A 57,671-nucleotide genomic window follows, 5' to 3' on the forward strand; every position below is an offset into this window, starting at 1 on the left:
CAGCGCTTGAACAGCAGGCCGAACAGCGTCGCCACCGCGAGCATCGGGACCAGGATGGCAATATTCATCGCCGCCGGCAGGACGGACGGCGCATCGTCGGCAAGATCGAAAATCTCGACGATCAGGGGAACGGTGATGGTGAGGATGAGAACCCGCACGCTTTGCGAGACACTGACGGCCCTCAGGTTGCAGCGCATTTCGGCGGCGAGGCTGAGGATATAGCTCAGATGCCCTGGGCAGGCGGCGAGGAGCGCCGTGGTGCGATCATACTTGAACAGCATCTGCAGCACCCAGGCGGCGGAAAACAGCAGGCAGGGGATCGCGATGAAGACCATGACGAAGCTGATCGGCCAGGTGCGCGCGGCGACGAAGAAATCCGGCGTGACGACCGAGCCCATCGATACGCCGACGACGACAAAGCAGGCATTGCGCACGAGATGCGGCACACCGAGCCTGAGGCCGGCGATGCTGGCAAGCGTGACGACCACGGCAGGGCCGATGAGATAGGGAGCCGGAAGGCCGACAAGGACGCCGATCAGTGCGCCAGCCAGACCAAGCAGGCAGGTAAGGGCAAACTCGCGCAACTCTGGAAAATTCATTCGAACGCGTCCTGACGCCCATCCGGCATTTAAAATGCGAAGCCGGAAAGGCATGACCGTTCTAAACATCGGCACGGCGAGGTCAACACTGCCGCCCTGCCCGTGCAACGAAAAACGCCGGCGCAAGCCGGCGTTTTCAGCATAAATTCATTGCCTTCCATCAGGCTGCGGGCGCGACGGCCTTGGGCAGTGCCGGCACGTCGATACCGAGCAGGAAGTTGATCTGCGGACGCGCCTTGACCAGATCGTCGATCGTGTAGTCGGCCAGTACGTCGAAGAAGGCGTTGAGCGCCTTGCGCAGCGCCGAGTTCAAGCCGCAGCTGTCGACGAGCGGACATTCAGCCACACCATCCTCGAAGCATTCGGCCATCGCGAAGCTGTCTTCGGTGACGCGCACGACATCGAACAGGGTGATCTTGTCAGCCGCGCGACCGAGCCTGACGCCGCCGTTGCGGCCGCGAACGGTTTCGACGAGGCCTGCCTTGTTGAGTGGCTGGAGGATCTTGAACAGGAACAGTTCGGATACGCCGTAGGCTCTGGCAATCTCCGGAATGCGGCTCAGCTGCCCCTGGTTGGCGGCGCAATACATCAGCATTCTTACGGCGTAATTGGTCTGCTTGGTCAGGCGCATGATGGTCTCCGGAGGCTCAGTTGAACCCTATATAGACTCTTCCCTAGTTTTGAACAATTCCAAAATAGGGGCTGTGCGATCATGTTTTCAAGGATACTAATTCACCGCTCGGGGCAAAAAAGCAAATCCTGAATGCAAAAATCAACATAAAACAACCGGAAGGTGCGCATTATGTCGCAAACGGCTCCCGCAGCATTCTATTTGTTATAAAATCAGGCCGCAGCCGCATATTTGATCCGGGACACGAACGTGCCAGGCGCGACAATCTGCCTCGTGTTTTCAGGCTTAGCCCAACTTCATCGCGATCGCTATGGCGGTGGGCACGGCCACCGCGACGGCTGCCAGACACAGGCCGATTACAACGCGTGCCTTTTGCGCACGACGGGCGCGCTTTTCGTCCCACTCATAAACCATGACTGAACTCCCGCTCCTACCGGCGACTAAATTAGCCCCATGAGACAGAAGGTCAATGGTTCGTGAACGGTACGTGATGACGCGCGCAAGGCACGCGCCATCACTGTCCAGATTACTTCATCACCGGCATGACGAATTCGGCACCGTCCTTGATGCCCGAAGGCCAGCGGGCGGTGATCGTCTTCGTCTTGGTCCAGAACTTGATCGAATCCGTGCCGTGCTGGTTGAGGTCGCCGAAGGAGGAGGCCTTCCAGCCGCCGAAAGAGTGGTAGGCGAGCGGAACCGGGATCGGCACGTTGATGCCGATCATGCCGATGTTGATGCGCGAGGCGAAATCGCGGGCGGCATCGCCGTCACGGGTGAAGATCGCGACACCGTTGCCATATTCATGCTTCATCGGCAGAGACAGGGCTTCCTCGTAGTTGGTCGCGCGGACGACGGAGAGGACGGGGCCAAAAATCTCCTGTTTGTAGATTTCCATGTCGGTGGTGACGTTGTCGAACAGCGTGCCGCCGACGAAATAGCCGTTCTCATAGCCCTGCAGCTTGAAGCCGCGGCCATCGACGACGAGCTTTGCGCCCTCTTCGACACCCTTGTCGATCAGGCCGTTGATGCGGGCCTGGGCCTCCTTCGTCACGACCGGGCCCATGTCGGCCTTGTCATCGGTATAGGGGCCGATACGCAGGCTTTCGATCTTCGGCACCAGCTTTTCGACGAGGCGATTGGCGGTTTCCTCGCCGACCGGGACGGCGACAGAAACGGCCATGCAGCGCTCGCCGGCGGAGCCGTACCCTGCGCCCATCAGCGCGTTGACGGCCTGATCGAGATCGGCATCCGGCATGATGATCATGTGGTTCTTGGCGCCGCCGAAGCACTGGGCGCGCTTGCCGTTGGCCGCCGCCTGACCATAGACATAGCGGGCGATCGGCGTGGAGCCGACGAAGGAGACGGCACCGATATCCGGGTCGGTCAGGATCGCGTCGACGGCTGCCTTGTCGCCGTTGATGACGTTGAGGATGCCGGCCGGCAGGCCCGCCTCGATCATCAGTTCGGCAAGGCGGATCGGCAGCGACGGATCGCGTTCCGACGGCTTGAGGATGAAGGCATTGCCGCAGGCGATGGCCGGCGCAAACATCCACATCGGGATCATGCCCGGGAAGTTGAACGGCGTGATGCCGGCGCCGATGCCGACCGGCTGGCGGATCGAATACATGTCGATTGCAGGTCCCGCCCCTTCGGTGAATTCGCCCTTGGAGAGATGCGGGATGCCGATGACGAACTCGCAGACTTCGAGACCACGGACGATATCGCCCTTACTATCCTCGACCGTCTTGCCATGCTCCTTCGACAGCATGAGGGCAAGCTCGTCCATGTTCCGGTTCAGCAGATCGACGAACTTCATGAAGACGCGGGCACGGCGCTGCGGGTTGGTCGCGGCCCAAGCGGGCTGCGCCGCCCTTGCGTTTTCCACGGCGGCGCGGATTTCCGATACGCTGGCAAGCGCAACCTTGGCCTGCACTTCGCCGGTTGCCGGATTGAAGACGTCGGCCGTGCGGCCGCTGGTGCCGGCGACATGCTTGCCGCCGATGAAATGACCGATTTCCTGCATGGGGGATCCTCCGAGTTTGTGTGGCTGCAGAATGTCACTCGAATTTGCGCAATTCAATGCGATAGTTTACGCAACCGTTGTGCAAAAATGGACACAAGCGCGATGGACTGGGATGATGTGAGGATGTTTCTGGCCGTAGCGCGCACTGGCCAGCTGCTCGCCGCTTCACGGCGGCTCGGGATCAACCATGCGACGCTCGGGCGGCGGATGACGGCGCTGGAGGACGCGTTGCAGACGCGGCTTCTGATCCGCCGCACCAATGGCTGCACGCTGACGGCGGAAGGCGAGGCGCTGCTTGCCTCGGCCGAGCGGATCGAAACGGAAATGCTGTCGGCCCAGGCCAAGGCTTCCACCAGCGACCGGGGTATTGCCGGGACCGTGAGGATCGGCGCACCGGACGGTTTCGGCGTCTCATTTCTCGCCGCTCGGATGGGGCGGCTGACACGGCGGCACCCGGACCTGAAGATCCAGCTCGTGCCGGTGCCTCGGCATTTTTCACTGTCGCAGCGCGAGGCGGATATCGCCATCACCATCGAACGGCCGGAACAGGGCCGGCTCGTTTCGGCGCGGCTGACCGACTATACGCTCGGCCTTTACGCCTCACGCGACTATCTTGCCGCAGCGGGTGAACCGAAGACGGAGGACGCGCTGCGCCTACATGCGCGGGTCGGCTATGTCGAGGATCTGATCTTTTCGCCATCGCTGAATTTCACCGGCGAGGTGATGCGCAACTGGGATGCGGGGTTCGAGATTTCCAGCGCCATCGGCCAGACCGAAGCGGTGAGAGCCGGCGCCGGCATCGGCATCCTGCATGATTACGTCGCCCGACAGTATGGTGAGCTGGTGCGTATCATGCCCGAGGTCGCCATTCGCCGCTCCTACTGGACGACCTATCACGAAAGCTCCCGCGACCTCGTGCGGCTGCGCACCGTCGTCGACTATATCCGCGAGCTGGTATCCGAGGAGGCTCATATTTTCGTGGCCGGGACGGCCTCGGCATAGGGCGGGCATAGAAAAGCCCGGCATGGCCGGGCTCTTGAATGTCAGGCTTGAATATCGAATGTCTATATCAGGTCAGGCGACCAGAAAGGCAGACGACGGGATCTTCAGGGCCGCAGCAATACGCTTGACCTTGATCGGATCGGCATCTGCACCTTCCTCGACGCCGACAATTTCGTCGTGTACGAGGCCGGTGGTCAGCGCCAGATCGTCGATGCTGTAACCGGCGGCGACACGCGCCTCGGCAACGGCCTTGGCGACCTGACCGGAGAGAACCGCATCATTCGCTGATGCTTTTATGTTGCTAATAGAGACTGTCATGGTTTCATCCTTCTTGAAAAAACCTGCCGGAAAGGCGGGTGAAGGGGGGCGAACGCCCCAATCTGCGACATGCGGTCGCGGGGATGAACATAGGCCGTTTTAGATATTGTGCAAGTGGCAATGCTGCGCTGCACAACATCAGGTATAAAAAACGGCGGCGCCTCCGTATTTTTTAGCGGAGAACAAAACAGGCCGGTCACGCGTTATCCGATGGTAACGAGGACGCCAGACATGCCCTATTCCCATTCCACGACATCAGGTCACGCCTACCGCAATGCGGCCAATACGGACGCGCAGCTGTTGCAGGCGGCGCATAATCTCGTCGACCTTTATCTGATGTATCTGCGCGATCACGAGACGGGCAGCGACCTGTTTGACACGCAGGAACTGCCGGCGGAGAAGGAACGGCTGATCAACGCATTTCGCGTCGTCATCGCGACCGAGAGCCGGACGGTTGTCCGCGCTCTCCTGGTCAAGGCCGGAATGACGCTTGCGCAATTTCAGGACGATGTCGGCGCAAGGATGTCTGTGCGGCCGGCCGGCCTCGGCGAAGCACGGGAGGGCGGCAACAGCAGGCCCGAACCCTTGCAATTGCGTCGGTTCGACCGCGCCCTGATGCGGCTTGGCGAAGATCGCGCGCGGCTGGGGCAGGTGTTTCGCGCCGCCACCGACATAGCGGAACATAAACCATTTCATCACGCCTGACGAAACAGACTGCGACATGACAGCGACATTGAGCTGAATCAATGTCTATGGTGGCAATGCACATAACGTCCACTCCGCAAGGTTGTTGAGGAAGGAGAACCGTGCATGCCCCAGACAATGAAGGCCGCCATCGTCAGCCAATTCGGCAAGCCGCTTTCGATCGAATGCGTGCCGGTTCCGGTGCCCGGACCGGGCGAGGTTCTGGTCAAGGTGATCGCCTGCGGCGTCTGCCATACGGACCTGCATGCCGCGGACGGCGACTGGCCGGTGAAACCCAATCCGCCCTTCATCCCCGGACATGAGGCGGCCGGTATCGTGGTCGAACTCGGTCCCGGCGTGACCGACCTGAAGGAAGGCGACGCGGTGGGCGTGGCATGGCTGCATGACGCCTGCGGGCGCTGCGAATATTGCCAGACCGGTTGGGAGACGCTTTGCGAGAAACAGCACAATAGCGGATACAGCTGCGACGGCGGGTTTGCTGAATATGTGATCGCATCCGCCGCCTTTGCCGCCAAGCTGCCGGCCGGCGTCGATTTCGCGGCGATATCCCCGATCCTCTGCGCCGGGGTGACCACCTATAAGGGGCTGAAGGAAACGGAGGCGCGGCCCGGAGAATGGGTGGCGATTTCCGGGATCGGCGGGCTGGGCCATGTCGCCGTGCAATATGCCAAGGCGATGGGCCTGCATGTGGCGGCGCTGGATGTCAGCGAGGAGAAGCTGGCACTCGCCCGTTCGCTCGGCGCCGACATTGCCATCAATGCGCGCGCAGCCGATGCGGTGGAGCAGGTGACGAAGGCCACGGATGGCGGCGCGCATGGCGTGCTGGTCACGGCCGTCTCACCGCCCGCCTTCTCGCAGGCCCTGGGGTTTGTCCGTCGCAAGGGCACGGTCAGCCTCGTGGGTCTGCCGCCGGGAGAGTTTCCGACGCCGATCTTCGACGTCGTGTTGAAACGCATAACCGTTCGGGGTTCGATCGTGGGGACGCGGCGCGACCTCGACGAGGCGATCGGATTTGCCGCCGAAGGCAAGGTGAGGACCGAAATCCGCAAGGCGCCGCTCGAGGATATCAACGATATCTTCCGGCAGCTGAAAGACGGCTCCATCGAGGGCCGCATGGTGCTGGATTTCGCCGATCCCGCCTGATCGGCGGCGGGCGCATCGTCAGGAGGCCGGCCGACTTTCCGGGCAGGCGATGCGCCCCCCAAAATCTCGCAGTGGAATTCGCGGGCTCCGATCCTATCCTCCCAAGGCGTCCGCGATATGCGCAGGACGGCCGGCCTCCCCCGGTCGCCTGCGCCAACGATCGATCCGTGCGCGAGCATGACGACGGGATGAGCGACACGCCACCGTCTCCTGCACGAGCGAGCATGCGCCCACCAAGACCAGCCGCATCCCCCTGACCGGCCCCTGTCCGGCAAAGGCGACAGCCAGAGGAGCAATCGATGCAGTCGAACCGTCTCATCCAGGAAACCCGTGCAGCCAGTCCGCAGCTCCATCCGTCCGACCTGTCGGAAACGGAGCTGAAGCTGATGGACCGCTACTGGCGTGCCGCAAACTATCTTTCGGTCGGGCAGATCTACCTGCTCGACAATCCTCTTCTTCGCGAACCGCTTCTGCCGCAGCATATCAAGCCACGGCTGCTCGGCCACTGGGGCACGACGCCGGGGCTGAACTTCATCTACACCCACCTCAACCGGGTGATCAAAGCCCGCGACCTGAGCGTCATCTATATCTGCGGGCCGGGCCATGGCGGGCCGGGCATGGTCGCCAATACCTGGCTCGAAGGCATCTATAGCGAGACCTATCCCGATGTGCCGGAAAGTGCGCAGGGGATGCAAAAACTGTTCCGGCAGTTCTCCTTCCCCGGCGGCATTCCCAGCCATGCGGCACCGGAAACGCCCGGCTCCATCCATGAAGGCGGCGAGCTGGGTTATGCGCTGGTGCATGCCTATGGCGCGGCCTTCGACAACCCGGACCTGATCGTCGCCTGCGTCATCGGCGATGGCGAGGCGGAAACCGGGCCGCTGGCGGCGAGCTGGCATTCCAACAAGTTCCTCAACCCTGCCCGAGACGGCGCGGTGCTGCCGATCCTGCATCTCAACGGCTACAAGATCGCCAATCCGACACTGCTTTCGCGCATACCGGACGCGGACCTGCGCAAGCTGTTCGAAGGCTATGGCTATGAGCCGATTTTCGTCGAAGGCCACGAGCCGGAAGCCATGCATAGGCTGATGGCGAAGGCGATGGACACAGCGACCGAGACGATCCGCGCCATCCAGCAGGATGCCCGCGCCGGCGGGCCTCACGCACAAATGCCGCGCTGGCCGATGATCGTGCTGCGCAGCCCGAAAGGCTGGACGGGGCCTGGGGAGGTGGATGGCAAGAAGGTGGAGGACTTCTGGCGCTCGCATCAGGTGCCGGTCGCCAATTGCCGGGAAAACCCCGACCATCGGCAGATCCTCGAGGACTGGCTGCGCTCCTACGACCCGGAGGATCTGTTCGATGCCGACGGGCGCCTGAAGCCCGAGCTGAAGGAACTTGCCCCATCAGGCGAACGGCGCATGGGCGCCAATCCGCATGCCAATGGCGGCATTCTGCGCAAGGAGCTGAAATGCCCGCCGATCAGCGACTATGCAGTCGATGTGCCGGTGCCCGGCAAGACGGTGGTGCAGACGACCGAGATCCTCGGCAAATACCTGCGCGACGTGCTGACGCTCAACGACGCGGAGAAGAATTTCCGCATCTTCGGGCCGGACGAAACGGAATCGAACCGGCTCGGCGCCGTATTCGAAGTGACGGACCGGGTGTGGATGGAGAGGATCGAGCCCTATGACGTGCACCTTTCCCCCGACGGACGGGTGATGGAGGTGCTGTCGGAGCATCTATGCCAGGGCTGGCTGGAAGGCTATCTCCTGACCGGTCGGCACGGGTTCTTCTCCTGCTACGAGGCGTTCATCCACATCATCGACAGCATGTTCAACCAGCATGCCAAGTGGCTGAAGGTGACGCGCGAGCTTGCGTGGCGCAAGCCGATCTCCTCGCTCAATTACCTGCTCACCTCGCATGTGTGGCGGCAGGATCATAACGGGTTTTCCCACCAGGACCCCGGCTTCGTCGATCTCGTCGCCAACAAGAAGGCCGACATCGTGCGCATCTACCTGCCGCCGGATGCCAATACGCTTCTTTGGGTCGCCGACCATTGCCTCAAGACCTGGGACCGGATCAACGTGATCGTTGCCGGCAAGCAGCCGGAGCCGCAATGGCTTTCCATCGAGGATGCGGCGCGCCATTGCGAAAAGGGCATCGGCATCTGGGATTGGGCCGGCAACGAGGAGGACACGGTCTCGCCCGACGTGGTGATGGCCTGCGCCGGCGACGTGCCGACGATGGAAACGCTCGCCGCCGTGATGCTGTTGCGCGAGGCAATCCCGGAACTGAAGATCCGCGTCGTCAATGTCGTCGACCTGATGACGCTGCAGTCGGGGCAAGAGCATCCGCACGGGATTTGCGAGGAGGATTTCGATGCGCTGTTCACCACCGAACGGCCGGTGATCTTCGCCTATCACGGCTATCCCTATCTCATTCATCGCCTCACCTATAAGCGCAACAACCACCGCAACATGCATGTGCGCGGCTTTATCGAGGAAGGCACGACGACGACGCCGTTCGACATGACGGTGCTGAACCAGCTCGACCGGTTCCATCTGGCGCTCGACGTGATCGAGCGGGTGCCGGAATTGAAGGAGAAGGTGCCGCATGTGATTGCCATGCTGGAAACCAGGCTCGCCGAGCACCACGCCTATGTGCGCGAATTCGGCGAGGACATGCCACAGATCCGCGAATGGACCTGGAGCGGCCGCGAGGGATAGGTGTGGCATCACATGACTTCAGCCCGACCGGCGTGGTGCCGGCCGGGCTGAAGTCCCCCGAAACAGGCCATGTTTCAGTCGTCGTTGGACGAGTTCGACGAACCGTTGGACGACGAATTGCTGGAAGAATTCGACGAGGAATTCGAGGACGAGTTCGAGGACGAATTGGACGACGAGTTCGACGAGGAATTCGAGCCGCGGTTGGACGAGGAATTGCTGGACGAGTTCGACGAGCCGTTGGACGACGAATTGCTGTTGCGGTTGGAGCTGCTGTTCGACGAGGAATTGCGCGAGGAGTTGGAATTGCCGTCGCGGTTATAGCTCGACGAGCGATAGCCCCTGTCGTCACGGTCACGGCGCGAGCTGTAGCTGGCCTTGCCATCGTTCTTGAAAGTCTTGTTAAGGAAGCGCGTCAACGGATCATCCGCGACGGCCGGTGCAGGTGCAGAAATGCCCATTGCAAGCATGGCGCTGAGAACGGCGAGAATCTTCTTCATGGTGTTTCTCCTGATATCCTGCAGCCCTTTCGGCTGCATGGGAGAAACGGCAGTAAATCGAACTTATTCCGAAAATAAAAAAATAAATTCAGTACCTTAACTCAAAAATCAAGGCGCGCGCCGGCACCCGACGGGAGGCCGGGCAGCGGCACGCGAGACGGTCTTTTGTCGTGTTCAGCGCTGGGCGCGAGCGAACTTTCGATACCAGCCATCGGCCGCAAGCGTCTTGCGCAGGATCGTCTTGCGGGTTTCGGCCTCCGCTTCGCTTTCCGAGCGGATGTCGGCGGACAAGTCCGTCGTCTCGCGCCTAAACGGGATGACCTGGACGATCGGTGTGCCACGCTCGAGAACATGCAGACCGTCCTCGCCGGTGGCGAAGAAGGGAAAGTGGATTTCCGACTGGTAGGTATCCGTATCGACGACACCCGCCACCACCTCGAATATGCCGTTCGAACGGTTGAGAGGCGGCACGAAGAGGCAGCTCCAGCCCGGCGGCGTGACGATCGTCCAGTAATTGTGGAACTTGCAGGGCGGCATCGGATCGCGCGGATTGCCGGCGACCTGATGGTTGGCGTGGTTGCTGACCAGCGTGCGGTCGTAATCCCAGCCGCAATCCACCGTCTGGCCGCTATCGGATATCTCCATCCTGACGGTTGCGGCAAGGCCGATCACCCAGCCGGTCGCCATGGCATCGAGGAAGGGCATGCAGCGCTTGACGGTAAGGCCGCTGTCACTGCTCGACACCTTCGCCTCGGTGACCGGCGGCAGTTTGCGAAACCATTCGGGCAGCGCCGTCTTGGCACGCACGGGGGCCGGAATGATGCCCTCATCCTCCTTGCGGCAGAGGAAGGTCATCTTCGGTTCCGGTTTTCTCAACAGCGACAAGGCCATCTGCGTTCTCCTCACGGGTGTGATGCGGGGAAGAACGAGGCTGCGGAAGGTTTATTCCCGCAGGGACATTAAAATTATCGACTGCGTTCGAGAGCCGCCTTCTCTTCATCGGCGCCGAGCGGTTCGCCCGCCTCTATCGAGGCGAGATAGGCATCGATCGCCTCCTGCGCCGAAGCGGGTTCATATCCTTCGCCCAGCGGAGAGGACAGGGCAAGCCGGGTCGCCCAGCCGCCATCGATGCGGCAAGCGACGGTGGCGGTCGTTTCATCGCGGCGCTTCAGCTCGTATTCGCGGCAAAGCTCGCCACGGCCATCGGTAAAGGTCGAGACGACATGCAGCGTCGCCGTGCCGCCAAGCGCGATATCGGTGCCGGACGGCTGACGGTTGAGCGCGGTCGAAAGCGCCGTATCGAACGAGGCGTCGGCTTCAAGCGAGCCGCGGCCGGCCATGAAGCCGCCGACGCCGGTGACGACGGCAAGGATAGAGGCGGCAATCGGCATCAGCCATTGCTGCCGCGTTACCACGGGGTCGGCGGCCTTGCGGTTGCGGAAAGCGACGACGTTTTCGGCCTTTTCCGCTTCGGCCTGCTGCGCCATGCGCCGCACCGCCTCGGCGAGCCTTTCCGGCACAGGCTCGTCGATGAGCGGCTTGATGGCCGAGGCGACGGCGATCCTCGTGTCGAGGAAAACAGCCAGCCGAGCGGCAAGCGCCTCATCATGTTCGAGTGCGGCCTCGACGCGCTCTGTGGTCGCAGCGTCGAGCTCGCCATCGGCGAAGGCCATCAATGTCTCGTCGTCGAATTTTTCCATGGTCATGCCTCGCCGCCTCTGTTTGCGGACGAACGTTTCTCGCCGAAACTTATTCCCGTCAGCTCGGCCAAATTCTTGCGCGCCCGCGCCAGACGGCTCATCACCGTGCCGATCGGGATGTTCAACACCTCGGCTGTATCGCGATAACTCAACTCCTCGACACAGACCAGCACGAGAACTTCGCGCTGTTCGTCGGGCAGTTTCTGCAGTGCCGCCGTCACCTCCATCAGCTCCATGCGGGCATGGCTGGCCGCCTCCCCTGAGGGCACCGAGACGCCATGGGCCTTTTCCAGCTCGTCCTGAGGCCCGGCAGTCCTTGCCCGACGCAGGTGGTCGATCCACAGATTGCGCAGAATGCGAAACATCCAGGCGTCGAAACGGGTATCGGGGGCAAAGCTGTCGGCGGCGACGATCGCCCTTTCGCAGGCCGCCTGTACCAGATCATCGGCCAATTCGCGCGAATGGCAGAGCGAGATCGCGAACCGCCGCAGGTTCGGCAGAAAGGCGACCAGTCGCTGCGGCACGGTTGGCATGGCGTTCGTCATGAAAATTATCTGGCACGGCGTGGAATAATCTGTCGAGTCCGACGTCTACCCAGAGTAACATCCTCGTTGGCAAGACAGCAGGAACCCACGCAATTCTCTACCGGAGATGGAATTTTGCGCAAGCCGATACGCCACGTTTCGCGAATTTTACTGGCTCTCGTCATCGCCATGACCGGCGTGACCAGCCTGCCGATGGTGCAGAGCGATGGCCGGATGGCCGGCGTCTCGACAGCCTTTGCCGATGACGACGACGGCGGGGACGATGACGGAGGAGACGATGGCGGTGGCGGGCGCGGCGGCGACGGGCGCGACGATGATGACGGTTTTCGCCCGCGCGGCGATCTGCGCTCGCTGTTTCGCTGGCCTTTCAGGCGGGCGGAACGCCCAGCGCAGAGGCAGCAGGTTTCCATTCCCGATCGGGCGCCCGACGAGATCGTCGCAATCGGCCTGAGTGACGCATCGATTGCGGGGCTGACGCAGGATGGATTTGTCGTCGACGATCGTCGGCCGATGGTCCTGACCGGCGGCGACCTGGTTCGCCTGACAATCCCGCGCGGCATGACGCTTGCCGCGGCACGCCAGGTCGTGGCGGCGGCACAGCCCGGCGCATCGGTGGATTTCAACCATTTCTATCAGCCGGAACAGCAGGACGAAGCACAGCCGCAAAGCGCCAGCGAGGCGCCGGTGTGCAGCGGTGGCGGCTGCACGCTGGTACGCCATATCGTCGGCTGGCCGGCGCAGGCGCAAGGGACGAGCTGCGCGGCCCCCGTGCCGATCGGGCTGATCGATACCGCCATCAACGCCAAACACGCTTCGCTTGCCAGCGCCGATATCGAGATCGTGCGGCTTGGCGAGGCGGCCGACCCCGCCTCCGGCGAGCAGCATGGAACGGCGGTGGCAGCGCTTCTTGTCGGCGCGACCGGCAGCCGGGCGCCGGGGCTCTTGCCCTCAGTCAAACTCGTCGCCGTCGATGCGTTCCAGCGCTACCGCAAAAGCGCCGATATCGCCGATGTCTACGATCTGGTGATGGCGCTCGATTTGATCGTCGAGCGGCAGATCAAGGTGGTCAATCTGAGCCTCAGCGGGCCGGCCAACCTGCTGTTCGAGCAGGCCGTCGGCGCGGCAATCGCCAGGGGCACGATCCTGATTGCTGCGGCCGGCAACAAGGGGCCGAATGCGCCGCCGCTCTATCCCGCCGCCTATCCGGACGTGATCGCAGTGACTGCCATCGACCGGCAGATGAAACCATACCGGCGCGCGGTGCGCGGCGATCATATCGACATCGCCGCACCGGGTGTGGGGGTCTGGACCGCAGCTTCGATTTCCGGCGGACGGCAGAAAAGCGGCACATCGTTTGCCGCACCCTTCGTCACCGCCGCCGCCTCGCTTCTCGCCGGTGCCGATCCTCAGCTGACGCCGAAGGACGTGGCCGAGGAACTTGCACGGCAGGCTAGCGACATGGGCGCGCCGGGAAAGGACGCGGTGTTCGGCTGGGGATTGTTGAACGTGCGGTCGCTCTGCCAGAGCTGAAGGCGCTGGCGGCAAGATGCGATTGTCGGGGGAGAAGAAAGTCACTCTCCCCTCCTTGCAAGTTCGTAAAATGCTGAACTTTCAAAGAGGGGAGAGTGGTACGGTTGAGTGGGGTCGAACCACCGACCTCAGGTGCCACAAACCTGCGCTCTAACCAACTGAGCTACAACCGCACAAAATCGCCGCAGCGACATTGACCGGTCACATACGGCCAACGAATGAAGATTGCAAGTCATTTCCGACCGACAAAATCGATCGTCATCAACTTGTGGAAAGATCGGCCGTCTGCGGCCCGGCGGTCAGGCCGGTTTTGGCTGGTCGGTCGTTTTCGCCGAGCCCTGCCGGCCGGGATTGGCGAGATCATCGGCCACCTTGCGGGCAGCCTCCTGCATCACCCTCGCCTGCTCGACGGTGAATTCGGCCTGCCGGCGCACGAATCCTGCCTGCAGTTCCAGCACTTCGGAAAGGGTTTTCGCGCCCATCAGGCTCTCGATGTGGGAAAAGGACATTTCGGTATTGGCGCGCATCGCGTCGATTGCCTTCATGCCGATCTCAAGCGTGCCGTCCTTGGCCGAATGGATTGTGGATTCAACCGTGCGGGTGGCTTCCTCCGCGGCCGATTTCATCCTACCGTAGGTGTCACGGGAATGGGTCGTGTTCTTCTCGGCGAATTCGCGCCAGCTCTGCGAGAGCCTGGCCGGATCAAACGCCGAAAAAGAGAAAATATCGTCGGTATAGGCCACAACCAGCTCCTCCAAGATTAGGTTCGGCGACAACAGGCATCGTCGTGCCCATCTGTATCAAAGATAGTCGATGCCATTGTGCATTGCAACATGAGGCGCTCCGCACAACCGGAGCGAAGGACCAAACCGACCCACATTAACCCTGTTTATGCGTTCCTTCCGTCCCTTATGGACCCAATGCCGAGGGGCCGGTATTAACAAGAGGTTAATTCCATGCCCTTATGGGCAAAGACTTGAAGCGCAACAGGTATGCCCATGTCGGACGTGCAATACCCTTTCATCGACGTCGCCGTGCACGACCGTGTCAGCGAAGCCTTTGCCGCGGGTATGGCCGTGATACTGTTCACCCCGGAACTGCGCTCGGTCTGCTGGGCCAATGGCCGGGGGGCCGCGCTTTTCGGCTTTACGTCGGTCTATGACCTGATCGACCAGGGGCCGGATCGCAGCGAACTGATGTTCCGTCAGGTCGAGCCCATCGCCCGCTCGCTTGCAGCCGATGGCGACCGGCGGACCTTCACCATCCGCATCGCCGCAGGCTTTTCGCGCATTCCGGTTCAGGCACGCTGCGAGATGATCCGCTTCCAGGGCCGGCCTCTGGTGCTGCTTGCCGTGCCGACCGACAGCAAGCGCCTGAGCGAGGCGCAGCGGGCCGCGCGGCTGATCGAAGGGCTGGACGATCCCGAAACCCACATGGCAGTGCTCGACGGCGACGGCCATGTGATTGCCGCTTCCGGCCAGTTTCCCGCACTTAACCTGTCGATCCAGACCACCCGCATGCTGGTGACCATGGCCGGCAATGACCGGCACCGGCTGATCAAGCGGCCGATCTCGACTGCCAGCGGCTATCTGCCGGCGGCCATCGGGCAGGTTTCGCGCGAGCCTTCGCTCAACCTTCTTCTCGTCGTCGGCGCGGTGCGCGGCCACGCCGCAATCCAGCCCGAACCGGCCGCTCCAATCGTGGCCGAGGTCGTGGACGAAGAGGTCGAGGAGATCATCGACGGTCAACCGACCGATTACGAGGATGCGCTGACAGCGGTGGCTTCGATCGAGGACAATCCCGAAATCGAGGAAGAGATTTCCCTCGATGCCGATGACGCCGCCGAGGATGGTACCGGTCACGAAAAGATCGATATCGAAGTTGAGGACGAGGCGCATTTCCACGAACGGACAGAGGAAGCCGACGGCGACTTCAAAGCCGAGACCGCGTCTGCCGAAGCCGCCGAGACGACGTCTACAGACGCGGCAGACGTTGGCGAACCGGCTGTCTCCGATGATGGCTCGACCGAACAGGAGCAGGCGAACGAGACAGAGTTCCCCGATGAAACGGTGCTTGCTGGCGTAACTCCTGAAGATACGGACGAGAGCGTCGGCGACGACCTGTCCGGCGAATATGCGACCGAGGACGACATTCTCGGCGGGGCGGAAGAAGACGGTGCCGGGCAAGACACGACCGGCGAGCCGGAGGCCGGTTTTTCCGGCGGCGCAACGACAGGCGACGACGACGTGGCAGAACCGATTGCTGCCGATACGACAGCCATGTCTGCCGCCCCTGCCCCGCGCATGCTGAAAACCGTGCGGTTCGTCTGGAAGATCGATGCCGGTGGCCGGTTCAGCGAGGTCTCGCGCGAGTTTGCCGAGGCCGTCGGCGCGCATGCGGCCGACATTTCCGGCATGGCCTTTGCCGATCTCGCCGCCCTGTTCAACCTCGATCCGGACGGCAAGATCGTCGAACTGTTAAGCCGGCGCGACACCTGGTCGGGCAAGACGATCTGGTGGCCGGTGGAAGGCACGTCGCTGATCGTGCCGGTCGATCTCGCGGCATTGCCGACCTATACCCGTTCGCGCGAGTTCGACGGTTTCCGCGGTTTCGGCATCGTGCGGATGGGCGATGCGGCGGAAGATCCGCATGCGGCAGGCCTGTCGCTCGGCGCTGCCGACAGGGATGCGATTGCGGCCGCGGCAGAACCGGCAGCAGATGCGGCCGCCCCGAACGAGGAGAGCAGCTCCAACGCCCCCGCCGCAGTGATCGAAGGCGAAATGTCGATGGCCGGTCTTGCGGCCAATGACGATGAGCCGGCAGCGACCGGACATGACGAAGCCCCGGCTGATGGTGATGCGGCCATCGAAACTGCCACGGACAGCGATGCGCCTGCCGAGACTGCCGAAACCGATCCGCCGATGTTTGCATCGATCGAGGGCCGCAAGCTGCCGTCTTCCGACAAGGTGATCCGCCTTCAGGAGCGTCGCCTGAGGCTCAGCCCCGGCGAGCAGGCGAATTTCCAGGAGATCGCCCGCCGGCTCGATACGTTCGTCAAGGCTGCCGACGATGTCGAGACGACGGAGGGTGAGCAGCCCGCCGGGATCGACAATCAGCCGGAGGCCGAAACGGTCAGCGACGCGGTCGCGGAAGAGCGGTTCGTCACCTCTGCGGCAACGGACGATGCACGGACGTCGAACGACGATCTGGTGCCGCAGGATGACGATACTCGCGACGACGACGCGCAGCACAATGCCGACATCGACGAAACCCGGACGATGGAGCCGCTTCACGAGGGTGAGGATGGCAACGACCCGAGCCATGAGCTGCGGCCAAACGAGGACGACAGCGTGATGGACGAGGCCGTGCCGCGCGATACTGCGCTGGACGAAACAGGCGGCGAGATCATTCCCGAGGTTTCGGGCGAAAACGATGCGTCGACCGATGCCGACATTCCGGCTTCGTCGGCGCGTGAGGACGAGGACACGGCAAAGGTCGATCTTCAGGGCGTGCAGCCGGACGAAGGCAACGATGAGGCCTTCGACGATGAGGATGCGGCATCCGAGCCAGTCGATGCGGCGAGCCTTGCAACGATGATGCCGGGACGCGACCGTACGGGGCTTTCGGCCGAGATCATCGACCAGATGCCGGTGGCGTTGCTCGTGCATGCCGGCGACAGATTGATCCATGCCAATGGCGAATTTCTCAAACTGACCGGCTATGGCTCGCTCTCCGAACTGGACGAGATCGGCGGGCTCGATGCGCTGTTGCAGCGGCGGGACCTGGAAGACCATCAGGCGGAGGCCGGCGGCATGTTCGTGGTGCGCGCCGACGATGCGGTCGTGCCGGTGACGGCAAGGCTGCAGTCCGTGCGCTTCAACGATGCCGCCGCACTGATGCTGGCGCTGATGCCGGTGGCCACCACGGTTATCGAGCGCGACGAAGAGGAAGGCGGCGAGATTGTTCCGCTGCACCCGCTGCGCGGTGCCGACCAGATGGTCAAGCTGCAGGTCGAGGTCGAGGAACTGCGGGCAATCCTGGAAACGGCGACCGATGGCGTCGTCATCATCGGGTCCGACGGCGAGGTCCGCTCGATGAACCGCTCGGCCAGCGCGCTGTTCAATTTCGATGCGGAAGAGATCAACGGCAAGCCGTTCGTCACCCTGTTCGCGCATGAGAGCCAGCGGGCGATCGTCGATTATCTGTCCGGGCTTTCCGGCCATGGCGTGGCAAGCGTCCTGAATGACGGCCGCGAAGTGATCGGCCGCGAGGCATCCGGCGGCTTCCTTCCGCTGTTCATGACGATCGGACGGCTGACGTCATCGAACGGCTATTGCGCCGTGATCCGCGACATTACCCAGTGGAAGCGGACCGAAGAGGAATTGCGCACCGCAAAGCGCGCAGCCGAAACCTCGAGCGCCCACAAGAGCGAGTTCCTCGCCCATGTGAGCCACGAGATCCGCACGCCGCTCAACGCCATCATCGGCTTTGCCGACATGATGGCATCGGAACGCCTCGGGCCCGTCGGCCATCCGCGCTACGTGGAATACGCCAACGACATCGGCCGCTCCGGCCGGCATGTGCTGGATATCGTCAACGACCTTCTCGACATTTCCAAGATCGAGGCGGGCGAGCTGGATCTCGATTTCGCAGCCGTCGGCCTCAACGAGACCGTATCGGAAGCCGTATCCCTGGTGCAGCCGCAGGCGAACGGGCAGCGGGTGATCATCCGCACGTCGCTATCGCAATCGGTGCCGCAGGTGGTGGCGGATCTGCGTTCGATCAAGCAGATCGTCCTCAACATCCTGTCGAATGCGATCCGCTTCACGCCATCGGGCGGCCAGATCGTCGTGTCGACCGCATACGAGGCGAATGGCAGCGTCGTGCTGCGCGTGCGCGACACCGGCATCGGCATGAGCCGCGCCGAGCTGGAGCTGGCGATGAAGCCGTTCCGTCAGGTGGCCGGCGCATCGCGCAAGCGCGGCGACGGCACCGGTCTCGGCCTGCCGCTGACAAAGGCGATGGTGGATGCCAACCGCGCCGGTTTCGCCATCACGTCGGCGCCGAACGAAGGCACTCTGGTGGAAATCACCTTCCCGTCGCAGCGGGTTCTGGCAAGCTGATTGCTGTCGGCAAAACGAAAACGCGACAGACAGTCATACAGGCACGCATTGCGTGTATGTGCACTTAAAAGAAAGGCAGCCTCGGCTGCCTTTTAAGTTGGAATGTGCTGTTCAACGAAGGGAGCAACGGGCTGCGGGGCCTCGAAAATCTCATCGCTGGGAATGACTTACACATAAACGCACCGTTTCGCGCCAACATTGACGAACGTCGCTCAATAATGGCTTAAACCCGCTCCATTTTGGCACACTCGACAGATTGAGAATGTATCGACGATGGTGGAGATGTCTGGCTGGCATCCCACAGACCGGCGGCCGCGCCGCTCGGTGCGGATACCCCCGTTTGCCCGGCCGAATTGCGCCCCGGCCACATTTCCTATATGCGCCTTGCATGTTCAGGAAAGCCTTACAGACCCTTCGCAGGCATGCTCGCCGGCCGCTTGGCCGCGCGCTGCTTCTTTCGCTTGCGATGCTGCTGCTTCTGGGCCTCACCTTCCGCGTCGTCACCCCCTTCCTGATCTCCACATCGACCGTGCGGGAGCGGATGGAACAGGCCGTGGCTAACTGGACGGGACATGCGGCGACGATCGGCGGTGTTTCGACGATCCGCTTCTGGCCGCACCCGGAAGTGACGCTCTCCGACATCACCATCCATCGCAAGGACAAGGGTGGGGAGAAGGTGACCGCGACGATCGGCACACTATCGGCCTCTTTCAATCTTCTCGGCGCGCTGATCGGCCGGCCCGATTTCGAGGATTTCCATCTCGTCGATCCGCATGCAGTCCTGATCCGCAATGCCGCAGGGCGGCTGCACTGGGCCAATGGCGGCATGTTCGTCGAAGCGATCGGCAAGGCGACCAAGCAGGGCAACGGCCAGGGACTGGAGGCCGCCCTGGACGCGCCGCTCGGAGACGTGCGGATTTCCGGCGGCACGATCGATATCGTCGGCGAAGACGATGCGCCCGTCGCCCGGTTCGAGAGGATCAACGGCGCGCTCGATTGGCCGCATCTTTCCGCCGGAGCGGAAATCGAAGCCGAGGCGACACTCAACGGCCACAGAATTCGCGTCGACATTTCCAGCTCACAGCCGCTGCTGTTGCTCGACGGCCGAAGCGGCCTGTTCGAAGGCGTGGCCGGCACCGACATCGGGCTGGCGCGCTTCAATGGCGTGGCAAGCCTGACGACCCGCGGATATTTTTCCGGCAATGCGGAATTGCAGGCATCGAACATGCCGGAGACGCTTCGCTGGTTCGGCGTCGATCCGCAGCTGGTCGACGGGCTGAACACGTTTTCCGCCAAGGCCCGGATCATTGCCGAGCCGGACGAATTCCGCTTCGAGGACCTGGCGCTCGGGTTGAACGACGAGAATGCGACCGGCCTATTGGAACTCGACACGCCGAAGGACGGTGTGCCGAAGGACGGTGTGCCGAAGCTGACCGGAACGCTGGCCTTCGACCATATCGATTTCATGCGTCTGCTGGCAGCGCTGAAGCCGGCGATCAGCGATGCGCGCGACACGCTGCCGTCGCTCGTCAGCGGGCTTGATCTCGATCTTCGGCTTTCGTCGCAGCTTGCCTCCTTCGGGGCCGTGCAACTGCGCGAAATCGCGCTCGGGCTGTTGAGCGTCAACCACAATTTCCGCCTCGACATGCTGGAGGCAAGCCTGCCGCAGGGCAGCATGTCCGGCCGGATCGCCACGATGACCGACAATGACCAGCCGAGGGTCGGCATGCGGCTGGCGCTTCGCGGGGCGGATTTCGCAGCGCTGGCGCAGCAGCTGCAAATTACCGGCCCCGTGCCGGCCGCCCAGGGCAGCCTCGATCTTGCGCTGACTGTTCCGCAGCCGATGGACCGCGATGCGTGGAACGCTGCAACCGGTACCGTCAGCCTGCAGGCCGGCGCCGGCCGCATGAACGGCATCGACATCGGCGCCATTCGCCGGCAGGCGGCACAGCATCCCTATTTCGCGCTCGGCACCGCCTCCGGCGGCACTCTGGAATTCGACAGCGTGAAGGCGACGGCGGACATCCGCGGCGGCATCGCAGACCTGCGCGACACCGAGATTGCCGGACGCAACGAGACGATCAGACTTGCCGGTGCCGTGCCGTTGGCCAATAGCAGCCTGGCGCTTTCGGCCGACGTTACGTCAAAGGACGGTGGCCAGACCGAGAGCTTCTTCATCGGCGGCGCGTGGCCGAACCCGATCCTGTGGCCGCGGGAAACCGCCGAGCCTGCCACGCCGCCTCCCGCCCAGAGCGATTAGAGCCTTTCAGGACGCCGCGTTGCGGACGGCGAGATGCTCGTCGCGGATACGGCGCATTTCGGCACGCTTGGTCGTCAGCGACGCGGCGATCACACCGATCGTCACGAGGCCGATCAGGATGGTGCAGATCGCATTGATTTCCGGCGTCACGCCGAGGCGGACCTGCGAATAGATCTTGATCGGCAACGTTGTCGCGCCCGGCCCGGTGTTGAAGCTGGCGATCACCAGGTCATCCAGCGACAGGGTGAAGGCGAGCATCCAGCCGGCGATGACGGCCGGAAAGATCAGCGGCAGGGTGATCCTGAAGAAGGTTTTGACCGGCGGGCAGCCGAGATCGAGCGCCGCCTCCTCCAGGCTGCGGTCGAAGGTGAGCAGGCGCGACTGCACGACGATCGCGACATAGCACATGGTGAAGGTCGTATGCGCGATCGTGACCGTCCAGAAGCCGCGGTCGACGCCCATGGCGACGAAAAGCAGCAGCAGCGACAGGCCGGTGATGACTTCGGGCATGACGATCGGTGCGTAGATCATGCCGGAAAATGCCATGCGGCCGGGGAAGCGGGCAAAGCGGGTGAGTGCCAATGCAGCCAGCGTGCCGAGGATGGTGCCGAGCGTGGCGCTCAACACGCCGACGCGGGCCGTGACCCAGGCGGCATCCATCAGGCCCTGATTGGACCACATCGACGAATACCATTGCAGCGAGAAGCCACCCCAGACCGTGACAAGGCGCGAGGCGTTGAAGGAATAGACGATCAGGATGATGATCGGGATATAGAGGAAGGCGAAGCCGAGCGTCAGAACGGTGGCGTCGAAACGGGGAGATCTCATCACGCCACCTTCTTCTGCTGGTTCTGGAAGATCATGATCGGCACGACCAGCATGACGAGCAGGATGACGGCGACGGCGGAGGCGAGCGGCCAGTCGCGATTGCCGAAGAATTCGGTCCACAGCGTCTTGCCGATCATCAGCGTGTCGGCGCCGCCCAAGAGATCCGGAATGACGAATTCGCCGGTAATCGGGATGAAGCAGATCATCGAGCCGGCAACGACACCCGGCAACGACAGCGGAAAGGTGATCTTCCAGAAGGCCTTCCACGGCGGGCAACCGAGATCGCTCGCCGCCTCCAGCAGTGTGTGGTCCATCTTTTCCAGTGCCGAATAAAGCGGCAGGACCATGAAGGGGAGATAGGAATACACGATGCCGATGAAGACGGCATAATCGGTGCGGAAAATCTGCACCTGCTGGTCGGGGCCCATCAGGCCGATCGTCTGCAAGACCAGCGTCAGCAGGCCGTCGGGTTTCAAGATGCCGATCCAGGCGTAGACGCGGATCAGGAACGAAGTCCAGAAAGGCAGGATGACCAGCATGACCAGCGTCGGGCGGATGGAGGTCGGGGCGCGGGCCATGGCGAGCGCCATCGGATAGCCGATCAAAAGCAGGAGCAGGGTCGAGATCGCCGCGATCCTGAGCGACGACAGGTAGGACATGATGTAGAGACGGTCCTCCGTCAGGAAGACATAGTTCTCGAAATCAAGCTCGGAGAAGAATTCGCCGATCGTACCTAACCCGTCGAAGGTCGGCAGATAGGGCGGCATGGCAATCGCCGTGTCGGACAGCGAGATCTTGAAGATGATCAGGAACGGCGCGACGAAGAACATCAGCAGCCAAACATAAGGCACGGCAACGACCAGCCAGCGTGTCCACGAAGGACCGCCTGCCGGGTTCGTCTCGGTGGGGTTGCCTATAGCGACATTGGCCATCTTCGCTCTCCCTTGCCTAGCGTGTCAGGACGAGGCCGGCATCACGCGACCAGGTGAGCCAGACCATATCGCCGAAGGTGATCGGCCGGTCGACGAGGCGCGAGACATTGGCCTGGGCAGCGCGCATGACACGGCCATCCTCGGAACGCACGATGAAGAGCGAGAAATCGCCGAGATAGCCGATATCCCAGACTTCACCATAGAAGGCATTCACCGACGCGTCGGCGGGAGCATCCTGCGAGATGCGAACCTTTTCCGGGCGGATGGCGAAGGCGACGGCATCGCCCTTCACAGCCTGGCACTCCTGATCGACGAGAATCGAGAGGCCGTCGCAATCGATGCTGACTGAACCCGGCGCGCCGAGTGCGCTTGCCGTGTCGGTGATCCTGCCTTCGACGATGTTGATATCGCCGATGAAATCCGCGACGTATCGGCTGTTCGGCGCCTCGTAGATTTCCGCCGGTGTCGCCACCTGCATGATGATGCCCTTGTCCATCACGGCGATGCGGTCGGACACGGTCATCGCCTCTTCCTGGTCATGGGTGACGATGAGGAAGGTCATGCCGAGCGTCTGCTGCAGGTCCATCAGTTCGAACTGGGTTTCCTCGCGCAGCTTCTTGTCGAGCGCGCCGAGCGGTTCGTCGAGCAGCAGGACCTTGGGGCGCTTGGCAAGCGAGCGGGCCAGCGCCACGCGCTGGCGCTGGCCGCCGGAGAGCTGGTTCGGCTTGCGCTTGGCGAACTGTTCCAGCTTCACGAGTTTCAGCATTTCCTGGACGCGAGCGGTAATCTCGCCCTTCGGCATATTGTCCTGCTCGAGACCGAAGGCGATGTTCTTTTCCACCGACATATGCGGGAAGAGTGCATAGGACTGGAACATCATGTTGGTGGGGCGGCGATAGGGCGGCACGCCGCGGATATCCTGCCCCTGCAACAGGATGCGCCCCTCGGTCGGCTCCTCGAAGCCGGCGAGCATCCGCATCAGCGTGGTCTTGCCGCAGCCGGAGGGACCGAGCAGCGAGAAGAACTCGCGCTCGTAGATATCCAGCGTCAGGTTATCGACCGCCGTGAAGGGGCCGAAGCGCTTGGTGATGTTCTCGAAACGGATGAAGGGGGCCGCGTTCGGATCGGTCCAGGGAGAAAATTTGCGCTTTACCGGTCCGAGAGATTTCGCCATGCCGTGCCCCGCTTGCGATGGTTATCTACGAAAAGGGCGGGTCGAAGCCCGCCCTTGGATTGTCAGCCATCAGCTGCCGGTCTTGACCTGAGTCCAGACCCGGTTGAGGACGCGCTGCTCGCGCGGGCCGTAGGGCGAGATGGTGAAGAGTTTCGCCACCACATCTTCCGGCGGATAGACCGACGGATTGTCGAGCACTTCCTTGTCGACGAACTGCTGCGAGGCGAGGTTGCCGTTGGCATACTGGACGTAGTTGGAGGCCTTGGCGATGACTTCCGGCTTCATCAGGTAGTTGATGAACTGATGGGCCTCATCGACATTCTTGGCATCCGCCGGGATGGCAAGGTTGTCGAACCACATATAGGTGCCTTCCTTGGGGATGACGAATTCGACATTGACGCCGTTGCCGGCTTCTTCGGCGCGGGCCTTGGCCTGCAGCACGTCGCCCGACCAGCCGATGGTGATGCAGCTGTCGCCATTGGCCAGTTCATCGATATAGGCGGAGGCATTGAAGGTCTTCACGAAGGGACGGATCGCCTTGTAGACGTCGCCGCCGGCTTCCAGATCAGCCGCTTCCTTGCTGTCGGGGTTCTTGCCGACATAGTTCATGGCAATGGCGAAGGTCTCGTCCGAGGCGTCGAGGATGTTGATGCCGCAGGACTGCAGCTTCTCGGCATTTTCGGGCTTGAAGAGAATATCCCAGCTGTCGACCGGCACATCGCCGAGTGCCGCCTTTACCTTGTCGACATTGTAGCCGATGCCGGTGGTGCCCCACATGTAGTTGATGGCGTATTCGTTGCCGGGATCATACTTGGCGAGGCGCTCGGAGACCAGCGGCCAGAGATTGGTCATGTTCGGCAGCTTCGACTTGTCGAGCTTCTGGAACACGCCGGCCTGGATCTGGCGGGCCAGGAACGGGCCGGTCGGCACGACGACATCATAGCCGGAGCCGCCGGCGAGAAGCTTGGTTTCGACGAGATCGTTGCTATCGAAAACGTCATAGACAACCTTGATGCCGGTTTCCTTGGTGAAATCGGCAAGGATGGACTCATCGATATAGTCCGACCAGTTGTAGACGTGAACGACTTTCTCCTGTGCGAATGCAGTTGAAGAAAGAGCTGTCGCAGCCAACGCCGCTGCCAGGCTAAGCAAATGGTTTCTCATGATTTCTCCAGTTATGGCTGTTGCGGCGCTGAAGGCCTTAGCAAAGTTTCCCGTATTCTTTTGCGACAGAGTAGAAAGGATTTTTATCGCCCACAAGTGGGAATGTGCAGTGCGATAACACTACTGGAAGTCGAACGCGCTCAAACCGGTGACCATCTCGTCGAGCCCGAGCGGGCGGGTGATCGGCGGTTCGGCACGCGATAGACAGCCGCGGCGCTCGCAGATGCGGCAGGCGGGGCCGGCTGCGACCGTGAACCCGGCCGCGGGCAAGGCCGACCCATAGACGATTTCCGCAGAGAACCCGGCATCGCAGCCGATCAGAATGGCGGTGCGGCGGATGCGTTCGCCGAAATCCGCCTGCGGCCCTTCGAGCGTGCGCGACATGGTGAGGAAGGCGTGCTCCCCCGGCATTTCCACCCGATCGACGAGAATGCGGCCGGGCTCGGCAAAGGCGGAGTGGATGCCGAGCTTTGGACAGTTGCCGCCGAAACGCGACTTCGGAAATCCTTGCGCGCCGGCGCGACGCACGACGTTGCCCGCGTGATCCACCTCCATCAGGAAGAACGGGATACCTGTGACATCCGGCCGACAGAGCGAGGTCAGGCGGGTGGCCGCCTGTTCGAAAGAAACGTCGAAACGCGAGCGCAGGACGTCGATGTCGTAGCGGGCGCGCATCGCCGCCGCCAGGAAGGCCGTGTAGGGCATCAGCAGGGCATGGGCGGCATAGCGGGCAAGCTCGAAGCGGGCGATGCGGCGGGCTTCGGCCGTCAGCAGCGACAGCCCGTCCAGCTCGGCATCGATCTCGCGCGTCATGGCAAGCAACGCCACCTCCGTGGCCAGCTCACGATTGCGATCGAAGGGCGACAGGCGTTCGGAGAGGAAAAGCCGCATGCTGTGACGATCATAGCGGCGGCGCAGGCTCGGCATGACGTGGGTGGGAAGCGTGCGGACGGTGATGCCGCGTTCGCCTTTCAGCCATGCCCGCAATGCGGCCGGCATATCCTCGCTGGAGGAAAACGTGCCTGCCAGAGCTTCGGCCGCATCCTCGATACCGGCAAAGAAATTGGGGCGGCGTTCGAGCGCCTCGCGCACCTCATCGATCGGCATGCGACTGCCGGTCGCGGCCATTTCACGGCCCTCGCCGGCCAGCAGCGTGGCAAGGTCGGAGAGCCGATCGGCCTGCTCGCGATAGGCACGGTAGAGCTTGATCGTCGCGAGCGCCGCATTGGGCGCGGCCTCGGCCACTTCGACGATTTCCTGATCGCCAGGGATTTCCCCCGCCAGAAGCGTATCCGCGAAGACTTCGCGCAGCTGGCCCGACAGTCCGCCGCCCTCCCCCTGCAGCGCGTCGAGATCGACCTTGTAGGTGGCGGCCAGCTTCAGGAGCAACTGCACGGTCAAAGGGCGCTGGTTGCGCTCGATGAGATTGAGATAGGATGGCGAGATTTCCAGCGCCGTCGCCATCGCCGTCTGGGTCAGCCCCAGACCCTGGCGAACACGCCGGACGCGCCCTCCCGCAAATACTTTCCGCTCCACCTTAAGACCTCCTCCTGTCAAAGTTTTACGCGGCCGTCTCTTTTACAATATTTACAAATTCACCTTCGTCTCTGTGTAAGTCGTGACAACATAACTTCTTTTATATCATGTACTTATGGAATTAACATTCGTCATTCTGTAAATATTTCACAGGACGAACCGGTGGAGGCCGGTTGCTCCAGATCCAGTGGGAGAGAGACAGATGACAGATTTTTACACGCTCGTTGCGAATGCCCCCGAAGGCCGGTTCGACGGGATCAGCCGTCCTTACTCCGTCGCCGACGTGACACGGCTGCGCGGCTCGGTCGATATCCGCCATTCGCTGGCCGAGAAAGGTGCGAACCGGCTGTGGCAGCTGCTGAGGCAAGAAGATTTCGTCAATGCGCTGGGGGCGATGACCGGCAACCAGGCCATGCAGCAGGTTCGCGCCGGGTTGAAGGCGATCTATCTCTCGGGCTGGCAGGTGGCGGCCGACAGCAACACGGCATCGTCCATGTATCCCGACCAGTCGCTGTATCCCGCCAATGCCGCGCCGGAGCTGGCACGGCGGATCAACCGGACGCTGCAGCGCGCCGACCAGATCGAGACTGCGGAGGGCAAGGGGCTTTCGGTCGAGACATGGTTCGCGCCGATCGTCGCCGATGCGGAAGCCGGGTTCGGCGGACCGCTCAACGCCTTCGAGATCATGAAGGCTTTCATCGAGGCGGGTGCCGCCGGTGTGCATTTCGAGGATCAGCTGGCATCGGAGAAGAAATGCGGCCATCTGGGCGGCAAGGTGCTGATCCCGACGGCGGCACATATCCGCAACCTGACGGCAGCCCGGCTTGCCGCCGACGTCATGGGCGTGCCGACGCTGGTGATTGCCCGCACCGATGCGGAAGCGGCGAAGCTCCTGACCTCCGACATCGACGAGCGCGACAGACCTTTCGTCGATTACGATGCGGGACGGACGGCGGAAGGGTTTTATCGGGTAAAGAACGGGCTAGAGCCGTGCATTGCCCGCGCCATCGCCTATGCGCCGCATTGCGATCTCATCTGGTGCGAGACGTCCAGGCCGGATCTGGAACAGGCAAGGCGTTTTGCCGAGGGCGTGCACCGCGAACATCCGGGCAAGATGCTGGCCTATAATTGCTCGCCGTCGTTCAACTGGAAGAAAAATCTCGACGATGCGACGATCGCCAGGTTCCAGCGGGAACTGGGGGCGATGGGCTACAAGTTCCAGTTCATCACACTTGCCGGTTTCCACCAGCTGAATTTCGGCATGTTCGAACTGGCGCGCGGCTACCGGGACCGGCAGATGGCCGCCTATTCGGAGCTGCAGGAGGCGGAGTTCGCCTCCGAGGTCAACGGCTATACGGCGACCAAGCACCAGCGCGAGGTCGGCACCGGCTATTTCGACGCCGTGTCGATGGCGATCACCGGCGGGCTGTCTTCGACGACCGCCATGGGAGAGTCGACCGAGCATGCGCAGTTCAGGCCGGCGGCGGAATAGGCGTTCACGGTGCGGATCTGCGCTTTACGGCTCACGCCGCGATTGCATCCTTACGAGCCGCATCCGTGAGTGCCCCTCACCCTAACCCTCTCCCCGCGTGCGGGGAGAGGGGACGTGCCACGCGGGACGCTTGCGAGAGGTGGAGAGGTGGAGAGGTGGAGAGGTGGAGAGGTTCGCCGGCCTTCAACGCAGATGAAAATCCAGCAGACAGACGATCCCAATCCAGAAGAGAGGAGACACCGATATGACCATTCAGACCCCCATCAAGACGCATGTCAAAGAACGTGCGGAAGAACAGGCGAGTGCCATGACCAGCGACCAGCAGTCCGCCATCCGAGCACTGGCGAACGATCTGCACCGGCTGAACCACGCGATCATGAAGGCCGTGGAGACTGGCGTTTCGGTCGAGCTGATCCGCTCGGCACGGCATCACGGCGGCGACGGGCACTGGGGCGACCTGATGGTTCCGGTTGTCGTCGCCAACAGGGTGCAGTGAATTTCGGGCGACGAGCCCGGAAGCGAATAGCGAATAGCGAATAGCGAATAGCGAATAGCGAATAGCGAATAGCGAATAGCGAATATTCAAAACCGGCCGGGGCAAGCCCGCAAGAGCCGGGTTCATGCCGGCCGCTCCATGCGCGTCGCCGCGTAATGCCGGCCGGGCACGCCTCCCCCACCTGACGGGCGCCCCCCCCGAAAGTCCCGTCCCACCAAAGAGAAAGGGCGACCGATGGCCGCCCTTTCTCGCGTTGCATTATGGTGTTCGCAGCTGAAGCCGATCAGGCCGCCCGGTCGTAGCGGTGGTTCGACTGCGCCGTCGTCGCGGCATCAATACGGAACTGCTGCAGGAGCGTGAACAGCGCGTCGGTTTCGTCGGCCAGACGGCGGCTTGCCTCGCTGGTTTCGGCCACCATGGCACCGTTCTGCTGGGTCATCTGGTCCATCTGGTTGACGGACTGGTTGATGTTCTGCAGCGCCGCCGACTGGTCGCGGCTGGCCGTGGCGATGGTCTCGACATGCTGGCTGATCACGACGATCTCGTTGCTGATGGTGGCGAGAACCTGGCCCGCCTGCTGGACAAGCGAGGCGCCGGCACCGACTTCGGTCGTCGACTGGTTGATCAGGCCCTTGATCTCCTTGGCGGCATCGGCGGAGCGCTGCGCCAGTTCGCGGACTTCCTGGGCGACGACGGCAAAGCCCTTGCCCGCGTCACCGGCGCGGGCGGCCTCGATACCGGCATTGAGCGCCAGAAGGTTCGTCTGGAAGGCGATGTCGTCGATGACTTCGATGATCAGTTCGATCTTCTGCGAGGCATCCTCGATACGGCCCATGGCAGCGACGGCGTTCTTGACGACGGTACCGGAGTTATCGGCGTTGCGCTTGGTGTGCGACACCGCCTCGTTGGCTTCGCGGGCGCGGTCGGCCGAAGAGCGAACGGTCGTGGTGATCTCGTCGACCGCTGCCGCGGTTTCCTCCAGCGATGCGGCCTGGCTTTCTGTGCGGCGCGACAGGTCGGCCGAGGAATGGCTGAGGTCGGCACTGCTCTTCTGGATCGCCATCGTGCTCTGGCGGATATGGGAGAGCGTGTCGCGCAGCTTGACGATCGAGCCGTTGAAATCGGTACGCAGCGGTTCGAGCTTGCCGGAGAACGGCTTGTCGATGGTGACGGAGAGATCCCCCTGGGACAGACGCGACAGGGCCGAGCCGAGTGCGGTCACAGCCTGATCGATCTGGCCGTCGACCATGCGCTTGTCGCTGTCGTTGCGCTCGCGCTCTGCCTCAGCTTCGGCGCGCTCCAGCGAGGCCTGATGCTCGACGCGAAGCTTTTCCAAGGCATTGTCGCGGAAGATCTGCAATGCGCGGGCAATGTTGCCGAATTCGTCGGCGCGGGCGGTGTAGGGAATTTCCGACTTGTTGTCGCCGTCTGCAATGGCGCGGACCGAGCCGGTGAGGACGCCGAGCGGGCGCACCATGCCGCGAATGACCAGATAGCTGACGAAGGCGATGAACAGCAGCGCCACGAGCGATGCAGCCATCAGCGACATGCCGGCAGAGGCGATATGGGCAAAGTAGACTTCCATCGGAATGCCGATGAAGAGCACGCCGCTGATGGCACCGCTGGCGTTCATGACGGGATAATAGCCGGTCATGAAATCGCGACCGAACAGGACGGCCTGGCCGTAATAGGCTTCGCCGCGCGACAGGGCGGCCTGGGCCGGATGATCGGCGGCCAGTCTGGTGCCGACGGCGCGCTCGCCCTTCTCATTCTTGACGTTGGTCGAGACACGGACGTAATCGCTGCCCTGCTTCTCGAACACGGTGGACACGCCGCCGATCGAACCGGCCGTGCGGTCAACCAGATCATGGCCCTGAAGTGCCCCCTCGCCGGCGGTAACGCGGGCCAGCCTGCCATCGGCAAGCGTGGTGCGGGCGCCGGGCAAAGCCGTTTCATAAATCAGCGCCATCGTGCGGACGGACTTGTGCGTATCGTCGAGCGCCGTTTCCATGATGTCCTTGCGGAACGTCATGAAGGCGAGGCCGGAAACGGCGGAGACGGCCACCGCGATGAGCAGCAGACACAGAACGACGATTTTGGTGACAACGGACGAAGGAACGAGCTTTTTCATGATGCCCCCTTGCAAGAATGGCGATTTTTGCAAGTTATGGGCGCAAATGAGTAAAAAAACGTTAAATTTGACAAATCGCAAGAATGGCATTCACCGCGCATATAGTAATATGCGCGATAACTACTCAAATTCTAAGCCATATTAGAATTTCATCCTAAAAGAGACGGCAGTGCCAGTAGTGCAGCCGTGGCCCCAATTGCAATCATTACCAATGTAAGGCGATAGACCCTTGAACGGTCTTCCGCCTTGGCAATTGCGATGGCACGGGTACGGCGAGCAGTCGGCATGGGCTAAACTCCGAAACGATGACTGGGCAATCATGGCATCCAATTTCACGTTTGAACACGGAAATAAGCTTGGATTGTGGCAGCATCCACCAGCTATATTAAGAAGTTCTGAAAAACCGGATTACAGAGCCTCGCCGCAAACGTGGCCGGACGACCATGCCCACTGGAAATTGTAGCCGCCGAGCCAGCCCGTGACATCGACGCATTCGCCGATGAAGTATAGGCCATGTATAGATTTCGCCTGCATTGTCTTCGAATCCAGATCGGCCGTATCTACCCCTCCGAGCGTGACTTCGGCGGTGCGATAACCTTCCGAACCGGCGGGCCGCAGGCGCCAGTCCTGCACAGAGCGCGCGATCTCGTCGAAGACCTTGTCGGAGCAATCGGCAAGCTTGGCGGCGTTCGGGTGTTTTTCGGCAAAGAACTGCGCCAGCCGCTTGGGCAGGATTTCGGCAAGCGCCGTCTGCACCATCTGCTTGCCGTTTGCCTTGCGCGCGGCCTTCAGGTCATCGGCAATCTTGCGGTCCGGCTCGATGGCGATGGCGATCTCGTCGCCTTCACGCCAAAAGGAGGAGATCTGCAGGATCGCCGGCCCGCTCAGGCCCCGATGGGTGAAGAGCAATGCCTCGCGAAACGCCGTCTTGCCGTGGCGCAGCTCGGCGGGTGCCGCGATGCCGGAGAGCGGCGCAAGCTTTTCCAGAAGACCGGGATCAAGCGTCAGCGGCACAAGGCCCGGGCGCGTCTCGACGAGCTTCAGGCCGAACCTTGCGGCAATGTCATAGGCAAGCCCGGTCGCGCCCATCTTGGGGATCGACTTGCCGCCGGTGGCGACGACCAGCGACGTCGACTCGATCTGATCGCCGCGGTCGGTGGTGACGCGAAACCCGTCCGGTGTCTTGTCGACCGCGGCAATACCGGTCTGCAGCTCCAATTTGGCGCCGGCAGCGTCCATCTCGGCAAGCAGCATGCGGATAATGTCCCTGGCGCTGTCATCGCAGAAAAGCTGGCCGAGCGTCTTTTCGTGAAAGGCTATGCGGTGGCGGCTCACCAGATCGATGAAATCCTGGGCCGAATAGCGGGCGAGCGCCGACTTGACGAAATGCGGGTTGCCCGAGAGGTAGTTCTTCGGCCCGGCATGGATATTGGTGAAATTGCAGCGGCCACCGCCGGAAATGCGGATCTTGTCGCCCGGCGCCTTGGCGTGGTCGAGCACCAGCACCGAACGGCCGCGGCCTCCGGCGCGGATTGCCGCCATCATGCCGGCGGCGCCCGCGCCCAGGATCACCACATCGAATTTACGCGCCAAGATCAATTCCTCTGATTTCTAGCGGTTGTCTCCCCCGCTCTTCGCCATAGTTCCTGCAAAGTCAACGCCTCCCCTCGCCATTCGCCAATCCGTGGCTATGATGGAACAATCGATCAACCCTAAACGGTGTGTCATGCCCACAAAGAAAGCCAATCCTGCTGCTGCTGAAGTCGGCTCGGTCGCGAAGGCGGCCGTCGCCCAACCAACGCTGACCTCGCTTCGCGGCGTCGCCGACTGGCAGGAGGCCGCGGCATGGCTGCGGGCGCGCGGGATCGAGGATATCGAATGCATCACACCCGACCTGGCCGGCGTGCCGCGTGGCAAGATGATGCCGTCGTCGAAATTCACCTCCAACACCTCCCTGGCGCTGCCATCGGCGCTCTACCGCCACACGATTTCGGGCGAGTATCCTGAAGAGACGGCAAGCTTCCGCTACGAGCCGCGCGACAGCGACCTCAAGCTGGTGCCGGATCTTTCGACATTGTCCGTCGTGCCGTGGGAAACCGACCCGACGGCGCAGGTGATCTGCGACATCGTCGATACCGAGGGAGAAGCGGTCGCCTACACACCGCGCAACGTGCTGAAGAACATCGTCAACCTTTACAAGGAACGCGGCTGGAAGCCGGTCGTCGCACCGGAAATCGAATTCTACCTCGTCGCCAAGAACGAGGACCCGGATTATCAGCTGCATCCGCCGAAAGGCCGTTCGGGCCGCGCCATCCTCGGCGGCCAGGGCTATTCGATCGCCGGCATCAACGAATTCGACGAACTGATCGACGACATCTACCACTTCTCCGAAAAGCAGGGGCTGGAGATCGACACGCTGATCCATGAAGAAGGTCCGGCGCAGCTCGAAATCAACCTGCGCCACGGCGATCCGGTGGAACTGGCCGATCAGGTGTTCATGTTCAAGCGGACAATCCGCGAGGCAGCGCTGAAGCACGGCATCTACGCCACATTCATGGCCAAGCCGATGCAGGGGCAGGCAGGTTCGGCGATGCACATCCACCAGTCGGTGGTCGACATAGAGACCGGCGCCAACATCTTCACCGGCAAGGACGGCAAGGCTTCGAAGGAGTTTTTCCACTTTATCGGCGGCATGCAGACCTATGTTCCGAAGGCGCTGGTGATGATGGCGCCCTATGTGAATTCCTACCGCCGCCTGACGCCCGACATGGCGGCGCCGGTCAATACCGCCTGGGGCTATGACAACCGCACCACCGCCTTCCGCGTGCCGGTTTCCGACCCCGCGGCGCGGCGCGTGGAAAACCGACTGCCGAGTTCGGATGCCAATCCCTATCTGGCGCTGGCGGCCTCGCTCGGCTGCGGCCTGCTCGGCATCATGAACAAGATCGACCCGACGCCCCCGACGGACGAGACGGCGAACGAAGGGGCTATCTCGTTGCCGCGCGACCTGCTGAAGGCCGTGTCGCTGATGGAGGAGGAGCCGGAACTGACCAAGGTGTTCAGCCCGGAATTCATCGGCATCTATGCCGGCGTCAAGCGCGGCGAGTTCGAAACCTTCATGCAGGTGATCAGCCCCTGGGAGCGTGAATTCCTGCTGCTCAACGTGTAAGGATGCGCTGATGGATGCAAGTCTGGCAGACGTGCGTTCCGGCGATCAGTGGCAGAGCCCGATCGCGCCCGGAATTTCCTGGTATCAGGCAAGCGTCGGCGAGCGACCGACCTATCCGTCGCTCGACGGCTCGCAAACCGTGGACGTGGCAATCATCGGCGGCGGCTATACCGGCCTGCAGGCGGCCTACACGCTGGCGCGGTCCGGTGTCTCGGTGGCGCTGATCGAAGGCGGCCATTTCGGTGACGGGGCTTCCGGCCGCAATGGCGGGCAGCTCGGCACCGGCCAGCGCTGGTGGCCGGAGGATGCGGAAAAGGAGCTCGGCTACGAGCGTTCGAAACTGCTGTTCGACATGGCGGAAAACGCCAAGCGGCATCTGCATGAATTTGCGACGATCAACGGCATAGACATGGAATACATGCCCGGCCACATGATCGTGTCGCACAAGAAGGGCCATGACCGCGAGTATCGCGCCAATGCGGAGATCGCCGCCGAACGCTATGACTATCCGCATCTGACATTCATGGATGCGAAAGAAACGGCGGAGCGGGTCGGCACAAAGGATTATTTCTGCGGCGTGCGCGATACCGGCACCGGGCATGTCCATCCGCTGAAACTGCTGATCGGGCTGGCGCGGGTGGCGAAAGCCGCGGGTTCGGCGATCTACGAAAACACGAAGGCCACCGCAATCCGCCGTGAGGGCGCCAGGATCAAGGTCGAGACGCCCAGAGGCACGCTTTCCGCCGACCGGGTGCTGATCGCCACCAATGCCTATATCGGCGATCTGGAACCTGTCACCTCGGCACATGTGATGCCGATCGGATCTTTCATTGCCGCAACCGAACCACTGGATGCCTTTCCGCATGTCATTCCCGGATCGGAATCGGTTTGCGACAGCCGTTTCGTCGTGCGTTATTTCCGCAAGTCGAAGGACAACCGGCTGCTGTTCGGCGGGCGTGAGGTCTATTCGTCGAAAAACCCGAGCGATACGGCAGAGGCGATCCGCAGCCAAATCGTCACCACCTACCCGGCGCTGAAAGATGTGCGCATCACTCATGCATGGGGCGGCAATGTCGGCATCACCCTGCCGCGCCGGCCATTCGTGCGACAGGTGATGCCGGGCGTGACGGCGATCGGCGGCTATTCCGGCCATGGCGTCATGCTGTCAAATTACTGCGGCAAACTTTATGCTGAAATGATCGCCGGCAAGCCAAGTGAACTGGACATGCTGGCCGATCTCGATGTACCGGCTTTTCCCGGAGGACATATGATGCGCAAGCCACTGCTTTTCTTCGCACTCACATGGTTTGCGCTAAGAGACCGCATCTGAGGCAGCCATTTCGGACTAGCCTTTTTAAATCGATTAGCATAAGACACACCCCAACCACACATAATGAAAGTTGAGCGATGAGCAGCCAGATCATTCCAGTGGAACCATTCGATTGCATCGTCTTCGGCGGAACCGGGGATCTTGCCGAGCGCAAGCTTTTGCCGGCCCTTTATCACCGACAGATCGAAGGCCAGTTCTCGGAGCCGACGCGGATCATCGGCGCATCGCGCAGCGCGCTTTCTCACGAGGAATATCGCAAATTCGCCGAGGATGCCCTCAAGGAGCACCTGAAGAAGGGCGAGTATGACGAAGCGCAGGTAAAAACCTTCTGCGAACGCATCTACTACGTCTCCGTCGATGCCAAGTCCGACGGCGGATGGGACAAGCTGAAGAAGCTGCTCGACGAAGGCACCGGCAAGGACCGTATCCGCGCCTTCTACCTCGCCGTCGCACCGGGCATTTTCGGCGCGATCTCGGAAAAGATCCGCGACAACAAGATGATCACGGCAAAGACGCGCATCGTCGTGGAAAAGCCGATCGGCCGTGACCTTGCTTCGGCGCTGGAACTCAACGACACGATCGGCAAGGTGTTCAAGGAAGAACAGATCTACCGTATCGACCATTATCTGGGCAAGGAAACCGTCCAGAACCTGATGGCGCTGCGGTTTGCCAATGCGCTCTACGAGCCGCTTTGGAACGCCAACTATATCGACCATGTTCAGATCACGGTGGCGGAAGCCGTCGGCCTAGAAGGCCGCGCCGGTTACTACGATACCGCCGGCGCGCTGCGCGACATGGTGCAGAACCACATCATGCAGCTTTTGTGCCTCGTCGCGATGGAAACCCCCTCTTCGATGAACTCTGAAGCCGTGCGCGACGAAAAGCTGAAGGTGCTGCGCGCCCTGAAGCCGATCAATGCGGAGAATGTCGAGCAGATGACCGTGCGCGGCCAGTACCGCGCCGGCGCTTCCGCCGGTGGCCCGGTAAAGGGCTATCTCGAAGAACTTGAGGGCGGCGTTTCCAATATCGAGACCTTCGTCGCCATCAAGGCAGAGATCGGCAACTGGCGCTGGGCGGGCGTGCCCTTCTACATCCGCACGGGCAAGCGCCTGACCGAGCGCATGTCGGAAATCGTCATCACCTTCAAGCCGGTGCCGCACAACATCTTCGACGCAGCGGCCGGCCGCATTTCCGCCAACCAGCTGATCATCCGCCTGCAGCCGGACGAAGGCGTCAAGCAATCGCTGATGATCAAGGATCCGGGTCCTGGCGGCATGCGCCTGCGCAACGTATCGCTGGACATGAGCTTTGCCGAGGCCTTCAACGTGCGCAGCCCCGACGCCTACGAGCGCCTGCTGATGGACACGATCCGCGCCAACCAGACGCTGTTCATGCGCCGCGACGAAGTGGAAGCGGCATGGGAATGGGTCGACCCGATCCTCAAGGGCTGGGAAGAAACCGGGCAGGTGGCCCAGGGCTATACGGCCGGCACCTGGGGTCCTAGCCAGGCAATCGCGCTGATCGAGCGGGACGGCCGCACCTGGCACGAGGGCTGATAGACCATGGCATCGACACTTCATAGCTTTGCCGATGGAACCGAACTGGCGTCAGCGCTGGCCCAGGATGTTTCCGCACGGCTGGAGGCGGCGATCGCAACCCGAGGAACGGCGTCCATCGCCGTTTCCGGCGGCTCCACGCCGAAGCGCTTCTTCGAGGCGCTTTCGGCCGCCGACATCGACTGGAGCAAGGTCAAGGTAACGCTGGTGGACGAGCGTTTCGTGCCCGCCGATAACCCGCGTTCCAACCATCTTCTGGTCGCCACGCACCTCTTGAAGGATAAGGCCGCAGCTGCGACATTTATCCCTCTTTACCACGAGGCAGCCTCGATAGAGGCTGCAGCCGAGATTGCGACGAAGGAGACGGCGCCCATTGCCGACCCCTTCGACGTGGCGATCCTCGGCATGGGCGGCGACGGCCATACGGCATCGTTCTTCCCGCACGGCAACAATCTCGCCAAGGCGATCGATCTTTCCACCCCGCGCGGCGTCATGACCATGGCCGCAGAGGGTGCCGGGGAAGAGCGTTTGACGCTCACCTTCTCCGCCCTTTCGGATGCGCGTACACTGGTGCTGCACATCGAGGGCCAGGAAAAGAAAGAGGTACTGGCGAAGGCGCAAGCCGGGTCGGACGAAACCGAGATGCCGATCCGTGCCGTTCTGAACCGGGCGGCATCGCCTCTCGACATCTACTGGGCGCCATAAGGCGCTCTTGCCGGCGCCTCGGCAGACGGGCGCCGGTCCAACCGTGAGACTGCAATCCCGGTGGCTTCGGCCTCTCCCAGGCCGGGATTGACCGAAGGAGGATTTGACATGGCGGCGCATTCCAGCATCGAAGCGATCACGGCACGGATCGTCGAGCGATCGAAACCCACCCGTGAAGCCTATCTCGGCCGCTTGGGCCGGGCAGTTTCCAAGGGCACGAATCGCGCCGTGCTATCCTGCGGCAACCTCGCCCATGGCTTCGCGGTCTGTTCCCCCTCCGAGAAGGACGCGCTTGCCGGCGACGTCGTTCCGAACCTCGGCATCATCACCGCCTATAACGACATGCTCTCGGCCCACCAGCCCTACGAGACATTTCCGCCGATCATTCGCGACGCGGCACGCGAGGCCGGCGGCATCGCCCAGGTGGCTGGCGCCGTGCCGGCCATGTGCGACGGCGTGACCCAAGGGCAGCCGGGGATGGAGCTGTCGCTTTTCTCGCGCGATGCGATCGCCATGTCGGCGGGCATCGGCCTGTCCCACAACATGTTCGACGCCTCCGTCTATCTCGGCATCTGCGACAAGATCGTTCCGGGCCTCGTCATCGCAGCGCTTTCCTTCGGCCACCTGCCGGCCGTCTTCATTCCCGCCGGGCCGATGACGACCGGACTGCCCAATGACGAGAAGTCGCGCATCCGCCAGCTCTATGCGGAAGGCAAGGTCGGGCGCGCCGAACTGCTTGAGGCTGAATCCAAGTCCTATCACGGCCCCGGTACCTGCACCTTCTACGGCACCGCGAATTCGAACCAGATGCTGATGGAGATCATGGGTTTCCACATGCCCGGCGCCTCCTTCGTCAATCCCGGCACGCCGCTGCGCGAAGCACTGACCCGCGAGGCGACCAAGCGGGCGCTGGCGATCACCGCGCTCGGCAACGAGTTCACGCCGGCGGGCGAGATGATCGACGAGCGCTCGATCGTCAACGGCGTCGTCGGCCTGCACGCCACCGGCGGCTCGACCAATCACACGATGCATCTCGTCGCCATGGCGCGCGCGGCCGGCATCTGTCTCACCTGGCAGGACATTTCCGAACTGTCGGATACCGTGCCGCTTCTCACCCGCGTCTATCCGAACGGGCTTGCCGACGTGAACCATTTCCACGCCGCCGGCGGCATGGGCTTCCTGATCAAGCAGTTGCTCAAGACCGGCATGGTGCATGACGACGTGCGCACCGTCTTCGGCCACGGGCTGGAGGCCTATACGGTGGAAGCCAAGCTCGGCGCCGATGGACAGGTGACGCGCGAGAGCGTGCCGGATGTCAGCGGCGACCCGAAAGTGCTGACGACGATCGAGGCGCCGTTCCAGACGACCGGAGGGTTGAAGATGCTGACCGGCAATATCGGCCTCGGCGTCATCAAGATTTCTGCCGTCAAGCCGGAGCGCCATGTCATCGAGGCACCGGCAATCGTCTTCCACGACCAGCAGGGATTGCAGGATGCGTTCAAACGCGGAGAGTTGAACCGCGATTTCATCGCCGTCGTGCGCTTCCAGGGGCCGAAGGCGAACGGCATGCCTGAACTGCACCGGCTGACGCCGCCGCTCGGCGTGCTGCAGGACCGCGGCTTCAAGGTGGCGCTCGTCACCGACGGGCGCATGTCGGGCGCATCCGGCAAGGTGCCGGCGGCGATCCACATGACGCCGGAAGCATCCGACGGCGGTGCGATCGCAAAGATCCGCGATGGCGACATGATCCGGCTGGATGCGGTTTCCGGCACGCTGGAAGTGCTGGTCGATGCGAGCGAGTTCGCCGCCCGGACACCGGCCGTCGCCGATCTCTCCGAAAACGAATTCGGCATGGGCCGCGAACTGTTTTCGGCCTTCCGCCGCAATGTCGGACGGGCTGACCAGGGCGCGAGCGTTTTTGCCTGATCGACCCAGCTGATCGGCACGAGGGCGGCATTGCGCCGCTCTCGCATTTGGCGGCAGACATGCTATCTATAGTGGTATGGCTAAGAAACCTGCGACCACGACCGAGACAAGGATCATCGACCCCAAGACGGGAAAGGTTCTTATCGTGCGCGGCCTAGGCTCAATGAAGGATTTTCCGCTCGATATCGACCCGGCAATCGACCTGACCAAGCCGATTTACGAGCAGGTTCTCGAGCTTGAAAAAGCCGGCAGGGATAAGTGATTGGCCGGAGCGCTGCTCGACACGCATGCGCTCTATTGGGCCGTTAGCGGCGAAAGCCGCCTTTCCGACCAAGCCGTGAGACTGCTGGGTGAAAGCCAGAACGACAATCGGCTGTTCATTTCACCGATAACCGCATGGGAGCTGTCGCTGGCCGCTCACAAGCGTTTCAACGCAGTGAATTTCGGCAATCTGTCGATCGACGAATGGCTGAGGGTTGCACGCAAGAAGATATTGGTACGGTCTCTACCGATCAGCCAGCGTATCGCCATCGAGGCGGCAGGCGTGGCTCGGGATACCGAGCATCGCGATCCTGCGGATTGCTATGTGATGGCCACCGCGCGCGTACGCAAGCTTCCCCTGATTACGCGCGATGCGGCCATCCTGAGGATCGCCGCATCGGGATATCTGGACGCCGTCGCCTGTTGACGGCCCGACCGCGTGGCTCACCAGCTGCGGATATCGAGCTTGCGGTCGCGGTGGTTGGGGTGTGTCGAGAAGACGAAAATGCGGTCGAGTTCCTTCTGCGTCAGAAGGCGCAGGAAACGGACGTTGATCGTGTTGTTGGCGTTGACGCGCATCAGAAGGCAGCCGACCTTGGAGATGCGGGCGTCCGGGATATCCAGATAAAACTGCTGCGGCAGATTATACTGGGTCATCAGGCCGAGAACAGCCTCGCTCATCGAAATGCCGATCACGTCGCAACGGCGCTGCGCCATGTTGAGAATGGCATTCTCGGTGTATTCGATGCGGCCCGCATTCATCGTGTCTTCCATCTTGAACCGCTTCTCGCGGTCATACATGAAAGACTCTTCCTTGTTCAAAAAGTGGTTTCTATTTCCCGGTGCCGCAGCCACGACTAATCTCCTGTCATTACTCTGACGAGACTAGCGCCGGAAGTTTAACAATGGGTATGTGAGTATAAGTTCTTGCTTGAGAATGTTAACCTTTAGAGCCGGTAGGTCCGACCATCGGCATCGAAAAGATGCAGTTTCTCAGGCACCGCGGAAAGGCGAACGATATCGCCCTTTGCCACATCGGAGAGGCCCTGAAGCTTGGCGATGACGGGCTCTTCACTGCCGGCGACCTCGATATAAAGCAGCGTCACCTCGCCCAGCGCCTCGACCAGCAGAACACGGCCTTCGAGCAGATAGTTTTCGTCGGTCACGACCTGAAGATCCTCCGGGCGGATGCCGAGACTTGCGGGCTTGCCTTGGTCCGCAGCCGGAACGGCGATCGGCAGGCGCGCCTGCTTTCCGCCTTCGAGCGTGACCGCCGATACATCTGCCGCCTCGGCCACCTTCGCCGACAGGATGTTCATCGCCGGCGAACCGATGAAACGGGCAACGAAGAGGTTGGCCGGACGCTCGTAGAGCTGGAGCGGCGGGCCGACCTGTTCGATGCGTCCGGCGGACAGGACCACGATCCGGTCGGCGAGCGTCATCGCCTCGACCTGGTCATGGGTGACGTAGATCATCGTCGTATCGGCCATCTTCTCCTTGAGCTTGGCGATCTCGATACGGGTGGCGACGCGAAGTGCCGCATCGAGGTTCGACAGCGGTTCGTCGAAGAGAAAGACCTTCGGGTTGCGGCAGATGGCGCGGCCGATGGCGACACGCTGACGCTGGCCGCCCGAGAGCGCCTTCGGCAGGCGATCGAGATAGGGCGTCAGCTGCAGGACATCGGCCGCCGCGCGGACGCGGCGATCGATCTCCTCCTTGCTCTCGCGGGCGATCTTCATGCCGAAGGCCATGTTGTCGAAGACCGTCATGTGCGGGTAGAGCGCGTAGGACTGGAAGACCATGGCAATGCCGCGGCGCGACGGCGGGACATCGTTGACGACCTCGCCATCGATGAACATCTCGCCGGCGGTGATGCTTTCAAGCCCGGCGATCATCCGCAGCAGCGTCGACTTTCCGCAGCCCGACGGGCCGACGAAGACGACGAACTCACCCTCCCTGATATCCAGGTCGATGCCGTGCAGCACCTTCACCTGGCCGTAAGACTTGCGGATGTCCTTCAGCGTCACACCGGTCATGGTCTTCTACCTCCCCTTGTTACCCTTTTGTCGATCGCGTTTTCGTGTCTGCTTCCATCAGGCCAGGCGGGCGAAGAATGCACCCCAGCCCGGCAGTTCAACGCCACGCCCTTCGAGCGTCGTTTCGAAACCGTGGCCGGTCAGCACTTCCCAGTCACCGCTCGGCAACTGTGCTCCGATGGCGCCGGCGCTCATGTTGAAGATGCACAGGATCGTCTCGTTGCCATGATGCCGCTTGTAGGCGAGCAATGGCCCTTCGCCGGGCAGGAATTCGATATCGCCCTTGGAGAGCGCCGGATGCTCCTTCCTGAACGCAAGGAAGCGACGATACTGTTCGAGCACCGAGCCGGGATCGCCGCTCTGGGCGCTGACGGCGCGCAGCTGGTGTTCCACCTGCACCGGCAACCAAGCCTTGTCATGTGTGGTGAAACCCGCCTGATGGGTCTGTGCATCCCAGACCATCGGCGTTCGGCATCCGTCACGGCCCTTGAATTCCGGCCAGAACTGGATGCCGTAGGGATCCTGCAGATCGGCATAGCCGATATCGGCCTCCGTCAGGCCCAGTTCCTCACCCTGATAGAGGCAGACGGAGCCGCGCTGGCTCAGCAGGATCGCGGCGGCGAGCTTGGCGAAAGCGTCGCGGTCGAGGATCTCCTGGCCCCAGCGACTGACATGGCGGACCACGTCATGGTTGGAGAAGGCCCAGCAGACCCAGCCCTCGGGCGCGGCAGCGGCAAAGGCATTCTGGGTTTCGATGACGCGTGAAGGGGTCAGCGGATCGGGTGCCAGGAATTCGAAGGCATAGCACATATGCATCTTGTCGCCGCCCGACGTGTACTCGCCGACGATTTCCAGCCCGCGCTGGCTGTCCCCCACCTCGCCAACGGCGGCGATCGCCGGAAACTCGTTGAGCACGGCACGGAAGCGCTTTAGGAACTCGACGTTTTCCGGGCGGCTCTTGTCGTAGAGGTGCTCCTGGAAGTTATAGGGGTTGACCGCAGGTGCGGTGGCGGCATTGCGCCGTTCCGGGGCGAGCGCCGGATTGTTGCGCAATTCCCTGTCGTGGAAATAGAAGTTGATCGTGTCGAGGCGAAAACCATCGACGCCGCGCTTCAGCCAGAAGCGGGTGAGATCGAGAAGCGCATCCTGCACTTCCGGGTTATGCAGGTTGAGATCCGGCTGCGAGGTGAGGAAGTTGTGCATGTAGTACTGCATGCGCGTCGGATCCCAGTGCCAGGCCGTGCCGCCGAAGATCGACAGCCAGTTGTTGGGCGGCGAACCGTCAGGCTTCGGATCGGACCAGACATACCAGTCGGCCTTGGGATTGAAGCGCGACGCGCGGCTTTCGATGAACCACGGGTGCTGGTCGGATGTGTGCGACATGACCAGATCGATCATCACCTTGATATTGAGGCGATGGGCTTCGGCGATCAGCGTGTCGAAATCGGTGAGCGAGCCGAACATCGGGTCGACATCGATGTAGTTGGAGACGTCATAGCCGAAATCCTTCATCGGCGACGGGAAGAAAGGCGAGATCCAGACGGCATCCGCACCCAGCGCCGCGATATGCGGCAGGCGGGCGGTGATGCCCTTCAGGTCACCGATGCCGTCATTGTTGGAATCCTGAAACGAGCGCGGATAGATCTGGTAGATGACGGCGCCGCGCCACCAATCGCGATCGATTGCCTTGTCGGATGTGGCGCCATGCTCTGCGGAAATGGTCATTCAATATCCTTGTGCGTTTGATTGGGTTACCCGCCCTTGACCGAGCCTGCGAGCAGGCCGCGGACGAGATATCGCTGCAGGGCAAAAAAGACGAGAATTGGGACGATAATGGTGATGAAGGCGGATGCGGTGAGAATTTCCCACTTTCCGCCCTGAGAGCCTAAAAGCGCATTGAGCGCCCCCGTCAGAACCAGTTGGTCGCGGCCGGTGCCGAGGAAGACCATGGCGACGAGCAGATCGTTCCAAGTCCAGAGGAACTGGAAGATGGAAAAGGATGCGAGCGCCGGGAAGGACAGGGGCAGCACGATGCGCACGAAGATCTCGAAATCCGACGCCCCGTCGACACGGGCGGATTCGATCACTTCCTTCGGCAGCCCGGCGATGTAGTTGCGTAAGAGATAGATGGCGAGCGGCATGCCGAAGGCGGCATGTGCCAGCCAGACGCCGACATAACTGCGCGACGGCAGGCCGAAGAACGCACCGATCTCGTTATACATGGTCAGCAACGGGATGAGCGACATCTGCAGCGGCACGACGATCAGGCCGACGACGACAGCGATGATGATGCCGCGGCCGGGAAAGCGCATCCATGACAGGGCGTAGGCCGCAAAGGCGGAAATCAGGATCGGGATGATGGTTGCCGGGATCGCCACCGTCAGTGAATTGACGAAGGCCTGGCCGATGCCCTGCGAAGTCAGGACCGTGCGGTAATTGTCGAACGTGAAGGATGGCGGCTGCGTGACGGAGAGATAGACCCGCTGGCCGCGCCTTCCTTCGAAGGCGGCGTTCTTTGACAGCGTATAGGTGCCGTCCGCATTTACGACGAGCGTCTCGCCATCGCCGAGATCCGCCGTTTCGCCGGCGGCAAAGGCAGTCGGTTCCGCCACGCGTGTGCCGAAAGCCTGCACGTTGCCGGGCTTGCCGGCACCCTCGTCATCGAAGACGGAGCCGGAGATGACGTAGTTCGGCCCTTCCTGGCGGGCGGTCGACGGATCGCCGAGGCGGGCGGCGCTGGTTTCGGGCGCGCCGCTGAAGGCAGTCCACCAGCCGGAGGAGGCGATCTGGCCTGCATCGCGGAACGAGGTCACGAGGATGCCAAGCGTCGGGATCAGCCAGAGGATGCAGATCACGAGGACGGAGGCGTGAACGATAAGCCGCGGAAGGCCGATGCGGCGAAGGCTTGCTGCAGCGTTCATGTCAGTGCCCTCCCCGATCTTCGCCGGCCTGTCTTATGTTCCAGATCATGATCGGCGTGACGGCGGCCATGATGACGAGTGCTATCACCGCGCTGCGGCCGCTGTCGCCGCCGCCGCGGAACATCCAGTCGAACATCAGGTTGGCGAGCACCATCGTGTTCCACTGGCCGTTGGTCATGGTCAGCACGATGTCGAAAACCTTCAGGACGAGGATAGTGATCGTCGTCCAGACGACGGCGATCGTGCCCCATATCTGCGGCACCATGATCTTCCAGAAGATCTGCCAGCCGTTGGCGCCGTCGATGACGGCCGCCTCTATCGTTTCTTCCGGAATGCCGCGCAGTGCCGCCGAGAGGATGACCATGGCAAAGCCGGTCTGGATCCAGATGAGGATCGCCATCAGGAAGAAGTTGTTCCAGAGGGGCAGCGCGATCCAGACCTGCGGATCGCCGCCGAAGAACTGCACGATGGCATTCAGGAGGCCGATCTGCGCCTCGCTGCCGCCGCGGAATTCGTAGATGAATTTCCAGATCACCGAGGCGCCGACGAACGAGATCGCCATCGGCATGAAGATCAGGCTTTTGGCGATATTGCCCCACCAGATGCGGTCGGTCAGCACAGCGATGACGAGGCCGAAGAAGGTGCAGGCAGCCGGCACGACGGCAAGCCAGAGGATGTTGTTGAGGATCGACTGGCGGAACTGATCGTCGGTGGCCGCCCAGTGATAGTTGGCAAGCCCGACGAAATTGCCGCCGGAGCGATCGTAGAAAGAGAGGATGAAGGTGGCGATCACGGGGTAGACGAGATAGACGACCATGAGGATCAGCGCCGGGCCGAGAAAGAGCCAGGGGCGGATCGCCGACTGGCTTCGCAGATTGGCCGAGGCGCGCCTCGTGTCGCCGACCCGCACCGGGAATGCCAGTTGCAGCAGCTTGTCGGATAGCCAGTAGTAGAGCGCGCAGGCAAACACGCCGGCAATGACGGCCCCGAAGGCCGAAACGATCTGTGCTGTCATAAAACCCCTCCCCTTGTTGTTTCGTTGGGCTGACGCACCTCCCAACACCGGCCGTTACGCTTGTGGATTGCCCCTCATCCACCTGCCGGAACCGTCTCCCCGCAGGCGGGGCGAAGGACCTACGCCGCAGCCTCTCCGGTGCCCCTCGCCCCGTTTACGGAGAGAGGGGCACCGAGCGAAGCGGAGGCGGGGTGAGGGGCCGCTCCAAACTCTGCGTTGCCCTACTTCAATCCATCCCAAGCCTTCTGGATATCGTCGGCGGAGGCCTGAGCATCCTTGCCGCCAACGTAGTCGATCATGCCGGTCCAGAAGGCGCCGGCGCCGATCTTGCCGGGCATCAGGTCGGAGGCATCGAAGCGGAAGGTGGTGGCGTTGGTCAGAAGTTCACCCTGCTTCTTCAGTACCTCGTTGGCATAGGCATCGAGGTTGACGCCCTTGTACGGCGTCAGGAACGAGGCCTGCGCCATCCACACTTCATGGGCGATCGGGGTTTTGAGGAACTCGATGAAGGCCTTTGCCGCCGGCGTGTCCTTGGTCACGGCAAACAGCGTTCCGGCACCGAGAACCGGCGTTCCGAGTTCGGGCTTTGCGGCATATGTCGGAAGGTAGAAGAAGTCGGCGTCGACGCCCAGTTCCTTGTCCGGCGGGAAGAAGGACGGGACGAAGGAGGCCTGGTGATGCAGGTAGCATTTCGGCGGGATGTCGAAGAGGCCCTTGGGGCTGTCGCGGAAATCGGTGGAGGCGACGGCCGGCACGCCGCCGGCGACGTATTTGTCGTTCCTGGCGAACTTGCCGAATTCCTCGATCGCGCCAACGACCGCCGGATCGTTGAACTTCACTTCATTCGACACCCACTTGTCGTAGGTTTCCGGCGACTGCGTGCGCAGCATCATGTCCTCGACCCAGTCGGTCGCCGGCCAGCCGGTGGCACCGCCGGAGCCAAGCCCGATGCACCACGGCACGCCGCCGTCCTCGACGATCTGGTCGGTCAGCGCGAACAGTTCCTCCATCGTCTTGGGAATTTCGTAGCCGGCCTCCTCGAAGTTTTCGGGAACGTACCAGACCATCGACTTGAAGTCGGCCTTGAAGGGGAAGGCGAAATAGGCGTCTGCACCATCCTTGCCCTTGTAGCTGCCGTAGCGGATCCAGTCCTCGCCGGAGCCGTAATTGGTCTTGACCCAATCCTCGGTCTCCTTGCCGAGCGGGATCAGGAACCCTTTGGCTGCAAGATCGGCCAGAAGGCCCGGCTGCGGCAGGATGGCGATATCGGGAGGCGAACCGGCCTGGGTATCGATGACGATCTGCTGCTCGTAATTTTCCGAGGAGGAGTATCTGCCGTTTGCCCCGGTGGCGGCATTGAAATAGGCGAGCACGCTGTTGAAGAGGATTTCATCCTCGCCGCGCCACGGGCCGAACAGGGTGAGGTTCTGCCCTTTCAGATCGCCATGGGCCGCCTTGAAATCCTCAAAGCTCTTCCAGTTGAATTTCGCATCCTCGCCGGGAGGAAACTTCAGTTCCTGCGCGACAGCGCCCCCCGCCAGCATGGCAACCAAAGCGGTGCCGACCCATACTGAAGTCCTCATCCCAATATCCTCCCGTCAGAAATCGTTTTTCGATCTGAACGCCGCCTTTCAAAGAAGGCAGTCTGGAGAATGATTTAAGGCACTTGCGGAGGTTTCAAGGGGCGGTCGCGCAACCAGCGCGCGACACATGTTCGCGCTCGCTCAGAATTTCGGCGCCGCCAGCCCTGCAACGCGATGGGCGGCGATCACGGTGTTGGCCATCAGCATGGCGATCGTCATCGGACCGACGCCGCCGGGAACCGGGGTGATCGAGGCTGCGACTTCCGATGCCTCGGCGAAAGCGACGTCGCCGACCAGCTTCGTCTTGCCTTCACCCTTTTCCGGTGCTGCAACGCGGTTGATACCGACATCGATGACGGTAGCGCCAGGCTTCACCCAATCGCGCTTGACCATTTCCGCGCGTCCGACGGCCGCCACGAGAATATCGGCATTGCGGCAGACGGAAGCCAGATCCTTCGTCTTCGAGTGGGCCATGGTGACGGTGGCGTTGGCGGCAAGCAGCAGCAGGCCCATCGGCTTGCCGAACAGGTTGGATCGGCCGATGACGACGGCGTTTAGGCCCGACAGATACTCGCCATGGACGCGTTTGATAAGCAGCATCGAACCGGCCGGCGTGCAGGAGATGAGACCGCTCGACAGGTCGCCGGTGGCGATCTTGCCGGCGTTGGCGATGTTCAGTCCGTCGACATCCTTTTCCGGCAGGATCGACTGGATGATCGGATCGGAATCGAGGTGCTTCGGCAGCGGCAGCTGGACGAGAATGCCATGGATCGACGGATCGGCGTTCAACGTATCGACCAGCGCCTGAAGCTGGCCTTGCGTCGTTTCTTCCGGCAGCGTGTGCTGCACGGAGTTGAAGCCGCATTGCTTGGCCATCTTGCTCTTGGAATTGACATAGGCGTGGCTTGCCGGGTCGTTGCCGACGATGACGACGGCAAGACCGGGCTGGATGCCGGTCTTTTCGACGAGAGAGGTAGACGCCTCGGTTACCGCGGAAATGACGGAGGAAGCCGCTTCCTTACCATCGATCACTGACGCCATTACGAAGATCCTCGCTCCAATTGCCTGAAACTTATGCGATCGGCGGCGAGCCGATTGCCCATCCACGCCCTATGCTGTCCCGTTGCGGCAAATGCAAGGAGTTTATCGGCCAAAGGCTATCGGGGGCACCGGAGGGGACGTCAGCCCGTTGCCTTCAGGTCTTCGTCGCCATCATCGGCACCCTGACCGTGGAGACGGACGAGTTCGCGCAGTTGTGCAAGCTCGCGCTGCAATTCCAGAAGCTCGTCCATGTCATAGGTGGGCATCTCATGGGCCGGTGCTTCATCCGTATCTGTCGACGCGGTTTCCCATGGCAGCCGGCGCGGCTCTTCCAACCAGCGCTCATGCGATTGCCCGACAAGCGGATCGACAAGCGGCGGAAGATCGGCCGTTGCGGCGGGACGGCGATGTTCGAGCAGCATGTCGCGCATCCGGTCGCCGAAAGCCGGACTGTTGGCGGCCACCCGCTCTTCCACCGGATCTGGATCGGGTATCGCCCAGCCGGCGGAGCGGTCGTCGGGAGCGGCGGTCCATGCCTCGATCTCGCCGACCTGCTGCGGCTCGACCGTATCCGATCCAGACATTTCGTCGGAGGTCTCTTCGGCGAATGCGACATCGACGGAGAGATCCTCGGCCGCAAGCGGCAGATCGACCGGCATGTCTTCCAGTTCATCTGCCAGGCGCAACTGCTGGCGATAGCGGCGGGCGACCAGCGCAAGGCCGGCAGCAAGGCCGACGAGCGTGCCGCCACCCACCAGAAGCCAGGGGTTGGTACCGAGGGCTTCGACCGCCACCGGCGCGATGACGCGCGGAGGCGTTGTCCTTGCCGGCTGCGCGGTCGAGGGGCTCGATTCCGCCTTTTCGAGGTTCCGATGCGCCTCGGCGGCGGCGGCCTGAAGGTTTGCCAGCTGGCGGGCATGGTCATCCAGTTCCCGATCCGACGACAGCGCGGCGCGGCCGGCTTTCAAGTCGTCGAGTGACGTAGTGCTAGACGCCACCTGTTCCTTCAGCGACGTAACGAGACGGGCGAGCGCGCTGCCGATATCGCGCCTCGCGCCATCGAGCGCGCCCTGCGCTGCGGCACGGCGCGGGTGCCTGGGGCCGAGATCGATGGAAAGGCGCTGGACTTCCAGTTCCGCCTGGACATAGCGCTGACGCTCGTATTCGACGCCGGTGAACTCGAGATTGTCGGGCAGCGGGCCGGCCAGCACATCGGCGAGCTTCATCGATGCGGCCGTCTTCTGCTTGTCGGTCAGGTCCGCCAGGTGTCGCTCGACGGCGTCGATCTGCGCCGTCATTTCGCTGCGCCGGTCCTGCAGCACCTTCAAGCGCGCCAGCACCGGCTCACCGAGCTTGGCGGCAAAACCCGAGACGGCGGATTCGGCGCGGTCGGCGGCGCGGCGCATCGCCGCCAGTTCGGGGCTCGCCTGCGTGCCGGCGTAAACGACCACCAGACGGCGGAATTCATCCGTCAGCCGCTTGGCGATCGTCGTTGCCGTTTCGGCACTGCCGGCCTCCACGCCGATCAGAACCGTTGCCGCACCGGCGTCATAATCAATCGAGACGGCATCCTGGAGGCGCTTGCGTACCGCATCCTCCGCTTCCGAAACGGTGGTGACATCGCCCGAGAATACATCGGACACGAGCGCGAAGACCGACGGTCGGCTGGCGGCGAAATCATCGCCACGACCGAGATTGAGGGCGCGGATGACGTTGTCGAGTGCGGCGCTGGAGCGGAGTTCGGCGATCGACGAACGCACGGCCTCCTCGCTGGCGCCGGTTGCAACAAGCCTGGTTTCGGCCCGGTATTCGCCTGGCAGGTAGGGTGTGGCGGCAAAGGACAGACCGGCGCCGATGGCGGCCGCGACACCCGCCGTGACGACGGCCGATCGCATGCGTGACAGCATCGAGGGCATCTCGCCAGGCGCTTCCCCGCCTTCAGCGGCGATATGCGTCGGTCCGTACATCGTTTGCGACCCCTGCACGCGGCGGGGTTCATGAGGGGACAGGACCCCAAACACCGCGTTGATTAACGCAGTCTAAACTTTCGTGCCAAACAAAAGGTTAATATGGCCGGCCGATGTGGATGGCGAGATTTGCCGCGCAGCCGGCTTTTTCCGCGATCGCCCTGCCCCGTCGGTTGTCGGCGGCGCTGACGATCATCACGTCGCAACGGCCACCGTTCTCGCCGGTGAGAAATTCGTGCCAGGGGGCATGGGCCTTGAACCTGTCGGCCAGAGCCTGCGACCTTCCCGGTTCTTCCGTCACGACGAGGATACGGAGCGGCTGTTCGGCGAAGGTGAGGAAGGCCGGCAGGAAATCGGCAGGCCTGAATGCCACGGTCATGTCGCGAAAGCCGGTCAGGCGCAGCAGGGTCCGCGACATGCGGCCGAGTGCGGGCAGGAGCAGGTGACGGCTGACCACGCGCCGTTCTGCGCGGTCGACGATGCAGCGGGCGATCAACGCCTCGTCGAGAAATGACACGGCGCTGCGGCCACCCGGCACGCGCGCAAGACTTTCGGCAAGCGAAAGTGCCCTGTCCCAATCGAGACCGTCAAGGGCAGAACTGCCCTTCCGGCCGGAGCCGACGGCTGTGATATTGTGTCCGGCAAAGCTCATCGGGGCGTCCTGCGGCGCTTGAGGATGTGTTGCATCCGTGCCTAGCAGGCCGCGGTTTAGGCGCGTCTAAGGAAACCGCTAAAAGTCTCGCGATCCGCCTTCTTATGGGAAACGGCAAGCGCCAAACGACAAAAGACCGGGCTTGAACCCGGCCTTTTGTCGTTTGTTGTGTCGCTCTCTCAGTGGCCGGTCGAAGGTGCAGCGGCAGCGCCGTCGACCTTGGCGCCTTCGACGATCTGGGTCGCGGGCGGTGTGCGCCCGTTGCGCGAGGCATTGGTGCGGATGTCGTCCTTGGACATGTAGTCGAGTTGCTCGACCAGAACTTCGGCGACGATCTCGTCGTGCAGCTTGGCGTTCATATCCGCCTTGATCGCGGTTCTGAATTTTTCGAGGTCGAAAGCGCCCGGATTGGACAGGTCGACCATCCTGTTGCCGATCAGGAGCGTGTAGAGCTGGTCGGTCATCAGTTCGGTGATCGGCAGCTCGACGTCGGCGATCTTCTGCTTGTCCATCATGAAGGAGATGCGGCCGATGAAGTAGCCCGATACGGCACCATCGGCGATCATCGGCACGGTGATCGATTCACCGCGCACGAGCTCGAGCTGGCTGCGCCTTTCGGCCTCCTCATCCACCGGTGCCGGACCGGCCGCCATCTGGACGGAAAAATAGACCGCGCCCAGCGTGACGATGCAGACCCAGAAACCGGTGAGCAGAAGCTTGACCATGAGGCTCAGGCCTCACCGTAGCTGAACTGTTCCTGGGTATAGGTGCCGTCGCCATCGGCATCGCGTGCCGCATTCTTGAGGATGTCGGCGACCGCACGGACGGCGTGAAGATGGGCTTCGACGCGGCGCGCGTTGAGCGCCAGCTTGCCCTTGAGGCTGTGCATCTGGTCGATGTGATTGACGGCCAGCTGCTTGGGATCGGTGCCGCGGAAAAGCATGGTCAGCTCATAGAGGCAACGGCTCTTGTGGGCGTTGGACACCTTGAGATCGAACTGCGGGTCGGCGCCGATGCGCTGATTCTCGTTGTCGATGATCATTTCCAGCCGGCCGAGGACGGTCTTGATACGATAATCGCTGGATACAACTTCCATGGTGTTTGCCTCAATGTGTGTCATGCTCAGGCCTCGTTCTTCTTATCTACGGTCGAAACCCCGAGGACCTGTCTCTGGAAATCGTTGACCATGCTGACGGCGCGGCTGCGATCGTTCTCATCGGTCGCCGCGTTCGCCGCACCAGTGCGCTGAAGCGCCTTGGAATACATCTGCTCGGCCAAGCCGATGCCGCCGGACTTGGACATTTCATCGGAGATCTTCTCCGCCATCATGCCCTTCCAGAATTCACCGGCCGAACCCTTGCCGTACACTTCCTCGCTGTCGCTCGGCAGCATGGAGTTGACGAAGGTCGAAAGGATGGAGGCCTCGAACTTGCGATATTCGTCCGGCATTTCTGCCCGATCGGCCTTTTTCAGGTTGCCGACGTGGTCGAGGCCCGCCTTGGTGCCGGGCGTATCGATCAGATCGACGGCGGCGCCGAAACCCTTGCCGGCATCCGCGAGGCTCGAAGCCGCGAATGCGGCACGGTTTGCCTGCAACTTCGCCTGGGCTGCCTGAACTTCTGCCGGATCAGCGGCCCGAACGACGTCGAGCACCAGATCGCTTGGAGGAGAAATCGCCACGTCCTGTCCTTTCATACCGCCGCGTTCTCCACCACCAAAGGCGGCCCCGTACGCGGCAAGAGTTTGAAATTGCACCACATACGCGAGAAGTCCCCGATGCGTGCGGTGCGATGCGCAGGACTATGACGATTGAAGCTTGCTGGAGGCTGGCGCAGCGAGCATCATTTCGATGAGTTCGTAAATGGCGTTGTCGGCATCCTCGCGATCTTCCAGTTCGCGGGCGTCCTTCATGTTGTCTTCCAGCCGGTCAGCCTTGGTGCGTTCCTTCATCACCTTCATTTCCTGCATCTGCTGGACGCCTGCGAGCTGGCGCTCCTTGACCGTCAGGCGGCCGACGCGCTCGGAATATTGCTGGGCGAACTGACGGTGGATGGGATCGATGGAACCCAGCGCCTCGACGGTGTTCTCGATCGACTGGTTGACCTCGGCGCGGTGGCGCACGGTCGCCGCCAGGTCGGAATCGGCCATCTTTTCCAGATGCCGCTGCACGGCAACGAGGCGTTTCAGCTTTTCGGATCGCTTGGTGGAACCGGATGCCATGGATTGCCCCCTAGAAATTCGAAAAGACCGGGCCGAAGCCGTCAACGAACTGACGCAACAGGACCGCGATCGACAGATAGACGAGGAAGATGCCGCCGGCCACGAGGAACGGCGTTGAGATGAAGTAGACCGGGATCTGCGGCGACAGCTTGTTGATCAGGCCGATTGCGACGTTGAACATCAGGCCGTAGATCAGAAACGGACTTGCGAGTCGCAACATGATCATCGTCGTTGCGCGCAGCGTATCGGTAAGCGTGATCAGCATTTTCTGCGGATCGAGAACGTCGCCGAGAGGGGTCGCCGTATAGGAATCGATCAGCGCCCTGATGACGATATGATGGAAATCCATCATGAACAGCAAAAGCAGACCGCAAAAGGTCAGCATGCTGGTCAGCGTCGGGTCCTGGGTCTCTTCCAGAACGTCATGCCCGCCCGGCTGCGACAGGCCGATCGACATGGTCAGGATCGCGCCGGCATATTGCAGGCCGAGCGTGTAAAGCCTGGCGATCAGGCCGTACATGACACCGATCATCGTCTCGGTGACGATGAGGCCGACATAGGTCGCGCCGGGCGAGGATGCACGCGGATAGATCGTGTCCCACAGAACCGGCAGGATCGCCATCGAAACGGCGACCGCCGTGAACAGCCTGATCTGCATCGGCAGGCGCGAGGAACCGAAGCCCGGCAGGACCATGATGCAGCCGCCGATCCGGCAGAAAGCCAGGAACAGTGCGAGAATGGTGCCCTGCGGGTCAAGGATCATGGGCGTTTTCGGTCAGCGACTTCTGTCGGTCAGGGATCGGCGGATCATGAGATCGAACCGAGGATCTTGATATCCAGACCCTTGGCGAGTTCCACATGCGAGAGCACCGGCAGCGTCGCGAACAGGCGCTCGATGATCATGCGCACATAGGAGCGGGTTTCGGGCGAAGTAACAAGTACGAAGGGCAGTCCGCGGTCCATGAATTCACGGATAACTTTGGTCGCCTGCTCGGAAAACTCTTCGAGCGTGCGCGGATCGATGTCGAACTCGACGACCTCGCCCTTGTTGTCGCGCTTGAGCGCCTGATGGAACAGCATGTCCCACTTGTTGCCCAGGCGCAGGACGCGCAGCGTACCGTTATCCGCCAGGTCACCGCAAAGCTGCTGCGACATGCGCACGCGCACATGCTCGACGATCTGCTCCGTCTTGCGGACATGCGGCGCAAGTTCGGCGACCGCTTCGAGGATGAGGTGCAGGTTGCGGATCGAGACACGCTCGGCCAGGAGAAGCTTGAGCACCGCCTGAAGGCCCGAATAGGACATGTGCGACGAGCAGATTTCGTCGGCGAGCTTCTTGTATTCCGGGTCCAGCCTGTCGATCAGGATCTTCACGTCCTTGTAGGAGAGAAGCTGCGGCAGGTTGTTGCGGATCACTTCCGACATGTGGGTGAGCACGACCGAGACGTTGTCGATCGGGTGGAAGCCCTCGCGCTTGAGGTCTTCGGCGAAGGTTTCGAGGATCGAGACAGCCGGCATGCCGAAGGCGGGTTCGCGGATCTCGTCGCCGGGGATCGACGGCTTGCGGCCAGAGCCGGTGACGACGAGAACATCGCCGACACGCAGCTGGTTCGACGCGATCGTCGTGCCGTGGATGCGGATCTGGTAGGATTTTTCCGGGATCATGATGTCGTCGGAAACCTTGATCTCCGGAACGACGAAACCGTACTGGCTGGCGAACTTCTTGCGCATCTTGCCGACGCGGAAGGCCAGTTCCTGGTGAGCGCCGAGAAGACGGGTCGAGACCTGCTTGCCGAGCGCGAGTTCGATCTCGGCGGTCTTGAGCACCGACTTGACCGAATCCTTGTCGGCTTCCTTGGTCTGGACGACCTTCTTTTCCTCGTCTTCGCGGCGGGCCTTGTTCTCGGCCTCGACACGGCGCGGCACAAGCCAGGCGCCGAATGCCATCAGGCCGCCGAGCGCGACGAAAGGAAGAAGCGGCAGGCCCGGAACCAGGGCGAGCACGAACATCAGGCCGGCGGCCATGGAGAGTGCGCGGGGATAGCCGGAGAGCTGATCGACGACCGCCTTGTCGGCGGAGCCGGCAGTGCCGGTGCGGGTGACGAGAAGGCCGGCGGCGAGCGAGACGATGAGGGCCGGGATCTGCGAGACGATACCGTCGCCGACGGACAGCTTGACGAAAACGTCGGCCGCTTCGCCGATCGGCATGTCATGGCGAAAATAGCCGATGATGATGCCGCCGAAGATGTTGATGCCGGTAATGATGAGGCCGGCGACGGCGTCACCGCGAACGAATTTCGAGGCACCGTCCATGGAGCCGAAGAAGGCGCTTTCCTGCTCCAGTTCGGTACGGCGGCGCTGGGCCTCCTTCTCGTCGATGATACCGGCCGAAAGGTCGGCGTCGATCGACATCTGCTTGCCGGGAATGGCGTCGAGGGTGAAGCGCGCGCCGACTTCGGCGATACGCGTCGCACCCTTGGTGATGACGATGAAGTTGACCGTCACCAGGATCATGAAGACGATCACACCGATGACGAAGTCGCCGGACATGACGAGCGAGGCAAAGCCGGCGATCACGCCGCCGGCCGCATCATGACCCTCGTTGCCGTGCGACAGGATCACACGTGTCGTGGCGATGTTGAGTGCCAGGCGGATCATCGTCGCGATCAGCAGCACGGTCGGGAACGACGAGAAGTCGAGCGGCCGCTGGATCCACAGGGATACCATCAGGATCAGGACGGAAAGAGCGATGGAGAAGGCCAGACCAAGATCGATCAGGAAGACCGGGATCGGCAGGAACAGGACGCAGAGAATGGCGATGATGCCGGCTGCGAAGCCTATGTCACGACCGCTTGGAGCGACCTTGGGAATGGATAATGCGGGTGGTTGCGCCATAGCAGTTTCCGTCTCTTCATGAGAAGGCGGCAGACACAAGACCTGCCGGTTCGCCTACCCCATTAACGGTCGAAGCTTGCGCGAGGATAGCCTTTGCGGGCGGTTCAGAAACCGGACTGGACCCGCGAGAAAACCAGATTGGCAAAGAGGCTGATCTGGGCGCCGATGAAGGGCGCCGAGATGCCGAGGGTCACCATGATGGCGACGATCTTGGGGACGAAGGTCAGGGTCATTTCCTGAATCTGCGTCAGGGCCTGGATGAAGGCGATGACTACACCGATGACCATCGCAACGACGACGGCCGGGCCGGACGCGATCAGGATGGTCCAGATCGCTGCCTGCATGATATCGAGGGCATCGGCTTCATTCATTGAGCCGGTTCCTTCCGCCTGAGATTGATCAGGCTTCGTTACCTGATTCGGTATCGGTGTCGCTACCGGTATCCGGAGTAGCCGACATCTGCTTGTCGGAGATGACGACGCCCGGCTGGATGAGGACCTTGTCTCCCGCCTCGGTGATGGCGACGAGGCCGTCCGAATAGACTTCGACTTCCTTGACCAGACCGACGATCTTGTCGTCTGCGCTCTTGACGTACTTGCCGACCAGATCCGATGCCTGCGAGAAGGAATTCGCCTGGATCATCGCCTGAAGATTGCTGTTCATCTTCACCGACTGCTCGACCTGCGAGAAGGTGGCGAGCTGGGATACCTGCTCGGTCGCATCCATCGGGTCGGTCGGGTCCTGGTTCTTCATCTGGGCGATCAAGAGCTGCAGGAAGTTTTCGTAGTTCAGGGTCGCCTTGGACGAATCTGCTGCGGCGGCCGCACCGTTGCCGGAGGCATACGGGTTGGTTGCGCTGGTGATTGAGTCTACCGCCATGGTGCGATCTCCTTGCGAATCTGCTCGATCATGGCCGGCGCCATTTCCTGATTGTTGAGGATGCGGTCCTCGATGACATAAAGGCCGCGAATGGCCTTCAGCGCATCGAATGCGCGACCGGATGCGACCATGCCGTCGACCCGCTTCAGCTCCGCAAGGATCTGCTCGTCCTGGAAGCAGTTGAGCAGCATGCTGACCGACTTGCGGAACAGGACCGAGGACTGCTCCTTGCCTTCCGGATTGATCAGCATCATCTGGGCGATGAAGTAGAGCTGGCGAAGCGGGGTGTTTGCCTGCTCCGGCTGGAGAACGTGGTTTTCCAGAAGGAAGGTCACGTCGTTCAGGAATTCCAGTGCGACCTTGCGGTCAACGCGCAGAACAGCGCCGTTGATGAAGATACGTTCGCCGGATTTCAGAGAGATGCGCAGCGTGCTTTTCATTTCAGTCCATCCCTGATGATGGTGGTCACGTCGATTATGCCCTGGAAGTTTGTCGATTGACGCTTCCTGATCTTTTCGCATTCCCGAAGGATCCAGATTGCGATGGAGATCAGGTCGGCTCTCAGTTCCGTGGCCAGTTCATTGTCCGGCTGTCTCAGATCCTCGATGAAGCGGATCCAGACACGCCGCGTATAAAACACCGCCTCGACAGTCGCCCGAGAATATCCCTTGTCGGCACCTGCCGCGAGGAGAAGCTCGATCGAGCGATTCAAGGCCTGCCGTTCACGGTCCTTGGCGTCAGCGACGCCATCCTCCATGATCTCGGCATATGAAAATTGGTACATTCATGTATCCTTCATTTTCATCGCTACCCTTGGTCATCAAAGGTAGTTGACTAGGCTCAGATTCTGTATCCGAGACGTCACTGAATATGCGGTCTCCAGAAGCGTCTGCAGGGTGTTCACCCGCGTCGCCGCTTCCGCTGCATCGACATCCTGAAGATCACCGAGGTGAGTCGTCA

General features: G+C 62.1%; 52 protein-coding genes, 1 tRNA gene and 1 pseudogene (2 of these 54 cut by a window edge). 16 read left to right on the top strand and 38 right to left on the bottom strand.

The annotated features are described in order from the left end of the window. The 4 genes from AC0JZ4_RS02045 to AC0JZ4_RS02060 all read right to left on the bottom strand — a co-directional run. Positions 1–599: the 5' portion of an AbrB family transcriptional regulator gene (locus AC0JZ4_RS02045; RefSeq protein ID WP_471884798.1), read on the bottom strand. The gene continues 433 nt to the left of window position 1, outside the view; only the first 599 of its 1,032 coding nucleotides appear in the window; the start codon lies at positions 597–599; its stop codon lies off the left edge, out of view. A gap of 160 nt (positions 600–759) precedes the next feature. Further along, on the bottom strand, positions 760–1,230 hold the full coding sequence (gene rirA / locus AC0JZ4_RS02050; RefSeq protein WP_471884799.1) for an iron-responsive transcriptional regulator RirA: 471 nt from the start codon (positions 1,228–1,230) through the stop codon (positions 760–762). Positions 1,231–1,515: 285 nt separating this feature from the next. Further along, positions 1,516–1,644 carry a hypothetical protein gene (locus tag AC0JZ4_RS02055; protein WP_471884800.1) on the bottom strand — a complete coding sequence of 43 codons (129 nt, stop codon included), beginning with the start codon at positions 1,642–1,644 and terminating at the stop codon, positions 1,516–1,518. A gap of 112 nt (positions 1,645–1,756) precedes the next feature. Beyond that, positions 1,757–3,253, bottom strand: coding sequence for a CoA-acylating methylmalonate-semialdehyde dehydrogenase (locus AC0JZ4_RS02060; protein WP_471884801.1), 1,497 nt, complete (start codon positions 3,251–3,253; stop codon positions 1,757–1,759). A 102-nt stretch (positions 3,254–3,355) separates the two neighbouring features. Between AC0JZ4_RS02060 and AC0JZ4_RS02065 the strand changes: the two genes are divergently transcribed. Further along, on the top strand, positions 3,356–4,255 hold the full coding sequence (locus AC0JZ4_RS02065; protein ID WP_471884802.1) for a LysR family transcriptional regulator: 900 nt from the start codon (positions 3,356–3,358) through the stop codon (positions 4,253–4,255). Positions 4,256–4,327: 72 nt separating this feature from the next. Here the strand turns inward: AC0JZ4_RS02065 and AC0JZ4_RS02070 are convergent, their stop codons facing one another. Then, the gene (locus AC0JZ4_RS02070) at positions 4,328–4,573 is read right to left on the bottom strand and encodes a helix-turn-helix domain-containing protein (protein ID WP_471884803.1); all 246 of its coding nucleotides are present in this window, start codon (positions 4,571–4,573) and stop codon (positions 4,328–4,330) included. Positions 4,574–4,687: 114 nt separating this feature from the next. On the opposite strand from AC0JZ4_RS02070, the gene AC0JZ4_RS02075 reads away from it, so the two are divergent. The 3 genes from AC0JZ4_RS02075 to AC0JZ4_RS02085 all read left to right on the top strand — a co-directional run bounded on the left by AC0JZ4_RS02075 (position 4,688) and on the right by AC0JZ4_RS02085 (position 9,147). Further along, complete coding sequence (locus tag AC0JZ4_RS02075) at positions 4,688–5,278, top strand: hypothetical protein (RefSeq protein ID WP_471884804.1); 591 nt, start codon at positions 4,688–4,690, stop codon at positions 5,276–5,278. A gap of 105 nt (positions 5,279–5,383) precedes the next feature. Next, on the top strand, positions 5,384–6,421 hold the full coding sequence (gene adhP / locus AC0JZ4_RS02080) for an alcohol dehydrogenase AdhP (protein WP_471884805.1): 1,038 nt from the start codon (positions 5,384–5,386) through the stop codon (positions 6,419–6,421). 299 nt (positions 6,422–6,720) lie between these two features. Then, entirely contained in the window at positions 6,721–9,147 is a 2,427-nt protein-coding gene (locus tag AC0JZ4_RS02085; protein ID WP_471884806.1) for a phosphoketolase family protein, read from the top strand. Between the two features lie 74 nt (positions 9,148–9,221). On the opposite strand, the gene AC0JZ4_RS02090 is transcribed toward AC0JZ4_RS02085, so the two are convergent. From AC0JZ4_RS02090 to AC0JZ4_RS02105, 4 genes are all read right to left on the bottom strand, one after another. Then, positions 9,222–9,644: a hypothetical protein gene (locus AC0JZ4_RS02090; protein WP_471884807.1), complete on the bottom strand. Its 423-nt coding sequence runs from the start codon at positions 9,642–9,644 to the stop codon at positions 9,222–9,224. A 174-nt stretch (positions 9,645–9,818) separates the two neighbouring features. Then, positions 9,819–10,535 carry a DUF6065 family protein gene (locus tag AC0JZ4_RS02095; RefSeq protein ID WP_471884808.1) on the bottom strand — a complete coding sequence of 239 codons (717 nt, stop codon included), beginning with the start codon at positions 10,533–10,535 and terminating at the stop codon, positions 9,819–9,821. A gap of 74 nt (positions 10,536–10,609) precedes the next feature. Next, on the bottom strand, positions 10,610–11,350 hold the full coding sequence (locus AC0JZ4_RS02100; protein WP_471884809.1) for an anti-sigma factor family protein: 741 nt from the start codon (positions 11,348–11,350) through the stop codon (positions 10,610–10,612). Beyond that, positions 11,347–11,889 (bottom strand): RNA polymerase sigma factor, encoded by a 543-nt coding sequence (locus AC0JZ4_RS02105; RefSeq protein ID WP_471884810.1) that lies wholly within the window; start codon positions 11,887–11,889, stop codon positions 11,347–11,349. Before AC0JZ4_RS02105 ends, AC0JZ4_RS02100 begins: the two co-directional genes overlap by 4 nt. A 168-nt stretch (positions 11,890–12,057) precedes the next feature. Here AC0JZ4_RS02105 and AC0JZ4_RS02110 point away from each other — a divergent pair, with 168 nt between their 5' ends. Beyond that, on the top strand, positions 12,058–13,419 hold the full coding sequence (locus AC0JZ4_RS02110; protein WP_471887756.1) for a S8 family serine peptidase: 1,362 nt from the start codon (positions 12,058–12,060) through the stop codon (positions 13,417–13,419). 96 nt (positions 13,420–13,515) lie between these two features. On the opposite strand, the gene AC0JZ4_RS02115 is transcribed toward AC0JZ4_RS02110, so the two are convergent. Together AC0JZ4_RS02115 and AC0JZ4_RS02120 are read right to left on the bottom strand one after the other, a co-directional pair. Next, positions 13,516–13,592, bottom strand: a tRNA-His gene (locus AC0JZ4_RS02115). Positions 13,593–13,718: 126 nt separating this feature from the next. Further along, positions 13,719–14,162 carry a phasin family protein gene (locus AC0JZ4_RS02120; protein WP_471884811.1) on the bottom strand — a complete coding sequence of 148 codons (444 nt, stop codon included), beginning with the start codon at positions 14,160–14,162 and terminating at the stop codon, positions 13,719–13,721. Positions 14,163–17,033: 2,871 nt separating this feature from the next. Between AC0JZ4_RS02120 and AC0JZ4_RS02125 the strand changes: the two are divergent. Together AC0JZ4_RS02125 and AC0JZ4_RS02130 are read left to right on the top strand one after the other, a co-directional pair. Next, positions 17,034–18,542, top strand: a pseudogene (locus AC0JZ4_RS02125) (ATP-binding protein); the annotation flags it as partial. A 388-nt stretch (positions 18,543–18,930) separates the two neighbouring features. Next, positions 18,931–20,802 (top strand): AsmA family protein, encoded by a 1,872-nt coding sequence (locus AC0JZ4_RS02130; protein WP_471884812.1) that lies wholly within the window; start codon positions 18,931–18,933, stop codon positions 20,800–20,802. A 6-nt stretch (positions 20,803–20,808) separates the two neighbouring features. Here the strand turns inward: AC0JZ4_RS02130 and AC0JZ4_RS02135 are convergent, their stop codons facing one another. The 5 genes from AC0JZ4_RS02135 to AC0JZ4_RS02155 form a co-directional block, all read right to left on the bottom strand. After that, positions 20,809–21,630 carry an ABC transporter permease gene (locus AC0JZ4_RS02135; RefSeq protein WP_471884813.1) on the bottom strand — a complete coding sequence of 274 codons (822 nt, stop codon included), beginning with the start codon at positions 21,628–21,630 and terminating at the stop codon, positions 20,809–20,811. Next, positions 21,630–22,562, bottom strand: a complete 933-nt coding sequence (locus AC0JZ4_RS02140) for an ABC transporter permease subunit (protein ID WP_471884814.1) — start codon at positions 22,560–22,562, stop codon at positions 21,630–21,632. The genes AC0JZ4_RS02135 and AC0JZ4_RS02140 overlap by 1 nt, the downstream gene beginning before the upstream one ends. A gap of 16 nt (positions 22,563–22,578) precedes the next feature. Beyond that, entirely contained in the window at positions 22,579–23,736 is a 1,158-nt protein-coding gene (locus tag AC0JZ4_RS02145; RefSeq protein WP_471884815.1) for an ABC transporter ATP-binding protein, read from the bottom strand. A 69-nt stretch (positions 23,737–23,805) separates the two neighbouring features. Beyond that, the gene (locus tag AC0JZ4_RS02150; protein ID WP_471884816.1) at positions 23,806–24,900 is read right to left on the bottom strand and encodes a polyamine ABC transporter substrate-binding protein; all 1,095 of its coding nucleotides are present in this window, start codon (positions 24,898–24,900) and stop codon (positions 23,806–23,808) included. Positions 24,901–25,020: 120 nt separating this feature from the next. Beyond that, positions 25,021–26,436, bottom strand: a complete 1,416-nt coding sequence (locus tag AC0JZ4_RS02155) for a helix-turn-helix domain-containing protein (protein ID WP_471884817.1) — start codon at positions 26,434–26,436, stop codon at positions 25,021–25,023. A gap of 202 nt (positions 26,437–26,638) precedes the next feature. Between AC0JZ4_RS02155 and aceA the strand changes: the two genes are divergently transcribed. Together aceA and AC0JZ4_RS02165 are read left to right on the top strand one after the other, a co-directional pair. After that, the gene (gene aceA, locus AC0JZ4_RS02160; RefSeq protein ID WP_471884818.1) at positions 26,639–27,928 is read left to right on the top strand and encodes an isocitrate lyase; all 1,290 of its coding nucleotides are present in this window, start codon (positions 26,639–26,641) and stop codon (positions 27,926–27,928) included. A 244-nt stretch (positions 27,929–28,172) separates the two neighbouring features. After that, complete coding sequence (locus AC0JZ4_RS02165; RefSeq protein WP_471884819.1) at positions 28,173–28,424, top strand: SMc00767 family acetate metabolism repressor; 252 nt, start codon at positions 28,173–28,175, stop codon at positions 28,422–28,424. Positions 28,425–28,707: 283 nt separating this feature from the next. Here the strand turns inward: AC0JZ4_RS02165 and AC0JZ4_RS02170 are convergent, their stop codons facing one another. Together AC0JZ4_RS02170 and AC0JZ4_RS02175 are read right to left on the bottom strand one after the other, a co-directional pair. Continuing rightward, complete coding sequence (locus AC0JZ4_RS02170; protein WP_471884820.1) at positions 28,708–30,555, bottom strand: methyl-accepting chemotaxis protein; 1,848 nt, start codon at positions 30,553–30,555, stop codon at positions 28,708–28,710. Positions 30,556–30,963: 408 nt separating this feature from the next. Then, complete coding sequence (locus tag AC0JZ4_RS02175; protein ID WP_471884821.1) at positions 30,964–32,154, bottom strand: BaiN/RdsA family NAD(P)/FAD-dependent oxidoreductase; 1,191 nt, start codon at positions 32,152–32,154, stop codon at positions 30,964–30,966. 127 nt (positions 32,155–32,281) lie between these two features. On the opposite strand from AC0JZ4_RS02175, the gene AC0JZ4_RS02180 reads away from it, so the two are divergent. The 7 genes from AC0JZ4_RS02180 (at position 32,282) to AC0JZ4_RS02210 (ending at position 39,929) form a co-directional block, all read left to right on the top strand. Further along, the gene (locus AC0JZ4_RS02180) at positions 32,282–33,724 is read left to right on the top strand and encodes a glutamine synthetase family protein (protein ID WP_471884822.1); all 1,443 of its coding nucleotides are present in this window, start codon (positions 32,282–32,284) and stop codon (positions 33,722–33,724) included. Between the two features lie 31 nt (positions 33,725–33,755). Then, complete coding sequence (locus AC0JZ4_RS02185) at positions 33,756–35,054, top strand: NAD(P)/FAD-dependent oxidoreductase (protein ID WP_471887757.1); 1,299 nt, start codon at positions 33,756–33,758, stop codon at positions 35,052–35,054. A gap of 77 nt (positions 35,055–35,131) precedes the next feature. Further along, positions 35,132–36,610: a glucose-6-phosphate dehydrogenase gene (gene zwf / locus AC0JZ4_RS02190; protein WP_471884823.1), complete on the top strand. Its 1,479-nt coding sequence runs from the start codon at positions 35,132–35,134 to the stop codon at positions 36,608–36,610. Between the two features lie 6 nt (positions 36,611–36,616). Then, the gene (pgl, locus tag AC0JZ4_RS02195) at positions 36,617–37,315 is read left to right on the top strand and encodes a 6-phosphogluconolactonase (protein WP_471884824.1); all 699 of its coding nucleotides are present in this window, start codon (positions 36,617–36,619) and stop codon (positions 37,313–37,315) included. 108 nt (positions 37,316–37,423) lie between these two features. Beyond that, positions 37,424–39,241 (top strand): phosphogluconate dehydratase, encoded by a 1,818-nt coding sequence (edd, locus tag AC0JZ4_RS02200; RefSeq protein ID WP_471884825.1) that lies wholly within the window; start codon positions 37,424–37,426, stop codon positions 39,239–39,241. Positions 39,242–39,317: 76 nt separating this feature from the next. Next, a complete protein-coding gene (locus tag AC0JZ4_RS02205; protein WP_471884826.1) occupies positions 39,318–39,503 on the top strand; it encodes a hypothetical protein in 186 nt (61 codons plus the stop codon). Continuing rightward, entirely contained in the window at positions 39,504–39,929 is a 426-nt protein-coding gene (locus AC0JZ4_RS02210) for a type II toxin-antitoxin system VapC family toxin (RefSeq protein WP_471884827.1), read from the top strand. A 17-nt stretch (positions 39,930–39,946) separates the two neighbouring features. Here AC0JZ4_RS02210 and AC0JZ4_RS02215 read toward each other — a convergent pair whose 3' ends face one another. The 20 genes from AC0JZ4_RS02215 to AC0JZ4_RS02310 all read right to left on the bottom strand — a co-directional run. Next, on the bottom strand, positions 39,947–40,303 hold the full coding sequence (locus tag AC0JZ4_RS02215; RefSeq protein WP_471884828.1) for a hypothetical protein: 357 nt from the start codon (positions 40,301–40,303) through the stop codon (positions 39,947–39,949). A 146-nt stretch (positions 40,304–40,449) separates the two neighbouring features. Then, positions 40,450–41,538 carry an ABC transporter ATP-binding protein gene (locus tag AC0JZ4_RS02220; protein ID WP_471884829.1) on the bottom strand — a complete coding sequence of 363 codons (1,089 nt, stop codon included), beginning with the start codon at positions 41,536–41,538 and terminating at the stop codon, positions 40,450–40,452. Positions 41,539–41,595: 57 nt separating this feature from the next. Then, entirely contained in the window at positions 41,596–43,263 is a 1,668-nt protein-coding gene (gene bglA, locus AC0JZ4_RS02225; protein ID WP_471884830.1) for a beta-galactosidase BglA, read from the bottom strand. 26 nt (positions 43,264–43,289) lie between these two features. Continuing rightward, a complete protein-coding gene (locus AC0JZ4_RS02230; protein ID WP_471884831.1) occupies positions 43,290–44,459 on the bottom strand; it encodes a carbohydrate ABC transporter permease in 1,170 nt (389 codons plus the stop codon). Position 44,460: 1 nt separating this feature from the next. Further along, on the bottom strand, positions 44,461–45,474 hold the full coding sequence (locus AC0JZ4_RS02235; RefSeq protein WP_471884832.1) for a carbohydrate ABC transporter permease: 1,014 nt from the start codon (positions 45,472–45,474) through the stop codon (positions 44,461–44,463). Between the two features lie 221 nt (positions 45,475–45,695). After that, positions 45,696–47,057, bottom strand: a complete 1,362-nt coding sequence (locus AC0JZ4_RS02240; RefSeq protein ID WP_471884833.1) for an ABC transporter substrate-binding protein — start codon at positions 47,055–47,057, stop codon at positions 45,696–45,698. 141 nt (positions 47,058–47,198) lie between these two features. Beyond that, on the bottom strand, positions 47,199–48,098 hold the full coding sequence (gene folD, locus AC0JZ4_RS02245) for a bifunctional methylenetetrahydrofolate dehydrogenase/methenyltetrahydrofolate cyclohydrolase FolD (RefSeq protein WP_471884834.1): 900 nt from the start codon (positions 48,096–48,098) through the stop codon (positions 47,199–47,201). A gap of 140 nt (positions 48,099–48,238) precedes the next feature. After that, entirely contained in the window at positions 48,239–50,065 is a 1,827-nt protein-coding gene (locus AC0JZ4_RS02250) for a GumC domain-containing protein (protein ID WP_471884835.1), read from the bottom strand. 97 nt (positions 50,066–50,162) lie between these two features. Next, positions 50,163–50,717 (bottom strand): hypothetical protein, encoded by a 555-nt coding sequence (locus tag AC0JZ4_RS02255; RefSeq protein ID WP_471884836.1) that lies wholly within the window; start codon positions 50,715–50,717, stop codon positions 50,163–50,165. Between the two features lie 179 nt (positions 50,718–50,896). Then, a complete protein-coding gene (locus tag AC0JZ4_RS02260) occupies positions 50,897–51,442 on the bottom strand; it encodes a hypothetical protein (protein WP_471884837.1) in 546 nt (181 codons plus the stop codon). Between the two features lie 5 nt (positions 51,443–51,447). Continuing rightward, entirely contained in the window at positions 51,448–51,813 is a 366-nt protein-coding gene (locus tag AC0JZ4_RS02265; protein ID WP_471884838.1) for a hypothetical protein, read from the bottom strand. Between the two features lie 26 nt (positions 51,814–51,839). Continuing rightward, on the bottom strand, positions 51,840–52,397 hold the full coding sequence (locus tag AC0JZ4_RS02270) for a rod-binding protein (protein ID WP_471887758.1): 558 nt from the start codon (positions 52,395–52,397) through the stop codon (positions 51,840–51,842). Positions 52,398–52,517: 120 nt separating this feature from the next. Then, on the bottom strand, positions 52,518–52,937 hold the full coding sequence (locus AC0JZ4_RS02275; protein ID WP_471884839.1) for a hypothetical protein: 420 nt from the start codon (positions 52,935–52,937) through the stop codon (positions 52,518–52,520). Between the two features lie 10 nt (positions 52,938–52,947). Then, a complete protein-coding gene (fliR, locus tag AC0JZ4_RS02280) occupies positions 52,948–53,700 on the bottom strand; it encodes a flagellar biosynthetic protein FliR (RefSeq protein WP_471884840.1) in 753 nt (250 codons plus the stop codon). Positions 53,701–53,744: 44 nt separating this feature from the next. Continuing rightward, positions 53,745–55,832, bottom strand: coding sequence for a flagellar biosynthesis protein FlhA (gene flhA, locus AC0JZ4_RS02285; RefSeq protein ID WP_471884841.1), 2,088 nt, complete (start codon positions 55,830–55,832; stop codon positions 53,745–53,747). Positions 55,833–55,936: 104 nt separating this feature from the next. Further along, positions 55,937–56,203, bottom strand: a complete 267-nt coding sequence (gene fliQ / locus AC0JZ4_RS02290; protein WP_471884842.1) for a flagellar biosynthesis protein FliQ — start codon at positions 56,201–56,203, stop codon at positions 55,937–55,939. Positions 56,204–56,231: 28 nt separating this feature from the next. After that, positions 56,232–56,711 (bottom strand): flagellar hook assembly protein FlgD, encoded by a 480-nt coding sequence (gene flgD, locus AC0JZ4_RS02295; RefSeq protein ID WP_471884843.1) that lies wholly within the window; start codon positions 56,709–56,711, stop codon positions 56,232–56,234. After that, complete coding sequence (flbT, locus tag AC0JZ4_RS02300; RefSeq protein ID WP_471884844.1) at positions 56,702–57,151, bottom strand: flagellar biosynthesis repressor FlbT; 450 nt, start codon at positions 57,149–57,151, stop codon at positions 56,702–56,704. Before flbT ends, flgD begins: the two co-directional genes overlap by 10 nt. Continuing rightward, positions 57,148–57,495, bottom strand: coding sequence for a flagellar biosynthesis regulator FlaF (gene flaF / locus AC0JZ4_RS02305; protein WP_471884845.1), 348 nt, complete (start codon positions 57,493–57,495; stop codon positions 57,148–57,150). Before flaF ends, flbT begins: the two co-directional genes overlap by 4 nt. 36 nt (positions 57,496–57,531) lie before the next feature. Beyond that, positions 57,532–57,671: the 3' portion of a flagellar hook-associated family protein gene (locus tag AC0JZ4_RS02310; RefSeq protein WP_471884846.1), read on the bottom strand. It continues 958 nt past the right edge of the window; only the last 140 of its 1,098 coding nucleotides appear in the window; its start codon lies off the right edge, out of view; it ends in the stop codon at positions 57,532–57,534.

The organism is [Rhizobium] kunmingense (assembly GCF_977018605.1).

Excerpts from the sequence above, each read along its gene's own strand:
- rirA (WP_471884799.1), bottom strand. The coding sequence starts at position 1,230 with ATGCGCCTGACCAAGCAGACCAATTACGCCGTAAGAATGCTGATGTAT.
- AC0JZ4_RS02055 (WP_471884800.1), bottom strand. The coding sequence starts at position 1,644 with ATGGTTTATGAGTGGGACGAAAAGCGCGCCCGTCGTGCGCAAAAGGCA.
- AC0JZ4_RS02060 (WP_471884801.1), bottom strand. The coding sequence starts at position 3,253 with ATGCAGGAAATCGGTCATTTCATCGGCGGCAAGCATGTCGCCGGCACC.
- AC0JZ4_RS02065 (WP_471884802.1), top strand. The coding sequence starts at position 3,356 with ATGGACTGGGATGATGTGAGGATGTTTCTGGCCGTAGCGCGCACTGGC.
- AC0JZ4_RS02070 (WP_471884803.1), bottom strand. The coding sequence starts at position 4,573 with ATGACAGTCTCTATTAGCAACATAAAAGCATCAGCGAATGATGCGGTT.
- adhP (WP_471884805.1), top strand. The coding sequence starts at position 5,384 with ATGCCCCAGACAATGAAGGCCGCCATCGTCAGCCAATTCGGCAAGCCG.
- AC0JZ4_RS02085 (WP_471884806.1), top strand. The coding sequence starts at position 6,721 with ATGCAGTCGAACCGTCTCATCCAGGAAACCCGTGCAGCCAGTCCGCAG.
- AC0JZ4_RS02090 (WP_471884807.1), bottom strand. The coding sequence starts at position 9,644 with ATGAAGAAGATTCTCGCCGTTCTCAGCGCCATGCTTGCAATGGGCATT.
- AC0JZ4_RS02095 (WP_471884808.1), bottom strand. The coding sequence starts at position 10,535 with ATGGCCTTGTCGCTGTTGAGAAAACCGGAACCGAAGATGACCTTCCTC.
- AC0JZ4_RS02100 (WP_471884809.1), bottom strand. The coding sequence starts at position 11,350 with ATGACCATGGAAAAATTCGACGACGAGACATTGATGGCCTTCGCCGAT.
- AC0JZ4_RS02105 (WP_471884810.1), bottom strand. The coding sequence starts at position 11,889 with ATGACGAACGCCATGCCAACCGTGCCGCAGCGACTGGTCGCCTTTCTG.
- AC0JZ4_RS02110 (WP_471887756.1), top strand. The coding sequence starts at position 12,058 with ATGACCGGCGTGACCAGCCTGCCGATGGTGCAGAGCGATGGCCGGATG.
- AC0JZ4_RS02130 (WP_471884812.1), top strand. The coding sequence starts at position 18,931 with ATGTTCAGGAAAGCCTTACAGACCCTTCGCAGGCATGCTCGCCGGCCG.
- AC0JZ4_RS02135 (WP_471884813.1), bottom strand. The coding sequence starts at position 21,630 with ATGAGATCTCCCCGTTTCGACGCCACCGTTCTGACGCTCGGCTTCGCC.
- AC0JZ4_RS02140 (WP_471884814.1), bottom strand. The coding sequence starts at position 22,562 with ATGGCCAATGTCGCTATAGGCAACCCCACCGAGACGAACCCGGCAGGC.
- AC0JZ4_RS02145 (WP_471884815.1), bottom strand. The coding sequence starts at position 23,736 with ATGGCGAAATCTCTCGGACCGGTAAAGCGCAAATTTTCTCCCTGGACC.
- AC0JZ4_RS02150 (WP_471884816.1), bottom strand. The coding sequence starts at position 24,900 with ATGAGAAACCATTTGCTTAGCCTGGCAGCGGCGTTGGCTGCGACAGCT.
- aceA (WP_471884818.1), top strand. The coding sequence starts at position 26,639 with ATGACAGATTTTTACACGCTCGTTGCGAATGCCCCCGAAGGCCGGTTC.
- AC0JZ4_RS02165 (WP_471884819.1), top strand. The coding sequence starts at position 28,173 with ATGACCATTCAGACCCCCATCAAGACGCATGTCAAAGAACGTGCGGAA.
- AC0JZ4_RS02170 (WP_471884820.1), bottom strand. The coding sequence starts at position 30,555 with ATGAAAAAGCTCGTTCCTTCGTCCGTTGTCACCAAAATCGTCGTTCTG.
- AC0JZ4_RS02180 (WP_471884822.1), top strand. The coding sequence starts at position 32,282 with ATGCCCACAAAGAAAGCCAATCCTGCTGCTGCTGAAGTCGGCTCGGTC.
- zwf (WP_471884823.1), top strand. The coding sequence starts at position 35,132 with ATGAGCAGCCAGATCATTCCAGTGGAACCATTCGATTGCATCGTCTTC.
- pgl (WP_471884824.1), top strand. The coding sequence starts at position 36,617 with ATGGCATCGACACTTCATAGCTTTGCCGATGGAACCGAACTGGCGTCA.
- edd (WP_471884825.1), top strand. The coding sequence starts at position 37,424 with ATGGCGGCGCATTCCAGCATCGAAGCGATCACGGCACGGATCGTCGAG.
- AC0JZ4_RS02205 (WP_471884826.1), top strand. The coding sequence starts at position 39,318 with ATGGCTAAGAAACCTGCGACCACGACCGAGACAAGGATCATCGACCCC.
- AC0JZ4_RS02215 (WP_471884828.1), bottom strand. The coding sequence starts at position 40,303 with ATGTATGACCGCGAGAAGCGGTTCAAGATGGAAGACACGATGAATGCG.
- AC0JZ4_RS02220 (WP_471884829.1), bottom strand. The coding sequence starts at position 41,538 with ATGACCGGTGTGACGCTGAAGGACATCCGCAAGTCTTACGGCCAGGTG.
- bglA (WP_471884830.1), bottom strand. The coding sequence starts at position 43,263 with ATGACCATTTCCGCAGAGCATGGCGCCACATCCGACAAGGCAATCGAT.
- AC0JZ4_RS02230 (WP_471884831.1), bottom strand. The coding sequence starts at position 44,459 with ATGAACGCTGCAGCAAGCCTTCGCCGCATCGGCCTTCCGCGGCTTATC.
- AC0JZ4_RS02235 (WP_471884832.1), bottom strand. The coding sequence starts at position 45,474 with ATGACAGCACAGATCGTTTCGGCCTTCGGGGCCGTCATTGCCGGCGTG.
- AC0JZ4_RS02240 (WP_471884833.1), bottom strand. The coding sequence starts at position 47,057 with ATGAGGACTTCAGTATGGGTCGGCACCGCTTTGGTTGCCATGCTGGCG.
- folD (WP_471884834.1), bottom strand. The coding sequence starts at position 48,098 with ATGGCGTCAGTGATCGATGGTAAGGAAGCGGCTTCCTCCGTCATTTCC.
- AC0JZ4_RS02250 (WP_471884835.1), bottom strand. The coding sequence starts at position 50,065 with ATGTACGGACCGACGCATATCGCCGCTGAAGGCGGGGAAGCGCCTGGC.
- AC0JZ4_RS02255 (WP_471884836.1), bottom strand. The coding sequence starts at position 50,717 with ATGAGCTTTGCCGGACACAATATCACAGCCGTCGGCTCCGGCCGGAAG.
- AC0JZ4_RS02260 (WP_471884837.1), bottom strand. The coding sequence starts at position 51,442 with ATGGTCAAGCTTCTGCTCACCGGTTTCTGGGTCTGCATCGTCACGCTG.
- AC0JZ4_RS02265 (WP_471884838.1), bottom strand. The coding sequence starts at position 51,813 with ATGGAAGTTGTATCCAGCGATTATCGTATCAAGACCGTCCTCGGCCGG.
- AC0JZ4_RS02275 (WP_471884839.1), bottom strand. The coding sequence starts at position 52,937 with ATGGCATCCGGTTCCACCAAGCGATCCGAAAAGCTGAAACGCCTCGTT.
- fliR (WP_471884840.1), bottom strand. The coding sequence starts at position 53,700 with ATGATCCTTGACCCGCAGGGCACCATTCTCGCACTGTTCCTGGCTTTC.
- flhA (WP_471884841.1), bottom strand. The coding sequence starts at position 55,832 with ATGGCGCAACCACCCGCATTATCCATTCCCAAGGTCGCTCCAAGCGGT.
- fliQ (WP_471884842.1), bottom strand. The coding sequence starts at position 56,203 with ATGAATGAAGCCGATGCCCTCGATATCATGCAGGCAGCGATCTGGACC.
- flgD (WP_471884843.1), bottom strand. The coding sequence starts at position 56,711 with ATGGCGGTAGACTCAATCACCAGCGCAACCAACCCGTATGCCTCCGGC.
- flbT (WP_471884844.1), bottom strand. The coding sequence starts at position 57,151 with ATGAAAAGCACGCTGCGCATCTCTCTGAAATCCGGCGAACGTATCTTC.
- flaF (WP_471884845.1), bottom strand. The coding sequence starts at position 57,495 with ATGTACCAATTTTCATATGCCGAGATCATGGAGGATGGCGTCGCTGAC.